The sequence below is a fragment of the Pseudomonas syringae pv. coryli str. NCPPB 4273 genome, from assembly GCF_000972175.1.
Lineage (GTDB): Bacteria > Pseudomonadota > Gammaproteobacteria > Pseudomonadales > Pseudomonadaceae > Aquipseudomonas > Aquipseudomonas syringae.
In genome coordinates, this window is sequence record NZ_AWQP01000004.1 from 56,069 (window position 1) to 110,947 (window position 54,879).

General features: G+C 56.4%; 64 protein-coding genes, 2 tRNA genes and 3 pseudogenes (2 of these 69 only partly in view). 30 read left to right on the top strand and 39 right to left on the bottom strand.

The genetic code is table 11. The features are described 5' to 3' along the window. The 14 genes from P406_RS02060 to P406_RS02125 all read right to left on the bottom strand — a co-directional run. Positions 1-237 carry the beginning of a terminase large subunit gene (locus P406_RS02060; RefSeq protein ID WP_046235171.1) on the bottom strand. The gene continues 1,449 nt to the left of window position 1, outside the view, so the window shows 237 of its 1,686 coding nt (coding positions 1-237); it begins with the start codon at positions 235-237; the stop codon falls past the left edge of the window. After that, complete coding sequence (locus P406_RS02065; protein ID WP_024664852.1) at positions 237-710, bottom strand: terminase small subunit; 474 nt, start codon at positions 708-710, stop codon at positions 237-239. The genes P406_RS02060 and P406_RS02065 overlap by 1 nt, the downstream gene beginning before the upstream one ends. Before the next feature lie 138 nt (positions 711-848). Continuing rightward, a complete protein-coding gene (locus tag P406_RS02070; protein WP_046235172.1) occupies positions 849-1,187 on the bottom strand; it encodes an HNH endonuclease in 339 nt (112 codons plus the stop codon). A gap of 23 nt (positions 1,188-1,210) precedes the next feature. Beyond that, complete coding sequence (locus P406_RS02075; protein WP_024650633.1) at positions 1,211-1,549, bottom strand: hypothetical protein; 339 nt, start codon at positions 1,547-1,549, stop codon at positions 1,211-1,213. Beyond that, positions 1,549-1,920: a DUF3450 domain-containing protein gene (locus P406_RS02080; protein WP_046235173.1), complete on the bottom strand. Its 372-nt coding sequence runs from the start codon at positions 1,918-1,920 to the stop codon at positions 1,549-1,551. The genes P406_RS02075 and P406_RS02080 overlap by 1 nt, the downstream gene beginning before the upstream one ends. A 125-nt stretch (positions 1,921-2,045) precedes the next feature. Continuing rightward, on the bottom strand, positions 2,046-2,432 hold the full coding sequence (locus P406_RS02085) for an antiterminator Q family protein (RefSeq protein ID WP_024664848.1): 387 nt from the start codon (positions 2,430-2,432) through the stop codon (positions 2,046-2,048). A 2-nt stretch (positions 2,433-2,434) separates the two neighbouring features. Beyond that, entirely contained in the window at positions 2,435-2,716 is a 282-nt protein-coding gene (locus tag P406_RS02090) for a hypothetical protein (protein WP_370737582.1), read from the bottom strand. A gap of 35 nt (positions 2,717-2,751) precedes the next feature. Then, positions 2,752-2,958: a hypothetical protein gene (locus P406_RS02095; protein ID WP_046235175.1), complete on the bottom strand. Its 207-nt coding sequence runs from the start codon at positions 2,956-2,958 to the stop codon at positions 2,752-2,754. A 16-nt stretch (positions 2,959-2,974) separates the two neighbouring features. Continuing rightward, positions 2,975-4,255, bottom strand: coding sequence for a tyrosine-type recombinase/integrase (locus P406_RS02100; RefSeq protein ID WP_046235176.1), 1,281 nt, complete (start codon positions 4,253-4,255; stop codon positions 2,975-2,977). Beyond that, a complete protein-coding gene (locus P406_RS02105; RefSeq protein ID WP_046235177.1) occupies positions 4,252-4,683 on the bottom strand; it encodes a VRR-NUC domain-containing protein in 432 nt (143 codons plus the stop codon). The genes P406_RS02100 and P406_RS02105 overlap by 4 nt, the downstream gene beginning before the upstream one ends. Continuing rightward, a complete protein-coding gene (locus P406_RS02110; RefSeq protein WP_032662039.1) occupies positions 4,680-4,976 on the bottom strand; it encodes a DUF1364 domain-containing protein in 297 nt (98 codons plus the stop codon). Before P406_RS02110 ends, P406_RS02105 begins: the two co-directional genes overlap by 4 nt. Further along, positions 4,973-5,644, bottom strand: coding sequence for a replication protein P (locus P406_RS02115; protein ID WP_046235178.1), 672 nt, complete (start codon positions 5,642-5,644; stop codon positions 4,973-4,975). Before P406_RS02115 ends, P406_RS02110 begins: the two co-directional genes overlap by 4 nt. Then, on the bottom strand, positions 5,641-6,417 hold the full coding sequence (locus tag P406_RS02120; protein ID WP_046235179.1) for a helix-turn-helix domain-containing protein: 777 nt from the start codon (positions 6,415-6,417) through the stop codon (positions 5,641-5,643). Before P406_RS02120 ends, P406_RS02115 begins: the two co-directional genes overlap by 4 nt. A 200-nt stretch (positions 6,418-6,617) precedes the next feature. After that, positions 6,618-6,923, bottom strand: coding sequence for a helix-turn-helix transcriptional regulator (locus P406_RS02125; protein ID WP_370737580.1), 306 nt, complete (start codon positions 6,921-6,923; stop codon positions 6,618-6,620). On the opposite strand from P406_RS02125, the gene P406_RS02130 reads away from it, so the two are divergent. The 5 genes from P406_RS02130 to P406_RS02150 all read left to right on the top strand — a co-directional run bounded on the left by P406_RS02130 (position 6,889) and on the right by P406_RS02150 (position 11,435). Further along, on the top strand, positions 6,889-7,620 hold the full coding sequence (locus P406_RS02130; RefSeq protein WP_024671625.1) for a helix-turn-helix domain-containing protein: 732 nt from the start codon (positions 6,889-6,891) through the stop codon (positions 7,618-7,620). The two genes, P406_RS02125 and P406_RS02130, sit on opposite strands and share 35 nt — an antisense overlap. 45 nt (positions 7,621-7,665) lie before the next feature. Further along, positions 7,666-7,905 carry a hypothetical protein gene (locus tag P406_RS02135; protein WP_046235180.1) on the top strand — a complete coding sequence of 80 codons (240 nt, stop codon included), beginning with the start codon at positions 7,666-7,668 and terminating at the stop codon, positions 7,903-7,905. 73 nt (positions 7,906-7,978) lie between these two features. Next, complete coding sequence (locus tag P406_RS02140) at positions 7,979-9,739, top strand: AAA family ATPase (protein WP_046235181.1); 1,761 nt, start codon at positions 7,979-7,981, stop codon at positions 9,737-9,739. 64 nt (positions 9,740-9,803) lie between these two features. Further along, positions 9,804-10,682, top strand: a complete 879-nt coding sequence (locus tag P406_RS02145; RefSeq protein WP_046235182.1) for a DNA adenine methylase — start codon at positions 9,804-9,806, stop codon at positions 10,680-10,682. Positions 10,683-11,033: 351 nt separating this feature from the next. After that, positions 11,034-11,435, top strand: coding sequence for a response regulator transcription factor (locus tag P406_RS02150; protein WP_024639033.1), 402 nt, complete (start codon positions 11,034-11,036; stop codon positions 11,433-11,435). A gap of 70 nt (positions 11,436-11,505) precedes the next feature. Here the strand turns inward: P406_RS02150 and P406_RS02155 are convergent, their stop codons facing one another. After that, positions 11,506-11,754 (bottom strand): hypothetical protein, encoded by a 249-nt coding sequence (locus P406_RS02155; protein WP_024640755.1) that lies wholly within the window; start codon positions 11,752-11,754, stop codon positions 11,506-11,508. Between the two features lie 147 nt (positions 11,755-11,901). Between P406_RS02155 and P406_RS02160 the strand changes: the two genes are divergently transcribed. Together P406_RS02160 and P406_RS02165 are read left to right on the top strand one after the other, a co-directional pair. Further along, complete coding sequence (locus tag P406_RS02160; protein ID WP_032662052.1) at positions 11,902-12,240, top strand: hypothetical protein; 339 nt, start codon at positions 11,902-11,904, stop codon at positions 12,238-12,240. Then, entirely contained in the window at positions 12,240-12,827 is a 588-nt protein-coding gene (locus P406_RS02165; protein ID WP_046235183.1) for a hypothetical protein, read from the top strand. Before P406_RS02160 ends, P406_RS02165 begins: the two co-directional genes overlap by 1 nt. A gap of 33 nt (positions 12,828-12,860) precedes the next feature. On the opposite strand, the gene P406_RS27035 is transcribed toward P406_RS02165, so the two are convergent. Next, on the bottom strand, positions 12,861-13,373 hold the full coding sequence (locus tag P406_RS27035; RefSeq protein ID WP_055005142.1) for a hypothetical protein: 513 nt from the start codon (positions 13,371-13,373) through the stop codon (positions 12,861-12,863). A 104-nt stretch (positions 13,374-13,477) separates the two neighbouring features. Here P406_RS27035 and P406_RS02170 point away from each other — a divergent pair, with 104 nt between their 5' ends. From P406_RS02170 to P406_RS29650, 3 genes are all read left to right on the top strand, one after another. Beyond that, entirely contained in the window at positions 13,478-14,575 is a 1,098-nt protein-coding gene (locus P406_RS02170; protein WP_046235184.1) for a DNA-methyltransferase, read from the top strand. Positions 14,576-14,629: 54 nt separating this feature from the next. Then, a complete protein-coding gene (locus P406_RS02175) occupies positions 14,630-15,412 on the top strand; it encodes a DUF2786 domain-containing protein (RefSeq protein WP_046235185.1) in 783 nt (260 codons plus the stop codon). 64 nt (positions 15,413-15,476) lie between these two features. After that, positions 15,477-15,833, top strand: coding sequence for a hypothetical protein (locus P406_RS29650; protein WP_046235186.1), 357 nt, complete (start codon positions 15,477-15,479; stop codon positions 15,831-15,833). Positions 15,834-16,165: 332 nt separating this feature from the next. On the opposite strand, the gene P406_RS02185 is transcribed toward P406_RS29650, so the two are convergent. Together P406_RS02185 and P406_RS02190 are read right to left on the bottom strand one after the other, a co-directional pair. After that, positions 16,166-16,591, bottom strand: coding sequence for a hypothetical protein (locus tag P406_RS02185; RefSeq protein WP_046235187.1), 426 nt, complete (start codon positions 16,589-16,591; stop codon positions 16,166-16,168). Between the two features lie 168 nt (positions 16,592-16,759). Then, a complete protein-coding gene (locus P406_RS02190) occupies positions 16,760-16,972 on the bottom strand; it encodes a hypothetical protein (RefSeq protein WP_046235188.1) in 213 nt (70 codons plus the stop codon). A 123-nt stretch (positions 16,973-17,095) separates the two neighbouring features. Here P406_RS02190 and P406_RS02195 point away from each other — a divergent pair, with 123 nt between their 5' ends. From P406_RS02195 to P406_RS02210, 6 genes are all read left to right on the top strand, one after another. Beyond that, positions 17,096-17,593, top strand: coding sequence for a hypothetical protein (locus tag P406_RS02195; RefSeq protein ID WP_046235408.1), 498 nt, complete (start codon positions 17,096-17,098; stop codon positions 17,591-17,593). A 33-nt stretch (positions 17,594-17,626) separates the two neighbouring features. Further along, complete coding sequence (locus tag P406_RS02200; RefSeq protein WP_024640763.1) at positions 17,627-17,836, top strand: DUF4224 domain-containing protein; 210 nt, start codon at positions 17,627-17,629, stop codon at positions 17,834-17,836. Beyond that, positions 17,837-18,868 carry a tyrosine-type recombinase/integrase gene (locus P406_RS02205; protein ID WP_046235189.1) on the top strand — a complete coding sequence of 344 codons (1,032 nt, stop codon included), beginning with the start codon at positions 17,837-17,839 and terminating at the stop codon, positions 18,866-18,868. Between the two features lie 91 nt (positions 18,869-18,959). Next, positions 18,960-19,053: transfer RNA gene (locus P406_RS28550), tRNA-OTHER, on the top strand. 223 nt (positions 19,054-19,276) lie between these two features. Beyond that, entirely contained in the window at positions 19,277-19,483 is a 207-nt protein-coding gene (locus P406_RS28555; RefSeq protein ID WP_054992239.1) for a hypothetical protein, read from the top strand. 114 nt (positions 19,484-19,597) lie between these two features. Then, entirely contained in the window at positions 19,598-19,960 is a 363-nt protein-coding gene (locus P406_RS02210; protein ID WP_003410773.1) for a hypothetical protein, read from the top strand. 105 nt (positions 19,961-20,065) lie between these two features. Here P406_RS02210 and P406_RS29300 read toward each other — a convergent pair whose 3' ends face one another. Together P406_RS29300 and P406_RS02220 are read right to left on the bottom strand one after the other, a co-directional pair. Then, positions 20,066-20,344, bottom strand: coding sequence for a hypothetical protein (locus P406_RS29300; RefSeq protein WP_162234434.1), 279 nt, complete (start codon positions 20,342-20,344; stop codon positions 20,066-20,068). Between the two features lie 34 nt (positions 20,345-20,378). Beyond that, positions 20,379-20,585 (bottom strand): lipoprotein, encoded by a 207-nt coding sequence (locus P406_RS02220; protein WP_024641805.1) that lies wholly within the window; start codon positions 20,583-20,585, stop codon positions 20,379-20,381. A 153-nt stretch (positions 20,586-20,738) separates the two neighbouring features. Between P406_RS02220 and P406_RS02225 the strand changes: the two genes are divergently transcribed. Further along, on the top strand, positions 20,739-21,092 hold the full coding sequence (locus P406_RS02225; protein ID WP_046235191.1) for a YfdP family phage-associated protein: 354 nt from the start codon (positions 20,739-20,741) through the stop codon (positions 21,090-21,092). 40 nt (positions 21,093-21,132) lie between these two features. Then, complete coding sequence (locus P406_RS02230; protein ID WP_046235192.1) at positions 21,133-21,945, top strand: YfdQ family protein; 813 nt, start codon at positions 21,133-21,135, stop codon at positions 21,943-21,945. 1,067 nt (positions 21,946-23,012) lie between these two features. Here P406_RS02230 and P406_RS02240 read toward each other — a convergent pair. Further along, positions 23,013-23,888 carry a DUF6236 family protein gene (locus P406_RS02240; protein ID WP_144431132.1) on the bottom strand — a complete coding sequence of 292 codons (876 nt, stop codon included), beginning with the start codon at positions 23,886-23,888 and terminating at the stop codon, positions 23,013-23,015. Positions 23,889-24,034: 146 nt separating this feature from the next. Then, positions 24,035-24,370, bottom strand: a complete 336-nt coding sequence (locus P406_RS02245; protein WP_144431131.1) for a hypothetical protein — start codon at positions 24,368-24,370, stop codon at positions 24,035-24,037. A gap of 837 nt (positions 24,371-25,207) precedes the next feature. Between P406_RS02245 and P406_RS02255 the strand changes: the two are divergent. Further along, positions 25,208-26,430, top strand: a pseudogene (locus P406_RS02255) (DNA-methyltransferase). Here the strand turns inward: P406_RS02255 and P406_RS02260 are convergent. Together P406_RS02260 and P406_RS02265 are read right to left on the bottom strand one after the other, a co-directional pair. After that, complete coding sequence (locus P406_RS02260; RefSeq protein WP_046235197.1) at positions 26,427-26,675, bottom strand: hypothetical protein; 249 nt, start codon at positions 26,673-26,675, stop codon at positions 26,427-26,429. The pseudogene P406_RS02255 and the gene P406_RS02260 overlap by 4 nt on opposite strands. A gap of 80 nt (positions 26,676-26,755) precedes the next feature. Next, on the bottom strand, positions 26,756-27,499 hold the full coding sequence (locus tag P406_RS02265) for an HNH endonuclease (RefSeq protein WP_046235198.1): 744 nt from the start codon (positions 27,497-27,499) through the stop codon (positions 26,756-26,758). A 300-nt stretch (positions 27,500-27,799) separates the two neighbouring features. Here P406_RS02265 and P406_RS02270 point away from each other — a divergent pair, with 300 nt between their 5' ends. Beyond that, a complete protein-coding gene (locus P406_RS02270) occupies positions 27,800-29,944 on the top strand; it encodes a DNA cytosine methyltransferase (RefSeq protein ID WP_046235199.1) in 2,145 nt (714 codons plus the stop codon). A 143-nt stretch (positions 29,945-30,087) separates the two neighbouring features. Here P406_RS02270 and P406_RS02275 read toward each other — a convergent pair whose 3' ends face one another. Beyond that, on the bottom strand, positions 30,088-30,678 hold the full coding sequence (locus tag P406_RS02275) for a hypothetical protein (protein WP_046235200.1): 591 nt from the start codon (positions 30,676-30,678) through the stop codon (positions 30,088-30,090). 286 nt (positions 30,679-30,964) lie between these two features. Continuing rightward, positions 30,965-31,178: pseudogene (locus tag P406_RS29660) on the bottom strand (hypothetical protein). A 51-nt stretch (positions 31,179-31,229) separates the two neighbouring features. Between P406_RS29660 and P406_RS30585 the strand changes: the two are divergent. From P406_RS30585 to P406_RS02295, 6 genes and pseudogenes are all read left to right on the top strand, one after another. Further along, a complete protein-coding gene (locus tag P406_RS30585; RefSeq protein WP_482214075.1) occupies positions 31,230-31,367 on the top strand; it encodes a DUF4224 domain-containing protein in 138 nt (45 codons plus the stop codon). Then, on the top strand, positions 31,368-32,375 hold the full coding sequence (locus P406_RS02280; RefSeq protein ID WP_235810410.1) for a site-specific integrase: 1,008 nt from the start codon (positions 31,368-31,370) through the stop codon (positions 32,373-32,375). It abuts the gene before it with no gap. A 121-nt stretch (positions 32,376-32,496) separates the two neighbouring features. Then, positions 32,497-33,258, top strand: a pseudogene (locus P406_RS30050) (MCP four helix bundle domain-containing protein); the annotation flags it as partial. Continuing rightward, positions 33,253-34,116 carry a methyl-accepting chemotaxis protein gene (locus tag P406_RS30055; protein WP_370737583.1) on the top strand — a complete coding sequence of 288 codons (864 nt, stop codon included), beginning with the start codon at positions 33,253-33,255 and terminating at the stop codon, positions 34,114-34,116. The pseudogene P406_RS30050 and the gene P406_RS30055, both read left to right, overlap by 6 nt. Positions 34,117-34,841: 725 nt before the next feature. Next, positions 34,842-35,825, top strand: a complete 984-nt coding sequence (locus tag P406_RS02290; RefSeq protein ID WP_046235202.1) for a DUF1852 domain-containing protein — start codon at positions 34,842-34,844, stop codon at positions 35,823-35,825. A gap of 26 nt (positions 35,826-35,851) precedes the next feature. Continuing rightward, positions 35,852-36,883, top strand: a complete 1,032-nt coding sequence (locus P406_RS02295) for a methionine synthase (RefSeq protein WP_016568266.1) — start codon at positions 35,852-35,854, stop codon at positions 36,881-36,883. Between the two features lie 203 nt (positions 36,884-37,086). Here P406_RS02295 and P406_RS02300 read toward each other — a convergent pair whose 3' ends face one another. The 4 genes from P406_RS02300 to P406_RS02315 form a co-directional block, all read right to left on the bottom strand. Then, complete coding sequence (locus tag P406_RS02300) at positions 37,087-37,740, bottom strand: lytic polysaccharide monooxygenase auxiliary activity family 9 protein (RefSeq protein WP_024665618.1); 654 nt, start codon at positions 37,738-37,740, stop codon at positions 37,087-37,089. A gap of 179 nt (positions 37,741-37,919) precedes the next feature. After that, positions 37,920-38,306: a VOC family protein gene (locus P406_RS02305; RefSeq protein WP_046235203.1), complete on the bottom strand. Its 387-nt coding sequence runs from the start codon at positions 38,304-38,306 to the stop codon at positions 37,920-37,922. 1 nt (position 38,307) lies between these two features. Next, the gene (locus P406_RS02310; protein ID WP_046235204.1) at positions 38,308-39,321 is read right to left on the bottom strand and encodes an isopenicillin N synthase family dioxygenase; all 1,014 of its coding nucleotides are present in this window, start codon (positions 39,319-39,321) and stop codon (positions 38,308-38,310) included. A 227-nt stretch (positions 39,322-39,548) separates the two neighbouring features. Continuing rightward, positions 39,549-40,187, bottom strand: coding sequence for a cysteine hydrolase family protein (locus P406_RS02315; RefSeq protein WP_046235205.1), 639 nt, complete (start codon positions 40,185-40,187; stop codon positions 39,549-39,551). Positions 40,188-40,366: 179 nt separating this feature from the next. Here P406_RS02315 and P406_RS02320 point away from each other — a divergent pair, with 179 nt between their 5' ends. Continuing rightward, positions 40,367-40,744, top strand: coding sequence for a YceK/YidQ family lipoprotein (locus P406_RS02320; protein ID WP_003410800.1), 378 nt, complete (start codon positions 40,367-40,369; stop codon positions 40,742-40,744). 154 nt (positions 40,745-40,898) lie between these two features. On the opposite strand, the gene P406_RS02325 is transcribed toward P406_RS02320, so the two are convergent. The 6 genes from P406_RS02325 to P406_RS02350 form a co-directional block, all read right to left on the bottom strand. Next, positions 40,899-41,189, bottom strand: coding sequence for a hypothetical protein (locus tag P406_RS02325; protein ID WP_032698585.1), 291 nt, complete (start codon positions 41,187-41,189; stop codon positions 40,899-40,901). A 249-nt stretch (positions 41,190-41,438) separates the two neighbouring features. Next, positions 41,439-41,512, bottom strand: a tRNA-Cys gene (locus P406_RS02330). A gap of 200 nt (positions 41,513-41,712) precedes the next feature. Next, the gene (locus tag P406_RS02335) at positions 41,713-43,452 is read right to left on the bottom strand and encodes a tannase/feruloyl esterase family alpha/beta hydrolase (protein ID WP_046235206.1); all 1,740 of its coding nucleotides are present in this window, start codon (positions 43,450-43,452) and stop codon (positions 41,713-41,715) included. A 117-nt stretch (positions 43,453-43,569) separates the two neighbouring features. Continuing rightward, positions 43,570-44,976: an efflux transporter outer membrane subunit gene (locus tag P406_RS02340; protein ID WP_046235207.1), complete on the bottom strand. Its 1,407-nt coding sequence runs from the start codon at positions 44,974-44,976 to the stop codon at positions 43,570-43,572. Further along, on the bottom strand, positions 44,976-48,122 hold the full coding sequence (locus tag P406_RS02345; RefSeq protein WP_003410805.1) for an efflux RND transporter permease subunit: 3,147 nt from the start codon (positions 48,120-48,122) through the stop codon (positions 44,976-44,978). The genes P406_RS02340 and P406_RS02345 overlap by 1 nt, the downstream gene beginning before the upstream one ends. A 2-nt stretch (positions 48,123-48,124) precedes the next feature. Next, positions 48,125-49,327, bottom strand: a complete 1,203-nt coding sequence (locus P406_RS02350) for an efflux RND transporter periplasmic adaptor subunit (protein ID WP_046235208.1) — start codon at positions 49,325-49,327, stop codon at positions 48,125-48,127. A gap of 144 nt (positions 49,328-49,471) precedes the next feature. On the opposite strand from P406_RS02350, the gene baeS reads away from it, so the two are divergent. Together baeS and P406_RS02360 are read left to right on the top strand one after the other, a co-directional pair. Continuing rightward, complete coding sequence (baeS, locus tag P406_RS02355; protein WP_046235209.1) at positions 49,472-50,863, top strand: sensor histidine kinase efflux regulator BaeS; 1,392 nt, start codon at positions 49,472-49,474, stop codon at positions 50,861-50,863. Further along, a complete protein-coding gene (locus tag P406_RS02360; protein WP_003314799.1) occupies positions 50,860-51,543 on the top strand; it encodes a response regulator in 684 nt (227 codons plus the stop codon). Before baeS ends, P406_RS02360 begins: the two co-directional genes overlap by 4 nt. Positions 51,544-51,677: 134 nt before the next feature. Here P406_RS02360 and P406_RS02365 read toward each other — a convergent pair whose 3' ends face one another. The 3 genes from P406_RS02365 to P406_RS02375 are packed head-to-tail and all read right to left on the bottom strand — an operon-like array spanning position 51,678 to position 54,753. Further along, entirely contained in the window at positions 51,678-53,078 is a 1,401-nt protein-coding gene (locus P406_RS02365; RefSeq protein WP_046235210.1) for an LLM class flavin-dependent oxidoreductase, read from the bottom strand. Between the two features lie 4 nt (positions 53,079-53,082). Next, the gene (locus tag P406_RS02370; protein ID WP_046235211.1) at positions 53,083-53,523 is read right to left on the bottom strand and encodes an acyl-CoA dehydrogenase; all 441 of its coding nucleotides are present in this window, start codon (positions 53,521-53,523) and stop codon (positions 53,083-53,085) included. 15 nt (positions 53,524-53,538) lie between these two features. Further along, positions 53,539-54,753, bottom strand: a complete 1,215-nt coding sequence (locus P406_RS02375) for an SfnB family sulfur acquisition oxidoreductase (RefSeq protein WP_046235212.1) — start codon at positions 54,751-54,753, stop codon at positions 53,539-53,541. Here P406_RS02375 and P406_RS29305 point away from each other — a divergent pair. Continuing rightward, positions 54,752-54,879, top strand: partial view of a hypothetical protein gene (locus tag P406_RS29305; RefSeq protein ID WP_162234410.1) — the 5' portion only. Its footprint extends 103 nt past the window's final position; 128 of the gene's 231 nt are visible here — the first part of the coding sequence; it begins with the start codon at positions 54,752-54,754; the stop codon falls past the right edge of the window. The genes P406_RS02375 and P406_RS29305 overlap by 2 nt on opposite strands.

Here is a 54,879-nt window from a genome sequence, read left to right on the forward strand (position 1 = left end):
CATCCGGCGACCGCTGTATGGGTCATAGGCGCCGAAAATGGCGGCGACGAATTCATTTACCCAGGACCGCACGGTCTCGCTCATAAGCGGGCTGCCGGTAGCATCTACCATGCGCAAGCCGCCAAAGACTTCTAACGCTTCGGCCGCTTGATCAGGGAATAGCGGTTCGAACGGGATCAGGCTTTGGCGGGCAACAATGCGTTGCTCCCAATCTGTACAGGCGGTTGACCACTCCATTATTTCACCACCGACAGCGGGCCTTTACGCACGCCGAACTTGCCTTGAGCTGCGCCTGCAGCCTTGTCCTTGGCAGTCTCCTTCTTGCCGCTCTCGCCCTTGCGCGGGTGGACAAAGGGCATCAGCGCCTTCGCGGCGTCGACACGCAATTTCGGTTCGGTTTCAAAGTCGTTCATGACCGCCAACAGAAAGTCTTTGGGGTCCGCGTGACGCATGGCCTTCGCCAGATCGAAGCCAGCTTCCTGCGGCTCATCCGACGCCCCGTCAGAGGTAGGAGCCGAGGCTGGCGCTTTAACTTTTTTGTTAACGGGCACTGTGCCCAGTGCGGCCATCACGTTCGGATGCTTCGCCAGCCGTGAGCCGGCCGCCGATGCGCTGCCAGCCGCGTAGCCTGCGGCTATCGCTGCATCTTTTTTGGACGCACCTCCCCTAACAGCATCGACAAATGCGCGCTGTTTAGGTGTTAAAGCCATTAACAAAAAATCCTGAAGGGAAAAAAATCTGTACGTGCGGTCGAGGGCGGTCTAGTGATCGAAAAACCCCATATTTTTGCCCCCCCCTCCAAAACGCCTGATTTCGCACCAAAACCGTGCAAATCACGCCAAAACCGGTCAAAACGACCGAGTTTTCGCCTCTTCGCGCTGTTTCACGCTGTCGTGGCAGGTCTTGCAGAGGGATTGCCAGTTGGATCTTGACCAGAACAGAGTCTGATCACCGTTGTGGGCGATGATGTGGTCGACTACCGACGCAGCGACGACTAGCCCAGCTCGATCGCAGTAGACGCACAACGGGTTGGCGCCCAGATGGACCAAGCGCGCTTTCTGCCATGCGTAGTTGTAACCTCGCTGGTTCGCCGTGGTCTTGCCCGCTCGCCATGTAGCTGGCGGCGCGGTGCTTACCCGGTCGCCTTGAGTAGCCACGCGGTTGCCGAGCGTCTTGAGTCGTGCCATGTGTTACTCCAGCATGTGGCGCGTTAAGGCGTCTGCCGCTCTACCGCCTCGTTGACCTTGTCGGCCGCCTTGCTGGCCACCTCTGCCGCTTCCGTGGCCTTCCCTGCGGCACCCTCAACCTTTACTGCTGCATCGGTCGCGGTCTTGGCCAGCTTGTTCAGGCGCATGTCACGCTGCACCGTGGCCTCGTCATAACCTCGCCGCACCTCGGCGACCTGGGCGCTATACCAACTGGCTAGCGACCATTGAGAAGCACCGAAGCCCAGCGCGAACGATCCAGTTACCAGCAGCGAGGCAATCACCCACACTTCCAGGCGACGCCACCACCGCCGGGCGATGAAGTCTCTAACGCATCTTTCCATCAGTTGATACCTCCGAGCTGTGAACGCAGACGGGCTATCTCAGCGCTTTGGCTGGTCACTTTGTCAGTGAGCTGTGAGACCTGGCCGGTCAGGGCTTCGATCTTTCCTTCCATACGGCCAACAGCAGCAGCCAGCTCGTTACGCTCTTTGGCGAACTGATCGGCTCGGGCCTCAGCTTCTTTGCGGGCCAGGCGTTCCGAGTCGAGTAGTTCGTTCAGCCGGCGGACGGTGCCTATGTCGGCGTTGTCCATGGCGCGATCGGTCGCATCCCTGGAGAGGAACTTCCTCAACCAGAGGAAGCCACCCAGCAGAATGGTGCCCGTGCCGCCCAGCCAGGTGGCGGTGCCTGGGCCGAGGTCGGTCGGGTCCATCATTACTCCAGAAATGAAAAAGGCCCGCCGATATGGCGAGCCTTTGGAATTGGGTGGGGTGCCGCGCTGGAACAGCTAAACACCGTGCCATCAAAACAGGTGTTTATCAGGCCTGAAAGAACTTTTTACGCTGCTTCGCAAAAATTCCCCAAAGCACCGTCAAGCCATGCCACCCCTTGACGGATGATTTCGCGTGCTGACCGCTCCGACATCTTGTGAGTCTCGGCGATCCGAACCATCGTCCACTTCGAACCGAAGTACCACCAGATGAAGTCGCCCATCTGCTGGTTGCGCGCGATCAGCCTTGCGATAGCTGAATCGACAAGCATTGCCGTGTCGTCAGTGATGACATAAGTCATTGCGCTCGGCTCTGGGCAGCACTGGTTCCTCAACGCTGCCAGTGGGGAGACATAGCGCGGCACGCCCATGCCAGACATCCGCCAGGAGCCCCAGTTTTCCAGCAGGTATTCGGTGTCGCCCAATGGCTTGTCGACGTATGTACGCTTTTTCATGGTCAATCCCCTGTGTAATTCGATCCACCGGCACCGCGGCGGTTGTTCTGTTGGTAAATGGCGGCAGGTCCACTCGTCTGGGCCGGGCGCTTCAATTGTTCGATCTGTCGGTCAGCGGCCTGTAGGCGCATGCTCAGCTGCGTCACCAGCACTTCCAGCGGCAGCGCCTCACCTGTGTGGGCGGCGACCCAGCCCGAGGCATTGCACTGCACGCATGCCATTTCATGAAAAACACCCTTGATCACTGCTCGACCTCGGCAGGCCGGGCACTGGGACAAGTCCAGACGGGGAGCGCGGAAGGCAGGGCCATGGCTCTTTTTCACTCGCTCGCCTCCATCAATTGGGCGTGCACCACGTTTAGGTCGACGCTGCCTTGATCATTGCTGGCAGGGATCACAATTTCTCTGCCAGAGATCATCTGCAGCTCCAAAGCCCAGCGGCCGCCAGGTGTCGTCACCATCTGCATCGAGCTGATGTCGCCGGGCTGGACTGCCAGCTTGCGGCGGGGATCGACCAAAATCATCATTTTTAAACCTCGCCTTTTATGGATTCGTGATCGCGCTGGAAGCCGCGCCAGTATTGGCCTCGACGGCATTCTGCGAATTTTCGTTTCTAGTCAGGGTCGAGCGGTGAATGCAGCTAAAGCCTTTCCCGTCTAACCATTCGTGCCACTTGTTCAGCGCATCACGCTTGAGCAGCTCAGCCGAGGTGTGGATATAGGTCTGCACGTTGCGGGTCAGCGTATGGTTCACCAGCATCTCGCCGATCAGAAAGTCGACGCCCAGATCAGTCCATCCGGTCCGGGCCACTTTGCGCAGATCGTGGCTCGTCCACTCACCCTTGCCCAGGCGAGCGAATACGGCACATGCCTGGCTGTCGCTGATCGGCCCACGGTTGCGAGCGGGGAACATGTAGGCACCCTTGTAGCCCTTCGACGACTGCCAGTCCCGATACCGCCCCAGCAGCGCGCAGGCTTGATGGGTCAGCGGTAGCCGATGCTCACAGCGGGTCTTGGTGTTCTCGGCAGGAATGAACCATTCGCCCTGCTCACCCAGCGTCAGGTGCGACCATCGGGCCTGCCTTGTCTCGCCAGCGCGCGTGCCGTGACACAGCATCATCAAGGCCAGCATGCAGTCCTGCGGGTGCTGGTCGAATCCTGCAGCAAGGTCACCAAGCACCTCTTCCAGCTGAACGGCCCGCAGGCGCGATGGTTTCGGCAGGATGCGGGCCTTGGTGAAATCGGTGAACTTGAAACCGGCAACCGGGTTCTGGGCGATCAGACGAAGCTTTTCGGCCTGGCGGAAAGCGACCACCAGCACGCCCCACATCAGCCGGACGTAGGAGAGTGACATTTCGGCCTGCATGGGCCACATCACCAGCTTGTCCAAGGTGGACCGGTCCACATCGGCAATGAGCAGTTCGGACAGGCGCGGCTTGAGGTGGCAGGTGATGATTGAGGTATTCGTGGCGCGGCGCTTTGCCGACAGGCTGCGCTCGGTGGACTGGCGGACCATGAACCACTCCAGCAACTGGCCAACGGTCTGCAGCGTGCCGGCAGCGGCAGAAGCTTTCGGGTCAGTCGCAAGGCGCTCCCGGATCTTCGGCAGAGCGTTGATCAGGCCTTTCACAGGTAGCTCTGGGAAGCCGGCGATTTTCTCCCACTTCTTGCCCACCACCAGGTGCCAGGTGCCGCGCTCACGATTCTGATGAAACCGGAAGTAGACGCCCGGATAGCGAGCATCGCGCAGGTCGCGCACTTCTGAATTCGCTGCCTGCCGGCGGATTTCCGCATCCGAGAACGAAGTAAGCAGGGTCTGGCTCATGCGGCCACCACAGTCTGAGGAAGTCGGAGGTATGCGCGGATTTGCTCCATCGCGTCGAAGTGACCACGGCAGATGATCGCCAGATAGCCTTGCAGGTTGAGCTGACGTATCCACTCGTACTGGATGCCCGAGACAGCGGCATCATTCGGCGGCGTGGCCTTAAATTCGATGTACAGGCCGAAGTACCCACCGCGGGCCATCGGAAGCACAAGATCGGGCACACCGGCGCGCACACCCTGCTCTTTCAGCTTGATCGCCACCAGCTTGTGCCGGTGGCCACCGTTGGGAACGTGGTAGATCAGAGCCGCCACCAAGGGCATACGCAGCTTGATCTCGCGCAGCAATGCGGCCTGCTCCAGGCCCTCACGGTCGACCGACTTGGCGCGGGTACGCTTCGGTTTAAACAATGTCATTTCGGCGGGCTTCATGGTTTCACCATCCCTTCACGAATCAGCGCGTCCTGGGTGCGCATGACTCCCTCGGCGTGGAACAGGCGGACTTCGTTACGACTCAGCACCGCCGGGGCTCGCAGTCGGCCATCAGCGATGTCGTGGCAGTACGCGCACGCCCAAGCGGCCTGCAGATCGTTTGGCTTGATGCCCATGCCGCAAGTACCAGCGAGCCGGTAATGGGCCAGCACCGTGGTCGAGGATTCGCTCGAGCAGCCTGGGTAACGGATCTGGCATTCGCGGTCGCGCGCCGCCTTGGTGAGTTTGCTCATTGCGTGTCTCCGCTGCGCCTGGCACGGAGTTCGGCCAACGCCTTGTTACCCACTTCGGGAGTTATTGATTTGCCGGGCGCTGCGAGCTGCGCCACTGGCACGGGCGGCAGTGCTTCACCACGCCAGATCTTGCGGCACTGCTCGAGGTATTTCTGCTCAAACCGGATCATGCCCAAGTCGCGAGGAAGCGTTTGCAGGCTAAGGAACCCAGCGGCAGCAGTGGCGTGATAGATCGCTGGGTGAAACCACTTACCGCGCCCCTCCATGCCTGGGTGTGAGTTGCGCAAGGCCTGCGAGTAAGCAACCTCAACGCTTGGCAAGCCCAGCCCTTCGGGGGCAAAACACCAGCCCACAAACACACCTGGCGCTGGAACAAAAGCCGATTTGCTCGCGCTGACCATGCGCATACCGTGGCGCAACTGATCCATCGAAGTGATGCCGGAGCGCATGAACTCGGCAATCCACTCGAGCTTTGAGGCATCCATGATTTTCTGGTTTGGCCAGGACTGGCGCCACGCGCCGCACGCTCCCTGCAGCCGAAGGAATAGTTCGTCGATAACCTGCTCGGTTGCAGGATCAATTTCGACGGCCACGGCTGGTGCTGGGCGATAGGCTGGATCGGTTGTCCGGTTGTGGACCAGATAACCAGCTCGAACAGGACCGTTCACAGGATCACCCCCTTGGACGCCCAACTGCTGGTTCCCTCGGCACCTTCCTCTGACTCTGGCAAATTCCCCTTGGCCCGCTCCCTCACGTACCAGCCCACCAAGCGGTTACACCAGCCGGCGGACGTATCTACGATTTTATTCCTGGCCACAAACCAGCCGATGAAACTGCGGATCAGCGCGTCAGAGATATCGGTTGGTTTGACTCCAGCGATCTGAGCCTGGGCGATCAGGTAGCGGCTATCCGGTGTCCAGTCGGCGAACATGGCGAAGCGCTGGCGATCATCGGTCGACTCCAGGGCTTGCTTGTCCTGTTCGTCGATCACGTCCGAAATCTCGCGCGGCTGCTGCTGTTCGGTTAATTGATGGTTAAGTGACGTATTGGGTGCAGATTTCGCACCCCGTTCGGTCGAATTCTGCACCCCGTTCTGCTGTGATTTGCACCCCGTTCCGTCATCTGCACCCCGTTCAGTTCGGGGTGCAGGATTTGCACCCCGCTTTAGCGGCAAGTCATAGACGACTGGGCGGCGGTCATGACGTTCGATGTACACGGCGGCCAGCGCTTGGTTGCCTGGAACGATCAGTTCAGACGCCCGCAGTAGCTCAAGCTTGGATCGTACGGTGCGCTCGGAAAGGCCAGTGTCTTCACTCAGAGTGGTGGCCGAAGGGAACGCCCCGCGCCCGTCAGTACCGGCGTAGTTGGCCAGGCACAGCAGCACGTGCCGGGCACTGGAATCAGAAAGGGTCACGCGCGGGATCTGTAGCGCCCACGACATTGCTTGAACGCTCACAGTGCTACTCCAATCGTTCTGCCTGTGTTGCCTTGCTCAGGTCTGATGTGCATAATCTGTCTCGCAAAGTTGTTGAAGAAGCCGGTCTAGCCACCGGCTTTTTTTTGCCTGAAATTTGGTACTGGATGAATCAACAGCCCATCCGCTGTACTACCTGCCCTTCCCGCCTGAGCGGATAATTCCAATCAAGCCGCTGAAAGATTTTCTTTTTCAGGAGGAAAAACCTCATCGAGAACGCAAATTGCGCCCAGCTCATTTAGAGCGGTCACTATTAGTCTTGCCTCGCTTAGGCCTGGGTTTCTTAGGCCGGATTCGTAGTTCGCCAAGCGGGACTGATTCCAGCCGAGCGCCCGGCGTAGCGATGCCTGGGTTATGCCAGCCCCCTCGCGGATGATGCGGACGTGATTCATGTGCATTCCTCCATAATTACTTTCAGGATAAACACGTATCGTGTTAATGGCAAACACAATAAGTGAGAACGGGTATTTCATATCGTGTTTAGAATTCCGCGCTATGAATGAATCTCTCGGACAAAGGCTGCAGCGATTGCGCAATGCAGCTGGTAAATCTCAAGCCGCGCTAGCCAAGCTTTGTGGTTGGAGCTCTCAATCGCGCGTAGGAAACTACGAGTCCGGGACGCGGGAGCCGACGCTAGGCGATATTGAGCTGATGGCTAAAGCGCTCGGCGTTCCCTATGGGGTTTTGTTGATTGGGGAAGACTTCACGGCGTCGAGACGGTCTATCAGTGAGCCCTCCAACGTCGGCGAAGTGGAGCAGCCCTCGCGTATGTATCGATACCCTGTACTGAGCTGGGTTGCGGCTGGCGAGTGGTCCGAGGCGGTCGAGCCTTACGCGCCTGGTGGTTCTGACGACCACGAGGTGTCTGACTACAAGGCCAAAGGTCCAGCGTTCTGGCTGGTGGTCAAAGGGGACTCGATGACGGCACCTACCGCCCCTTCGATTCCAGAGGGCTCACAGATACTCGTCGACACCCGGGCAGACGTACGCCCAGGCAAGCTGGTGATCGCGAAGCTGGCCGGCAGCAATGAGGCAACGTTCAAGAAGCTGGTAGAAGACGGCGGGATTAGATACTTGAAGCCGCTTAACCCTGCCTACCCCACGGTGCAGTACCCGGATGACTGCAAAATCATTGGGGTTGTAGTCAGGTCGCTGACGAAGTTTGCGTGACGGGCCTGGACAACTCGGCGGCTGGAATTTTTAGGAGCATCGGGCATGGGACTGACGAAACCCAACCAAGAACTGGTACGCGATTTACAGGGTCTCGCCTCTGACTTCAAATGGTCAGCCGTGGAGCTGATGCGGATCGCTGAGCGATTGAGCTTGGCGGGCAACGAGGCTGATGCTCAAGCCATCCTGAGGATGATCACGGTGTTCCATGCCGGCGAGGACAAGCTCGCTGGGTATGTGGATGAAGTTAAGGCGGGAGGAGTTATCAGGGCCGCCCCTGGATGATAGGGTCGGATGCTCAATTTCACGTAACGAATAGACCTCCTAAAAATTATAATCTATGCTTTCAAGGAAGATCATGGCACCTCGTCATACAAGCAAGAAGAAACTCGCCGCTCAAGCCGATGCCAATCATCAACAAATCACTGTAAAAAGGCTACTAATAGAACAGCCGGCGTTTCGAAAGCTTAAACATATTACGATTGAGTTTGCGCCACGCATTACATTGATCGCTGGGCATAACGGAATAGGTAAATCAACTATCCTTGCGCTGGTTGCCAACGGATCTGGACTTACCTCCAAAAAATATAGTAGCTATACAGGAAAATTATTTAGAGGCCTGCTGAATGAGATTATTCATATAGACTATGAGACCGAGTTTCTGCTACATCAGGACGCAGAAACCTTACCAAACCCCATACTTGAATATGAAATCAACGCAGTCCCTATGGAAAAAAGGTGTGCATTGTCAAAGCGCACCGTCGTAAATAGCGATGGCGAGACAACGCGACTAGAGGCGAGAGTTGTACCAAGAAATAGGCCAGATAGCGATTTCATTCAAGAAGAGCACGGGATTAAGGTGGGCGTAGCGGCCAAAATTCCTCTGCCGACGATATATCTCGGAATGACTCGTATGATACCGATTGGCGAAAGCGATCCTGAAAAAATTATCAGCCTAGTTGATACCGGCATAGATGCGTCAGATGCTGCTTTCATAGCGGACTTTATTTCCAATGTAATTGGATTAACGGATGCTACAGAGGCTGGAAAAGTCATCACCACCCAGTCGATTCAAGGCACAAATAAGATCGCAAAACATCCAGAGTACGGTCACAGCCCAAAAAGCGTGTCCCTTGGGCAGGACAGCCTGAGCGCTATCGCGACCGCCTTTGCCTCCTTCAAGAAACTTGAAAGAGAATGGCCGGAGTACCCTGGTGGTTTGATGGTTATCGATGAGCTCGATGCAGGCTTCCATCCTCATGCACAGCAAAGGCTTATATCAACTATAGGCACCCATGCTAAGAAGCTGAGAATACAGGTGGTAGCAACCACTCACTCGCTCTCCTTGATAGAAGCAACCCATCCTGAAAACAACCCTATAGGCGGGAACGGAGTTGCTATTGACTCTATTGTGTATTTATCGGACACGGTTCAGCCTCGTGTTTTGCTAGATCCATCCTTTCAAGCCATACGCAACGACATGATGCTCATCCCGCCCAAAGCTATAAAGGCCATAAAGGCAAAGCCGAAGTATTTGAAGGTGTACTTAGAAGACGCCGAAGCAAATTATTTCCTAGAAACGCTCCTCACATTAAAACTTAAGCGAAAGGTGAAATCTGCTTGCGGTGCAGGCCTTAAGACAATTCCTATTTCGGTAGGATGTAATAATTTGCAAGGGCTCCAATCGTTCGACCCATATTTCAAGACTGTTCTTATCGTGGTAGACGCTGATGCATCCACAAAGCAGGGTCCAGGAAAGCTTAAAAACGTGGTAAAGCTCCCAGGAGGAAAGCATGCGTCCGGCGCTAGCTATTCCCCGGAACGCACCATCTACGAGTTCGTTAAAACAATTTCCGCAAATAACCAACTATTTCCAAACACGCGTGCCGCGTTGGCAATGAGTGGAATAAACAGCGACCAATTAAGGGAGCATCTCCTTAGGGGGAATACAGATATATCGAAGCGAGATCCGGCAAAGCGATGGTGGAACGAGAGGCTTGATATCATCAAGGAATGGCAGATTGTAGAGCTGTGGCTTTCGGAGCACCAAGAGCTTGTGGATGAATTCGAGACTGAGCTGATTGCAGCAGCTATTCATACCGCGAAGCTCACATATTGAAGGCTGGCCAAGTATACTGCGCGTCGCTAAACTGAGGCTCGCACGCCTCAAAGGATGAGATCTAATGTACTCCAATAAGCTATACAGCCCCCTACGGTACCCTGGCGGTAAAGCTCGTTTTTCGCCTTTCATTGCCGAGGTGATGCGGGCCAACGGCTTGGCGGGCGGACACTATCTAGAACCGTTTGCTGGCGGGGCTGGCGTTGCCCTTGAGCTTCTTTTCGATGGGCATGCGACGCATATTCATATTAATGATCTCGATCCCGCCGTATTCGCCTTCTGGTCAGCTGCGACAACTGATCCGGACGGAATTCTAAAGCTACTCCGGGACACGCCAATCACCATGGAGCAATGGCATTACTGGCGCTCCGTGATGCTTGCCCAGGCCCCTGAGCTCTCACTTGCCGAGAGGGGTTTTGCTACTCTTTTTGTGAACCGCACTAATCGATCCGGCATCCTCAAGGGTGGAGTCATCGGGGGAAAGGCGCAGAATGGCGCCTACAAGCTTGATGCCAGATTCAGTAAAGAAATGATTGCATCCAGGCTTGAACGAATCGCGCTGAATGCAGGCCGGATCTCAGTTTATTGCGAGGATGCATTTCTTTTACTCGGTCGGGCAGCAGAGTTTCTGCCAGAGCAATCCCTGATCTACCTTGACCCGCCGTACTATGTCAAAGGGCGTGGCCTGTACCGAAACTTCTACAAACACGATGATCATCTGCAAATTGCTGAATTGCTGAAGTCGACCGACTTCGACAGATCCTGGGTAGTCTCGTACGATAGCGCACCAGAAATCTGCGAGATGTACAGCCAGAACGAGGCCCTAACCTACGGACTGCACTATACCGCACAGGTGCGATATGTAGGCGATGAGGTAATGTTCTTCAAAGAAGGCATCACTGTGCCTGACGCGAAAATTCCTAGAGCAACGGTGGCAGCATGACCCCAAGCTCGGCCTAGCGCCGGGCTTCTCGTTCCAGCCCCTCTACTCCAGATCTGACCTAGCCCGCCACTGAGCGGGTTTTTTTGTGGGCGCGCGGAAAAAAATCACATTTCGTGTTTACAAAATAAACACAATACGTGATAGTCACTCCATCGCAGCGATCAACCGCAGCGACACAAGACTGGTGAAGCCGCCAGATAGCACGGGATCAGCGAAGTGGTCTCCCAGCCCCGGATAACGGGACCGACTGGACGAAGCTCTTTACAGAGAACGGAATCACCTGTTGGAAAGCATCACTGAAGCACCTGGCTTGCCGGGTGCTTTGGGATGACAACCACCGAGTAAAACGTTATGGACACCACCATCGTATGTGGGGCATGGAGAGGCCACCTCGGCCGTGGTCTTGCGCCGCGAGAGTTGCAGTATTTGTTGTCAGCCGCCCAGGGCTGCACAGCCAAGGAAATCGCCCGCACGTTCGGCATCGCGCCGGGCACGGTCGTTAAGCGGCTGTCGGTCGCCATGTTCAAGCTCGGCGTGAATCGCCAAACAGCGATGATCGCCGAGGCCATGCGCCGACAGATCATTTCCCCGCTCTGCCTGTTGTTCATGTCGGTGATCGTTCTGCACGCAGTGCTGGGCGATGAATCGATGAGGCGCGAGCGCAGAGCCCCCGAGTCACGCCGGGGCGGGTACGAACAGAAGATCAGCCGTAAGGGCTCGGACAAACTGAGGCCAGTGGCGGCGATCTGCTAAACGCGATTTCACTGAGTGGACTTGAAGCGTTAGTCAGTGAGGATCCGGGTGTTTCACTAGTAAAGAACATTTAACGCCTCTTGCCAGACCCGAACGATCCATCAACTATCGTAATTCTTCCGTCGAATTTAGACAGCAAGTGCCCTTCAAGAATGCGCAACTGATCTTCTAGCTTGAATATCTGAAGCGGAATCGAAGAGCGCTTTCCGGGGGGCATGCTGCCCATCAACGCCTTTGCTTCTTCCAATTGGACTTTCAGCTTTTTGATTGTTTGACGAGGCGACTCGCCCGACTTTCTTCGTTTCTTTTTCTTGGCCATTCGCCACTCCCTTTGCAAACCACAAGTAAACCATCAATCCCAAGCCTTCACACACTATCGACCGCATTGGCAGGTGCCAGGCCAGTCTCACGGCTGGGTTTGGTCACCCGCGCCTGTCATCTGACCAATGCGGTCAAGGAGCCTCCCATGCATCAGACAATCAGCCAGCGTCGTGCAATCCTCGAAGGCCTGCGCCAGCGCTGCAACCTTTCCACTGCCGAGTTTTACGACAAGGTCGGCCGCAAGAACCCGGCAGCTCTGCCGCGCTTCACGGTCGTACCGAACGGCAATAACGAGTTCGGCATCGTCGAGCGTTCGACCGGTACTGTGCGCGGCGTGCATCGCGGCCACAGCGCGGCTTGCAAGGCCGCTGATCAACTGGAAGCCCAGCCTGTACGTCAGCGGTCGTTCGCAACTCACATGCTGCGCTGGACTGCTGCCATCGCCACCGGACTGGCGCTGTTCGCCCTGTACGGTGCCAGCTGATGATCAGTCCAGAGCTGAGCATGATTCAGCGCAACAAAGAGCGGTCCGCCGTCCTCGAAGCTGAGGTGGCTGCATTCCTCAAGCGCGGCGGCGTGATCGAAACAAAAAAAGGCTTTCCGTCGAAGCCCAAGCCAAAGCAGTACGGGCGGATGACTCCTGCGCCCGTTCGCCCGCCTGCACCTAAGCACCGAACCAAGGAAGCTCTCCGCGCAGCGGCGCCGAAAGACGCGATTCAAGACAGGTGCCACGCCCGCGCCGAGCAGGTGGAAGTCGTCCGCAAGCTTGCCGAGACGATGACGATCACCGATGTCATGCGCGAAACCGGCCTGAGCATCTACAGGCTTCGGAAAATGGCCCGTGTGCATGGCTTCGAATACAAAGCGTTCAGCCCGGCTTCCAACCTCATTCCGTATCGACACGATCCGGTAGCTGATGCGTTGAACGTGGTCCGGATCAAAGCGGCCCGCGACGGCGGTATATCGCGGAAGGCAGCCGTCGTTGAGCTCGGACTGAGTAACACGATGATCAATCGGCTGATTCGTGAATTCAACATCGACTACCCACTGAGAGTAAGAAACACACTCTGAACATATCGTTACCGCCTAGGGCAGCGAGAATTTTTACCAACGCGACTCGGGATTATCATACATAACTAAAACAGCCTCAAAACTCCTAAGCAAATGCCTTCTTATGTACAAACGATTTACACCATAGTATATGGCTATATCATCTGCATATTCGCACCCCATTTCTTTACCGTTTATGACAAAATGTTTAGGACCTACACCAGCGGCTACGCAAAATGTAAATTTCCCTGCGTCAATTTTATGTTCGCCGCTAGTGACATGGCATGCCGCGTTACGACATGCCCTAACTAAATCCGTCACATCTGTAACTGAGTCAGTAACTTCAACATCTTCAACAAACGAGATACGCCTTTTGTCTATATTTGCTTTTTGAAGCAAATCATTTAAATGAATCAAAAGATGGGTCACTGCCGATTCAAAAAGGACGCCGGCTTTGTTGCCGTCGTTGAATACACCGCTATTAAATATTTCCCTGCATCTAGATATGGAAGCCTGAATGTCGGCCGCCCTCATCCAAGCAGAAAAGTTCTGTGTTTCAGCTGCCATGAACATTCACCCCGTTCGGCCCTATGCCGGTCATCATCTATAGCTCACCCCCAACCAATTTGCCACCACCGGACACGGAGGGCGGCGCATGCCTGGAATTCGATATGAGCCAGCTCCACCAGATACTGGCAGGCGACTGCATCGACATGATGCGCACGCTGCCAGATGAAAGCGTGCATACGTGCGTGACCAGCCCGCCATACTACGGTCTGCGTGACTATGGCGTAGAAGGCCAGATCGGCCTCGAGGAAACACCTGCCGAGTTCATCGCACGCCTGGTCGACGTGTTCCGCGAAGTTCGCCGGGTGCTCCGCGCTGAAGGCACGATTTGGGTGAACATGGGCGATAGCTACGCATCAGTCGCCGGCGGCTACGCTGAAGGCGGTTCTGCCGGCAAACACGACGTGGTGTCGGTAGCAACTCGCGGCGCCGTGCGTAGAGGTCATCGGCGCACTCCGCCGGACGGATTTAAGGCAAAGGACCTGATGGGCATGCCTTGGCGCCTGGCATTCGCCCTGCAGGACGACGGCTGGTATCTACGGCAGGACATCATCTGGAACAAACCGAACCCGATGCCTGAGAGCGTGCGGGACCGGTGCACCAAGTCGCATGAATACATCTTCCTGCTGAGCAAATCGAAGAAATACTACTTCGACCAAGCCGCCATTCTTGAGCCGTGCTCACCAAACACTCACGCCCGGCTATCGCAGGATGTTCAGGCGCAGATAGGCAGCGAGCGCGCCAACGGCGGAGCCAAGAGCAACGGCAACATGAAGGCCACCGTGCGCAAGTCGAACGGTGTCGGCTGGGGACACGGTACAGACTCCGACCAGCGCCAGCGCGGTAGGGTCAAAGACAACGAGTCAATGAACTCAGCCTTGGCGATCATGCCGACAGAGCGGAACAAACGCAGCGTTTGGACTGTGGCGACACACAGCTTCAAGGGCGCCCACTTCGCCACCTTCCCGCCCGACCTGATCAGGCCCTGCATCTTGGCCGGTGCGCCGCGCGGTGGTGTGGTGCTGGACCCATTCGGCGGTGCCGGTACTACGTCGCTGGTTTCAATGCAGGAAGGTCGGCGGTCGATCATCTGCGAGCTGAACCCCGAGTATGCCGCACTGGCACGCGCCCGGATCGACGCCGCATGGCTGGATGGCGCTGCACAGATGGACGTATTTCGCGACTCGGTACCGGCCGCTTAAACCGGAACCCCCTTCTCACTTCAACAACTCACGCCACCCCGGCGAGGATGAACCATGTCCGAAAAAACGATTGACCCGAAAAAGCTCGAACGGGCTATCCGCAAGATCAAGCATTGCCTGGCGCTTTCGCAAAGCTCGAACGAGAACGAAGCGGCCACAGCGATGCGCCAGGCGCAGGCGCTCATGCGTGAATACCAACTCAGCGAAACGGACGTAAAGGTCAGCGACGTTGGTGAGGCTGAATCCTCGATGTCGCGCGCTGCACGTCGCCCGTTATGGGACCAACAACTGAGCGCCGTCGTGGCCAAGGTGTTCAACGTCAAGGCCCTGCGTTACACCCACTGGTGCGAGACCAAAAAGAACCGCGTTGAGCGGGCCAAGTTCGTGGGAGTGAGCCCTGCCCAGCACATCGCTCTCTACGCCTACGAAACTCTTCTTGCGAAGCTCACTCAGGCTCGAAACACTTACATCGCTGGAGTGCGCGCTGGGAAGTTCAGGAGCAGCTATTCCGCCCCCACTGCCGGCGACCACTTCGCCATAGCCTGGGTGTTCGCGGTTGAGAGCAAGTTGCAACAGCTGGTGCCGCGCGGTGAAGAAACAGCAATGGCTGAATACCAAGGCTCAGGACAGGGGCTGGTAGCAGTGGAAGCCCAGCACCAAGCGCTGATTGAGAGTTACCTCGCAGATAAGCAGATCGGCAAGGCCAGGAAGGTCAGAGAGGCAGAGCTCGACCTCAACGCCCAGATCGCCGGGATGCTGGCCGGCACCAAGGTCGACTTGCATGCAGGCCTGGCCAATGGTGCCGAACATGCACCAGCTCTGTCCGCGCGCGCCTGAGCCCCCCTCACCCGCCCGCCTCAATCAATTCAATGTCAGCCTCGTATGCGGCAAGGACAAAGTCATGCCCGAAAAAAAGATCGTATTCATCCAGCCAGCGCCGGTCATTCGCGACGAAAACGGTTTCTTTCAACACCCGGATATGCCGGACTTCGACGAGGGAGACGGCGATAAATGCAAAGCCTGGGTCGCTGAACAAGCGCTTGAGGTGGCAATGGTCGAACTTGAGTATGCAAGCGACCAGGCCGTTGCTGATCGCTACTTTGAAGCGGGCGACCCTGATTGCAGTTACTGGGAGCCGGATCGCCCTGATGGTGAAGGCTGGTTCTGCCTGGCTATTCACGACACTGACGATGGCCCGGTCTGCTGGTGGGCTCATCGAGTGACTTCACATAAGAGCTGTCTACTCGATGATCGCTAAGACCGTGTAATGAAAGGCTATAGCTTTACATCGTCTGCTTCGCCCAGCGCAGATCCAACGGTTAAATAGCAATTCTAGAAGGGGCTAAACGGGGATGTTTTTTCGACATCCCGGGCACTGTGCGGCTCCCCCCACAACCGTGAGCATCCCAACCCGCGCGCCACACCCATCGCATACAAAATTAGCGATATTTGTCACGGCGGGTCCGCCTTCAGAAGATGCCAAAGGGCCGCCGCATCCGGGGCAGCGCCCTTCTCCTCCAACGATCGCAGAAACGCCAACAGTGGTTTGGCAATTAGGACAGTGGTGACCAAAAAACACTTCTGACTTCATTATCTGCCCCCCACTTTGAAGCCGGTTACTTTTTCGGCGTTTCCTACGTGCGTTTTGACGCATGTACCAGGTCGGATAACTACATTTCCAGCATCGCCAGTGACATGGAATCCAATCACTTCGACAGCGTTCTCAACGGTGGTTTCAATCAAACCGTCAATTATGATGCCGTCTTTTGCGGCCTTACTTTGCAGATCTCGTAACAAATCATCTATCGAACAAAGCATGTCAAGAATGTGGGTTTGTTCCAAACGATGCTTTTCTGCATCAATGGCATCCGCTCGGCCGATGAAAATTTTGCCAAGAGAGCCTATAGGGTCCGAAAACATACCGAATAACGCACTCAGCGCATTTCGGTTGAGAACCCGACCCTCTCGCTCCGCCAGCTCAGAGGCAATCTTTTGCTCAAGTTCATTGCGTTCCATCGTCAGTCCTTGTGTGGGTTATTTCGATACCAACGGATCATAGTCCAGTGTCGAAGAATTACGTGCTGTCAGGCTGAATTCCGCAAAATTTAAATTTATTCCGCTGTGAGACATCAGCTGAACTTATAAACCCCACAGTACAAATAACCGCATCCTTACCAATGATTATTACCGCACCATGAAAATCAGCTCCCCTCTGTCGGTCATCGCCATGCCGTACTTGAGCCTGCCCAGGTACTGCTCGTGCATTGAGTAGACCCGGTCACCGATGATTCTGAAAATCATCGTTGTGCCCGACCAGATATTGCCGTCCACCGCCCGCCTGCCGAGCCTGGCATTGCGCGGGCCGTAAACCTCGTTCGTGGCTGTGGTGCATTCCATGACCTCTCCTTGGTGCTGCACCAGTTCCTGCTGGCTGCGTGGACCATAGCAGTGATTGGTAGCACCTGCCCGATATCCCCTTCCCTAAAGAGCCTGCCGATGATCGGCGGGCGGAGATATCTCATGTCCGCAATTCTTCAACGCTTCCACGAAATCGCAAATGACGCGCTGTTAGGCATCGGTGAGCACTGCCTACCCGGCGCAAAGTTAGCCTTGGTCATATACACCCCGGGCAAGCCTGAGGAAGACATCGTGCTCAAGGATAACGGCTTGAACGACGATGAGGTCGTCAGCACTCTGCGTCGCCGAGGGCTGAGCATCGACGGCGATAACGCTTATAAGCGCGATCTTCTGGACGCTGCAGTCGGCGCGATGGGGTTTGGCTTTCAAGGCACAAATCCACCGCCTCCCGGCCACTGGGGTCAGCGATTCTATGACCTTGGACGCGCAGAGGCTGAACTGCGTGAAGAGTTGATTGCAGCACTCAAACTCAACCGCGAAAACCTGCGGGCATGCCAAGCAACCATCCACCTTTGCGGCGGCTTCGACCCCGCCTACGTCAACGACGCGCAGGCAGCCATGAAGGTGGCTGACGCCGTGCTGAGTAAGACCCCTCAATAACCCTTCCGCCGCCCAGCGCGGCCCGGAGCACAAATGAACACTATCGAGTTTTTGAGTCACCAAGAGGTGTGCGAGCTTACCGGCGCGCGCACGAAAGCAGGACAAATAGCTGTTTTGGCGCGCAACGGAATACGCCACACCATTAAGCGCACAGGCTGGCCCTGTGTCGTGGCTGCGGCGTTGGTTGGCGGGAAAGAGGCTGTTAAAGAAAGCACCGGCTGGCAGCCGCGTAAGGCGGGATAAATGGGACGAAGACCATCGGAGCCAGGTGCTATTACCCGGCTTCGCAAGCGGAAGCGAGGCAGTCTCATTTATTACACCTACGACCTCGGAGGCAAGCCGCGAAAGGAGATATACCTGGGCAAGGATTATGGCCTGGCCATAATCGAATACGCCAAGCTGGAGAAAGACCGGGCCGCCACCGAGCGCGTTAAGTCAGTCGTTACTTTCGCCTACGTCGCGCAGCGCTACCTGGTTGAGGTGGTGCCAACAAAAGGGCCGGCAACGCAAAAGGACAACATCCGCGAACTGAAACAATTAATGCTGTTCTTCAACGACCCGCCGGCACCGCTGGAAGAAATCCAGCCGCAACACGTCCGCCAATACCTACGCATTCGGGGTATGAAAGCCAAGGTGCGGGCGAACAGAGAAAAGGCACTGCTGAGCCATATCTGGAATTTTGCTCGCGAGTCCGGCTACACCAGCCTTGCTAATCCTTGCGCGGGGATCAAGGGCAACAAGGAATCGGGCCGTGAGGTGTACATAGAAAATGACGTCTTTGCGAACGTCTATGCACACGCCTCTGAACCGGTTCAGGATGCCATGGACATCGCGTATCTCACTGGCCAGCGCGTTGCCGACACGCTGAAGATCGACGAGCGCGACATTCGTGATGGGGTGATCCATGTTCGACAGAACAAGACCAATGCCAAGCGTCGGATCGAAATGGGACCCGAGTTGCTTACCGTACTGGACCGCATCGCGGCTCGCAAAGCCGCCCTCGTAGTACGGTCCACAAAGTTGATCGTATCGGCGGACGGCCAGGCGTTCACTTACGGCATGCTTCGGTATGGCTTTGATGACGCACGCGAGAAAGCGGGTGTTGCAAAGAAGGATTTCCAGATGCGGGATCTGCGCGCCAAAGCTGGCACCGACAAAGCCGAGGACAGCGGCGATATCTTGAAAGCCAGGGATCAACTCGGCCACACCACCGTGACCATGACCGAGCAATACATCAGAAACAGGATCGGCAAAAAGGTCACTTCCACCAAGTAAATCTCCTCGCAAAATCGTGCCGCAAAAAATGCACGCCCCGCGCAGAGTCTTGCTTACAGCGGAACGTTATTGCACTTTTTGAGGCATCAATGCTCCTGTAACCTTTTGTATATATTAGGATTTTATGGGGACTTAAAATCCCTCGTCCTTTGGACGTGCCGGTTCGACCCCGGCTCGGGGCACCACATATATGAAGGGCTTACCGGGCATTTTGCCGGGTAGGCCCTTTTTGTTTTGGTTCGGAAAAACAGTCGTTTATTAGACTGTCTGGCCTGCAACGACGGCGGTGTCTCCGCACAAAAAACCATCTGATGAATTGTGTGCTGGATCACCAGACGCAGCTTGTCGACGCATTGATCAAGACCTGCGCCCCTGTCGTCGATCGCCTTTATTATGTATGACTAGAGCTTGCGTGATGCCGCCGATTTGGAGCTGTACCATGCCAATATGGAAAGCTTGCCGGTGCCGCAAAAGCCGGGAGAGCTGCCGGTGCTCAAAAAGGAAAGCCAGCGCAACCGCACCACAAGCCGCTGCGGCGCCCATACCGGTCGAACTTCCCCAAGCCGACGAATCTTGAAGCTAATGTCAGCGCCACTGATCTTCGTGCGCTGGTAAAGGCCAGGCTCCAATCTCGGCCCTCACCGTAAACTGGGGCGCGTTGGACGATCTGGTGCACATTCAAGGCGCTGATTTCCAAATGGACGGAGTAACCATCACGCAGGTGGCAGCATGATGACTACCGAACTGAGCACCATCCAGGCCAACAGCGCCAAGTCATCCGAGCTGTCCGAGGCCTTAAACGAGTTCCAGCGGAACGGTGGAACGGTTCGCGACCTTGAGTCGTTTCAGGTCGCGCCCCGCCCTCCGCGTAAGGAGCCGCCACCCCGAAAGCCCCGATACAACGGCGCAGATCACCGGAAGTATGTCGAGGAGGAAGAGGACCTGGCGCTGCTCAAGCGTATCGAGGCGATGCGCGACCTGGGCGTCAGCCACTTCAAGGCCGAGAAGCTGACCGGGATCAACCGCACCGTCATCAGGCGAATCGTTCAGAAGTACAGCCTGGACTACCCCAGCAGCAGCCGGGCGAAATGAAGCGCCTGCAAATGCGCGTCCGCCATGGGAGACGCCAGCAACACATTCACTTGCCGCCCAGCGGCTTACAGGAGCGGTTTAGTTGCGATGGGTCAAGAAGAGCGATCAGCCAAGACGGCGCTGAAGCGGAAACTGGTCGCCTAGAAAGAGCTGCGCCACCGGGTTCGGCCTGGCATTGAGCAGGCCCTGAATCGGGTTCGACAGCGCGGCAAGATTTCCATCGTCAGCGAGGTCTTGCAGATCGCGATCATGAAGATGGATTTGATGGATGATGAAGAGCTTGATGCCTTCCTGACTTATCCGCGCCACGAAATCGTGGTTAGCGAATCCGTGGCGCGGGCAATCTACGACGCGGGCGTCAGGAATATCCGGAGCGCCAACCAAGACGAATCAGGCGAGGTCATCTCACCGCTAGCCATCAATTGCTGCGACTGAGCTGAACGTTCTGGCTGATGCAATTGATGTTAGTCACCGTGCCCATGAAAGCATTCATCTGCACAGAGCACTTTTCAATATTCAGGCCGTTTCTGCCATCGCTTGAGATGTTGGTCACGTAAGGCCCTGCGGTTGAACAGCCAGCCAACACGGCTACAGCGGCAAATAAAGCAAAAATCGACTTCTTCAAAGTACAGCTCCTAGTGCCCGGCTCCATGCCGGTCACCCGTAATACCCCATCCCAAACCAATTTGCCACCACCGGACACGGAGGGCGGCAAATACAGTTTCGCCCCTCTTCAACTCAACATCCCACCCAGTGGAATCAAGCCCCGGAGAAAACCATGTCCACACCTACCGATACAACCGAGTTTCTGAACGAGCTGAATGGCGGAGCCTTCGCCAGCCAGATTGGTTACGCAATTTCCGAAGTCGCCTCTGGCGTTGTCGAGCATGGCAAGGCCGGGAAGCTGGTCATCACCCTGGACATGAGCCAGATCGGCGATTCCCACATGGTGAAGATCACACACAAGCTCGACTACAAAGTGCCGACCAAGCGCGGAACCCGCAGCGAGAACACAGCGCTGGATACCCCGATGAACGTCGGCACCGGCGGCCAGGTAACGCTGTTCGCTGAAGCTCCGCACCTTGGCCAGCTATTCGAGCGCGACCAAGCACCGGTCAAGCCGCGCACCTGATCAACCGCAACAACCCTTACTCCCCAAATAGACCTGAAATATGTCCCTCACGAAAGAAGCAATTCAACTGATCACTGACACCGCGCTGATCGCAGACGGCAAAGAGCTGAACACAGTAACGCCTACCATTGTGCTGCCCGAAGGCGCGAAGATCATCAACCTTGAGCAGTTCGGCGCAGGCCGCAGCCGCTTCCGTGGCACGTTCTCCACCAACTCCCTGGCCGACTTCGCCAAATACGTTTCCGACCGGGCAGTCGCCGACGCGAAAGGCTTCATCAATCAGGACGAAATGACCTGTTCGGTGCTGTTCAACCTGGGCAACGAGGAAGTGCCAGGCCACGCAGATGATCGCGCCGTGCTGAAGCTCAAGCCCAACGCTGCCTATCAGGCCGTGCAGGCCATCAGTGGCCGGGCCATGTCGCAGAAGGATATGAGCGACTGGATTGAAGACTGGCACAGCACCCTGTCGGCGGTCGGTGATGAGCTGCAGAACATCCCGTTGGCCAAAGCCATCGCCGCCGTGCGCACGATCACGGTCAAGGCGTCGTCGGAAAGCGATCACACCGTCAGTGAGACCCGCGCCAGCCGCAGCGCAATGGATGCAATCGAGGCAACCAGCAAGGAAATCCTGCCCACATCGCTGATCTTCTCAGCCGTGCCGTTTGAAGGCCTGCAGCAGCGCGAAATCATCCTGCGAATCTCGGTCATCACCAGCGGCGCACAGCCGGTGTTGAAGCTGCGTTGGGTCGGCGAGGACGTGCAGCGCGAAGAGATTGCGCAAGAGTTCAAGTCAGTGCTTGAAGCGAAGGTGGGAGATGCCGCTCAGCTGGCTCTGGGCAGCTTCGCCGCCTAACTTTCAAAGCGTCACGCGCCGGTACTCCGGCGCTTTTTTATTCACACGCACACACTTTTTATTTGAACCACTTCAACCTTACTAAGGATTCTTCTGTGATCCCTCGAAATCGATAGGGCCTGTATGGATGAAAAGCGTGGCATCCAACCCGGCTACTTTTTTCCGAACTTGATCTGGGGTCTCGATTGAAAAGTGAACCGCGTACCCGCTGCCAGAGTCATGCCTCTGGATGTTCGTGACGTATTGAGCGACCTCCCACGCATCCAGGCCGATAGCCCTGCCGAGTATTCCGTTGCGGCGAACTTGATCTGACTCTTCTGGCTGACTGTTCACGATCACTCCTTGAACCGGCCCTATGCCGATCATCATCTATAGCTCACCCCCAGCCTATTTGCCACCACCGGACACAGAGGGCGGCGCATGCATGGAGATTGCCATGAGCAAACGAAAAGACATTCTCGACTAGCTCAGCAAGGACGAATTGCTGGCATGGGTGCGCACGCAGTTTTTTCCCGGTTTCCGAAGCGCAGCGAAATTCTGTATCTCCGCTGGGAAAAGCAGTCATCTGAAGCGCTCGAAGAGATGCGACTGGAAAATCTGGAAGGCCCAGGAGTCGACCTTAAAGAGCGAGACCGTTTGGCAGTCAGATTCAACGAGTCGACTGACTCGGCTGAAAAGCTGCGCCTCCTTGAATTGATGGAGCCGTACCACGCAGCTCTGCATGCTCACATCAAGCGCTCACAAGCTATCAACCGGAAGCTGAAACGAGTCGAAGCTGAAACGAGTCGACGCACTGTACGAGCAGATCGATATCGAGCGCCAAAAAGAGTAGCTCACGGCGCCACCCGACCTCACCCTCACCTATTGCGCTGAACGCCTCGGCAGGCGCATACCTGCGATTGGATGTGAGCAAACAAAGTCAGATGCTGATCCGGGTAGAATCAAGTTTGCGCCCGCCCGCGGCATATAGCGGAAGGTCGCCGTCGTTGAGTTCGGGCTGAGTAAGAAGATGATCAAACGGCTGATTCGTGAATACAATCACGATTACCCACTGAACAATAAAAAAATTATGTTAGATGTTTAATGTCCAATAAGTAAGAAAAATCCTTGAGATTATCCGGCAGCCTTTTATCTTTTGATGTTTTTGCATAATCAAACTTTATACAGCCCAACGCAGCGCCTGCAGCGGCACCGAGAGCGACTGGCAGCGATAATGAGGGGGCTATGACTCCTCCCGTGGCAGCTAGCGTGCCCAGCCTTACAGGGTCAATATGAACGCGCAGTCCTGATACCAACTTGTATGAAAAGCTGGGCTCAACGACTTTGCTTAAATCCGATAGTGACTGACTCAATCTAGTTAATGCGGCGGAGTTGGCTCTTGGAATGTCACCAGAAGAGGTCACACATTCATATACTTCGTCAAGGTGCGCCCTAAAGGCCAGCAACTCATCGGCACGTTTATCTTTGAACTCCAAAATCTCTGCCAACGGTACAGTTTCTATCGGGCAAGGGAGAAGCTCATATAACGACATTTCTACGACATCGACTATTCTTGAAGACTTACGAGCATCTATAAAGCTCACACCGGCTCCCCCTTTCACCCAAACCTCGTTGGAACTAGCAGTTTTTTGCAAAAAAGCCTCGTCATGTACATCTACAAAAAAGCTACCATTCATAGTGCCTGGCATTTTGTTTATCACAGTATTAGAAAGAACTTTACAGCTAGCAAGGAATTGCTCATCAGGGCTGGGTGTGATGTGGAACGCATTATTAACAGGGCGTTCGATCAAATCGAAATAGGTTAAATAAAAACGCAAATCTTCAGCATTTATACCTGTCCGCTCTACCATCAGAGAGTCTCCATTAGCGCTTATATCGGCGCCAGCAATGACAATTCCTCTTTTCATCCGTCTCGCTCCAAAAGCTAAATTCACACCAATCATTATCTATAGCTCACTCCCAACTAATTTTCCACCACCAGAACCGGAGGGCGGCGCATGCAATGCAGAAGCTTCCCCCTGGAGGCTCCAAGATGGTCGCGATCGCAAAGCAAAGGAATTGCGAGGATGCAAACAATAGAGTCAGGCCACTACCGACGGGTAATCATCATTTGCGGATGCGCCTTTGACGTATCGACATATAGCATGAAGTATTGCTCACCCACGTTGAGGTCGGCATCCGTGAAAAGAATATGGAGCTCATCCCCGACTCCATCGCCGGCTCCGCGGAACGAAAACTCAAAATTGACGGACTCCCCCTTGTCTAGGGATTCAAGACTTTTTGTGGCCGCTTTTAAATCCCCTTTGAATCCGAACATCACTCTTGACACTGGAGCGCCAAGGTTCTTGAAACTGAATCTGAGATCATGCAGGTCCCCCGCATGCATCCCGCCTGACCCGGTAGCTACAAAGAATGGCTGAATCAACGCTGCTCGTTGTCTCTTAGCCTCTGCAGCGCTCGCGAGATCAGCCGAGACCTTTTAGCGATTTACGGATACTAGGTCTCGCTGGGCTTCAACTGAGTTCCTAAGTTCTTCGGCTTGGAGGTGTAGCGCCTGAGAGCTCTGACGGAGCTCTATGCCTTGCTGGAAAAATCCAAGCACCAACCACAGAACTGCCAGCGGCCCGAATGCGCCGGCGAGAAAATCACCTACCTCATTCAGACTCATCGTCCTCAACGTCTCGATGCGGTCGCCCACCAGCCACCAAATCAATAATAGATAAGCGCTACTTATCAACGCGCCCGCCCAAGCCAATGTCCTCGCCATAACACTCTCTATACAAAAGTACTTAGGAGAATACCATGACGATACTGAGTGCCGATAATGAGAGCCGAAGCGGTTCAACCGGCTACGAGGCCAAAAACTGATTCAAGATATCCCAAAACAATACCGCAAGCTCTATCACCACTTTCACTAACTCCAAGCACTTAATCAGCTTTTCCATATCATCACCTCGACGTCATTGAGGTGAATTGTCCTAGCCAACGTCTTATCGTTCCACTTGGGGTTTTTCCATGCTTTCACCGTCGCTCGATCTCGCTGATTCATCTGCGTTTACACCTGTGCAATTGGTAGATGCCAAGTGTGGTGGAGAAAAAAAACCTTCATAAAAGCAACTTTCCGAAAGCCTAAAAGGGGAAGTAAATTTCCTCGAACAGTGCCGATAAATGCCAAATTTCTGAAATAAAGTGGGAAATTAAAGCTTTCCCATTTCCTACTACTTACCAAGCTTTTCATTCACATCGCCATTCGGAATCGCTTATGAGCCAGCTCCACCAGATACTGGTAGGCGACTGCATCGACATGATGCTCACGCTGCCAGATGAAAGCGTGCATACGTGCGTGACCAGCCTGCCCTACTACGGTCTGCGTGACTATGGCGTAGAAGGCCAGATCGGACTTGAGGAAACACCTGCCGAGTTCATCGCTCGGTTGGTCGACGTGTTCCGCGAAGTGCCCCGGGTGCTTCGCGCTGACGGCACGATCTGGGTGAACATGGGAGATAGCTACGCTGGCAGCTGGGGAGCGCATGGCCGGGACGACATGGGCGTCGGTGTTTCGACGATCAGCCAGCGCCAAGTGATGGCGAGCCAGCGCAAATCGAAAGCGACCACACATTCTGAGTACAAGCCGAAAGACTTGATGGGCATGCCTTGGCGCTGCAGGACGATGGCTGGTATCTGCGGCAGGACATCATCTGGCACAAGCCAAACCCTATGCCGGAGTCGACGCGCGACCGTTGCACGAAGGCTCACGAATACCTGTTCCTGCTCAGCAAGTCGCGGCGGTACCACTACGACAGCGACGCGATCAGAGAGCCTGCCAACCTGACCGGCAAAGGAAACGCCAACGGGTACCGAGGCGGGGCCTACGTGAACAGCTACGCTGAAGGCGGCAAGCGCACCAGCTCTGGCAACACGGTGCCGAATAACGGAGTCGGCTGGGGTCACGGCACAGACAAAGCTTCGCGGAACCGCCAGCGGGTGACATTGCCGACCGACTGGGATACGTCCACCGGCGAAGGTGGCCACGGGGCCTTTCACAAGGATGGCGCTGAACGGAAGCGGCGGGACAGCTTCAAGCGTGAGGACTCGAAGCGCGAACAAGCCATTCCCGGCCAGTCCAAGGGCACGCACCGGCCTGACCGGGATGAAAGCACCCACGATACCGCGACGCGCAACAAGCGCAGCGTCTGGACCGTGGCGACCCACGCATTCAAGGAAGCCCACTTTGCAACCTTCCCGCCCGATCTGATCAGACCCTGCATTCTGGCCGGCGCGCCGCGCGGTGGTATGGTGCTGGATCCATTCGGCGGTGCCGGTACTACGTCGCTGGTTTCGATGCAGGAAGGTCGCCGGTCGATCATGTGTGAGCTGAACCCAGAATATGCGGCACTCGCCCGCGCTCGTATCGACACGGCATGGCTGGATGGCGCTGCGCAGATGGACGTATTTCGCGATTCAGCACCACATCACGGTTATTAACCAGGCTTTACCTCTTTCTGAAAACTAGCGGCCGGTTCAAGCGGGAAAGGCCTATAGGCGGCAAGATTTTCGTTAAGGAATTTGGCGATGTCTCGGGCTTTGTTCATGTCTGTGCCGGGCTTCAGATCAAATGCCGGCGGATCTTTTTGAAGCCCTGGTATATGGTCGTGAAACTCCATATTTAAATATGGCACTCCATCACCAGATTCTTTGATGGTGAAAACTATCCGCGTCTTGTGGCTCATCGCAATCTCCAGTCTCCGACTCCATGTCGGGCACCACATCAATACCCCACTTCAACGACTCACGCCACCTCTACCTGGCGTTAACCCAGAGAGATACCCACTTGGCAGCCCTCAGCGACGAAACCTTGCAATATATTCCAGTTTTTCCCGTCCTGCGAAAATGAAAGAACTTCTTCGTCTCCTTTCAAGAACCACCCCTCGAATTCCATATTTATTTTCTCTATGGCTATCGCGTGAGGCGGCGAAACTCTTAGCTGCAAAGCAACGTCACCGGCACCTCTACGCAGTGTGATCTGACGCCCTACCACTTCAACATCCCAGTTTTCGTCGCCCGCATAAAACTCATTATTTAAAATCTTCAAAGTAGTTGCGCCGGTCACATCAGAAAACATTCCAGAGAGGCGAATAGGCGCGCCTTCTTCTTCAGGCGGCAGAAGAGAAATCAAGTTGACGCCCTTAACCTGGATAATGACTGCACAATCTATGAAGTCTTGGCCTGCGAATCTCACAGAAATTGGCTCGGGCCCAAAATCAAAAAGCTCCGAAGCAAACCCCTGCTGCTTGCATTTAGGGTTTTGATTTGCACGAGCCACGGTTTCGGCTGATAACGTGCCACGTGCGCGTTTTTGATTGCATTGTGAACAAAGCAAAGTCATCCCGTTCGGATTGTGCTCAGTCGCGTCTTTGAAATCTGGATCGAAGTGCTCGTACTCATAGTAGGCAAGGCCACATCTCACACATCCGAACCCGCATCGCCGGCGTATTTCTCTACGAATAGTTGCTGGTATGGTTCGCCCCAATCCGAACTTGTTTTTCTCGCCCATTAGTACTGCTTCCTAAGTTCTTAGCCTCTCTAATATAGATCAATAGGTGGAAATACATGACCAATCTTTGGTGACGACTGGTCGCCAAGCCACTCTCCCAACCCTCCACAGCGAAGGTGGTGCTGCCTGAACGCCTTGACCTACCGCATCAGGACGAGTTTGAGAGCGCCGACCAGTATGCAACTGCGGTTGGCGACGTAAAGACTTGGAATTCCTGCCTTGATGTAGTCGCCAAGCTGAACACCCCGCAGAAACCACTCCCTACTTTAACGAATCACGCCACCCCGGCGAGGATGAACTATGTCCGCTCACCAGAAGAAACACCCGTTCGATTTTAAAACCCAGTACGGCCTTGGCTTCAATCCGCAAGACGATGAGATCGTTGTGGACTTCTTCTGCGGTGGCGGCGGCGGCGGCGGCGGCGCCGGTACCGGGCTGGAAATGGGCCTTGGGCGCACCGTCAGCGTTGCCAAGAATCACAGCCCGGCAGCAATCAGCATGCACACCGTGAATCACCCGGGTGCGAAGCACTTCACGACCGATGTGTTTGACGGCGATCTGGATACCGAATGTGGCGGCAAGGCCGTGGGCTGGTTCCACATGAGCCCAGATTGCACCCATCACAGCCAGGCTGCTGGCGGGCAGCCACGCAAGCGCGAGATCCGCAACCTGTCTTGGATCGGCTTGAAGTGGGCAGGCAAAAAGCGGCCTCGCGTGATCAGCCTAGAGAACGTAAAGCAAATCCTGCAATGGGGGCCGCTGGTGGCAAAGCGTTGCAAGTCGAACGGGCGGGTCGTGAAGCTGGGCGGCGGCATTGCTGCACCTGGTGAGGTTGTGCCGGTCGATCAGCAGTTTCTGGTGCCAGACTTTGCCCGGCGCGGCCAGACGTGGGCGGTGTTCGTGGCCGAGCTGGAGCGCCTGGGCTATGCCGTCGAGTGGCGTGTGATCCGAGCGTGCGACTTCGGCGCGCCAACCAGCCGGGAACGCCTGTTCATGATTGCCCGCTGCGACGTACAGCCGATCGTGTGGCCAGAGCTGACCCACGCCAAGCGCCCCGCCAAAGGCCAGAAGCCTTGGAGGACCGCAGCAGAGTGCATCGACTTCGCCGGCCTGGGCAAAAGCATATTCGGACGCAAGAAAGACCTGGCGCCGGCCACCTTGCGGCGAGTGGCCAAGGGCATGAAGAAGTTTGTCATCGATAACCCGGCACCGTTCATTGTGCCGATTGCGAACTGGTCCGGCGAGACGGTGCAGTCGGCCAACGAGCCGCTGCGCACGGTCACGTCATATCCAAAGGGCGGTGCTTTCTCAGTTGTCAGCCCGGTCATCGCACCAGCGACCCACCAAGGGAGCGACCGCATCAACGACCCGCTAGAGCCATTGCCGACAATCACCTGCGCCAACCGTGGGGAACTGACATTGATCAGCCCTACCCTGATCCAGTGTGGCTACGGCGAGCGCGAAGGCCAACAGCCTCGCGTGCCGGGTATCGATCAGCCATTAGGGACGATCGTTGCCGGTGGCGTTAAGCATGCGCTCACAAGCTCGATTCTGGTGGGTGCTGGCGGGCCAGTTTATGCAGGAAAGCCAGTAGCGGCAGATCAGCCGGTGGGCACGTTGATGACTCAGAACCACCGAGCGGTGGCCACTGCATTCATGGCTCAGATGAACGGCGGCTTCAACACCACCCACGCCAAAGGCGCTGACGAGCCAATGACGACGATCACCAATACTGGCAGCCAGCAGCAACTGGTGACAGCGACGCTGATCACCAACACAACCGGCCACGGACCGACGAACCTTGAAAGCCCGGTACCGACCCTGACAACAGGTCAGCACCACGCCCTTGTGGCCGCAAACCTGGTGCATCTACGCGGCAACTGTGATGCGCGGGACGTGAACGATCCGCTACACACCATCAGCGCAGGCGGCCAGCACCACAGCTTGGTCACTGCGTTCATGGAGCGGCAGTTCGGTGCCAGCGTCGGCCAGCCTCTGGATGAGCCAGCGCCTACCGTTACGGCAGGTGGCGGCGGTAAAAGCTCTGTCGTCTCGCTCAGGCTATCGCCAGAGCATGAGGAAGGCGCACTGCGTGTCGCCGCGTTCCTGATCAGTTATTACGGGACCGAGAACGTCAGCGGTGCAGGTGAGCCAGCACCAACCATCACGACCAAGGATCGCTTGGCTCTGGTCACCGTGATGGTCAAGGGCACGCCCTATGTGATCGTCGACATCTGTCTGCGGATGCTCAAGCCGTCCGAGCTGTACAAGGCTCAGGGCTTCCCAGCCGACTACGTCATTACCCACGGCGCCGACGGCAAACCGTTCACTAAAACTCAGCAGGTTCACATGTGCGGCAACAGCGTCAGCCCGCCGGCGATGGCTGCACTAGCAAGGGCTAATGATCCATGGTGCGCAGTACAAGGCAAAGCATGCGCCGCATAATGCCAACTTTCTAAGAGAGGAATATAACAGGACACTTACTCATACAAATCAACTACTCTGCTTCTCGGGCACAAGCGGCAAGATAATTAGCATAGAGGGCGAGACAAACCACCATTACGAACAAGCGTTAGGACGGCTTAGATTTATACTTTATCTTTATTCAACAGCCATGGATATTTTTTGACAAAGTTTAAAAATAACATTGGCTGTGTTTTGTATAGCTCATCAAAGTAGTCCAGGCATCGCGCTGACTTGGCAGGATTAAAAGCTGAATCAACACCATCAACCAAAGTGGCATTTGGCCCCAACCTCAGCGCCTTGTTCGCATTCATCGTCAAATCAAGAAAATCTCGATTACTTTGCATCCCACATGCAAAAAAGGCCTTACCAGCTAGACTTCTCTCATCCTCATCAAGCCCCGAAGGATCAGTGTGTAACTGCAGGATAATTTCAAAAAAATCCATCTGAGCTTTTGCTTCCTCCTGTTTTAAAACGTGACTTGAACTAAACACATCAATGACGGAGATGATAGTAAAAACAATAGCTATAACAGTGGGCGTTAAGGATAGTGTTGAAATCCCCGCCTCCCAAACGACAACTGATATTGCCGACGATATGCCAGCTATAAAATAAGCTGCAGCCGCCCAATAACGAGCATCATAAATAGCCATCCCCGCCAGCACCAAACCTGTTGATAACATAATTAAGCCCGTAACCAACCGCCAAATACTCATGCCATTTTCCGTCCATTCTTGGAGAGCGGGAGTATAACCCGGAAACCAGAAATCTCTAACGGTAAAATTTATGTCAGCCGTGATATCAGCAAAAACGAAGTCTTACCTGAGATAAGTGCCCTCTCAATCGTTCGGAATGAATGTGGAATCGGGAAGAACCCGGCTTGGCCTAAAGGAGTAGAACGAAAGCTCTCTCGCATACAACTGGTTTGCAAGTTATGAATTGGAGATCCAGGTTGTGACCATAAAGGGGGATGGGCCGTTCTGCCTACGGTCCGGCACATGGCTATCTGACAATAAATATCAGCTCTTCCCCTGTCAGTCATCGCCACGCCGTACTTGAGCCGGCCTAGGTACTGCTCGTGCATTGAGTAGACCCGGTCATCGATAATTCTGAAAATCATCGTTGTGCCTGACCAGATATTGCCGTCCACCGCCCGCCTGCCGAGACTGGCGTTGCGTGGGCCGTAAACCTCATCCGCCGTTGTAGTGCATTCCATGACCTCTCCTTGGTGCTGCCCCAGCTCCTGCTGGCTGCCTGGACCATAACCGTGTTAAAGCGAAACGGGATTCGGCACACGATCAAAAGAAGTGGCTGGCCGTGTGTGATCGCATCGGCGCTGACAGGCGAAGCCGTGACCACCACGACTACAGGCAAACCTAAATGGCAGCCACGGCTGGTGGGATAAATGGGAAGGAAGCCGATTAATCCCGACAGCGTCACACGCCTCAGAAAGCGTAAACAGCGCAGCGGGGTCGTCTGTTACTACTACGACATCGGAGGTTCACCGCGAAAGGAAATCCCACTGGGCTCTGACTATGGCATCGCGATCGTCGAGTACGCCAAGCTGGAGAAGAGCCGAACATCATCGGCCCTCGTACAGCAGGTGCTGACCTTCGCGTATGTCGCGGAAAAGTACATGGCTGAGGTCGTGCCCACCAAAAGCCCGGCAACACAGAAAGACAATGCCAGGGAGCTGAAGCAACTTCTGAAGTTCTTCGACGATCCGCCAGCACCGCTGGAAGCGATCGAACCTCAACACGTCGTGCAGTACCTGCGCCAGCGAGGCAAGGCGGCTCCTGTCCGAGCAAACCGGGAGAAGGCGCTACTGAGTGCTATATGGAATTTTGCGAGGAGCGCTGGCTACACGGCGCTGGCCAACCCGTGCGCGGGCGTCAAGGGTCACAAGGAGGTTGGGCGAGACCATTACATCGAGGACGAAATGTTTGCTCTGGTTTACAGCCACGCAGAACAGCCGTTGCGCGATGCTCTGGACCTATTCTATCTGACCGGGCAACGGATCGCGGACACGCTGAAAATGGATGAGCGCGATATACGCGACGGCCGGCTATGGGTTCAGCAAGGCAAGACGAATGCAAAAAGGAGGATTGAAATTACAGGTGAGCTGAAGTTGGTCATTGACCGCATTATGACCAGAAAGGAAGGACACAGGATCCGCACCTCCAGGCTGATCGTTATGGATAACGGCCAGCCCATGACGAGCAGTTCCAAAAAACTCTTTGCCGCGTTCCTGATCAGTTATTACGGGACCGAGAGCGTCAGCGGCGCGGGCGAACCGGTACCAACCTTGGCTCTGGTCACCGCAGCAGGTCCACATGTGCGGCAAAAGCGTTACCCCGCCGCCCATGGTAGCTCTCACTCAAGCGGTTGCCTTGAACAACTGGTGCAGGGCTGAACCGCTTGTCGCCAGCCACTGAAGGAACGGCAGTAGCTGGCCGATACGATTGCATTACCCTTCTAGTTCGGATAGGGAAATCAAGGAAGGCTACACTACGATGAATCGCCTACGCGGCACTATGTTATCAACACGCCTAATTTCTGCGTTTGTGGTATGCGCAGTTGTCACACTAGGGGTCGGCCTTGTCGGATACACGGGTATCACAGGCCTCAAAAACAGCGTAGATGGGATCGTCAATAACAACCTCGTATCTGTGTACAACACGAGTAATGCACGCTCAAATGCGATAGCGCATTATCGCGACTTGCACCGCGCACTGCTGTATAAATTTGCAAAGGCAGACCAAGCCAAATATGACGAGACGTTGAAGTCCTTAGCAGACAATCAAAAAGAAGTAGAACAACTTTTCAATGCATATCGGCAAACGCCTCTGGAAGACGATGAAAGAGCGGCAGGTGATCAGTTTGAAAAAGACTGGCCAGCGTACATTAACGCATCCTCTCGCGTGATCGAATTAGCGGCGAAAGGTGACCTTGAAAGCGCGAACAAGCTATTCGCACAAGAGGTGGATCCTGCCTACAAGAAAACAAACGATGAGTTAAAGATAATGGTAGCGTCAAACAAGCGCCAGAGTGATGACGTCGCTATAGAAGCCGCGAAGACTTCGAGCGTCGCATACGGTTCATTGGGCATAGGCGTAGTGATCGCGTTTGTTGCTGCAATTATTCTGGGCTTATTGGTCACACGCTCGATCACTCGACCGCTTTTGGGGGCTCTACGGACCGCAAAACAAGTGGCCGACGGCGACCTTTCTCAACAAATTGATGTCACCGGGAATGACGAGATCAGCACACTGCAATCAGCACTAAGCACGATGCAAGTTAACCTAAGAAATACTGTTAAAGAAATTGCCAATGCGGCTGATCAATTGGCCTCTGCGTCCGAAGAGTTGAATGCAGTTACGGAGGAAAGCTCCAAAGCGCTGATACGCCAGAATGATGAAATCCAGCAAGCCGCTACGGCGGTGAACGAGATGACAGCAGCGGTTGAGGAGGTAGCGCGCAATGCCTCAGGCGCGTCTGAGTCCTCTGAAGAAACTAGCCGCAGTGCTATTGAAGGACGTGATCAAGTAAAGAATGCCGTTGGATCGGTTAATACTATGGCAGAGCAGATTTCTCAATCGACTGAAAAGGTCACGGTACTCGCCACGAGAGTCAATGAGATCACAGGCGTTCTCGCAGTTATTCAGTCCATAGCCCAGCAAACCAACCTGTTGGCCTTGAATGCCGCAATTGAGGCAGCCAGGGCTGGCGAGCAGGGTCGCGGCTTTGCGGTAGTCGCCGATGAAGTGCGCGCCCTTGCGCACCGAACGCAGGCATCGACCGCAGACATTGAGGCCATGATGGCCCAAATTCGTGCGGGGGCGGATGAAGCAGTGATCTCTATGAATAACAGTAGGAGCCTTGCAGGAGAAACCCGTGATCAAGCGATTCAGGCAGGTCACGCGCTAGACAGAATCACCGAAGGTGTCTCAATGATTAATGAGAAAAATCTCGTGATCGCAAGTGCTGCCGAAGAGCAAGCTCACGTAGCTCGAGAGGTCGACCGAAACCTGATTAATATTCAAGATATCTCCACTCAGACTGCAACTGGCGCGCACCAAACCAATGCCTCGAGTGCAGAGCTTTCTCGACTTGCCGCCTCATTTGGAGTATTGGTCAATAAGTTCAAGACCTGAATAAAGTTGATCAGAACGCGTGTGTATATAGTAGGCATCTGACAATAGCGCATTCAGATGCCTGTGTGCTTGCGCACAGATCTTCCGCCTCGCTTGAGGCGCGAAGACGGCACGTCGCTAGACTGGTCTGAAATCACATCGCCCCCAGACAGCATTGTCATCCCATGCGAATACATCCAGGACATGAACTGGAGCGAATACCGATCAGCAACTACACCAAAGCCCCTCCATCCTTTTTTTGCGGATCACAGGGAAAATAGGTACGAATAAGGCCCTCGCTGAACTTGGTAACCAGACGTCCCGAGGGATCTGAGTAAATCGCAGGCATGGAAAAGCCAAGCCGTGAGACTGGGCTTGGGCGATCGATACATCAATTGCGCGGGCCGTAGACCTCATCCTGACTTGTGGTGCTTTCCATGACCTCGCCAAAATCTGTCTGTCCATGCAGACATCGAGAATCACTCACCATCAGCATCGACCACGCTGAATATTGACCGCCCCCCCTCCCAGAGACCTGCATACCCTTAGGGCAATCATGAGCGTGACTAATGATTTATTGAAATCAATTCGTTTTTGTTCATGTAGGTAACCGACCTAAAATCCCTACAGCTCTTCACCCTCAGCAGAATAACGGCTGCTGATCGAAGACACAGACATCAGTCAACGCTAAAAGGGGCAAGACGCCTATCCGGGCGTTGCCTCGTAAGGAAGGATGCCAAGCCTAGATGAAAAAAGAATTCACATTTTCTATCAAGTGTACTTGTTTTGATGAGGATTACTCACCCTCAGACACTACCCGAGTCACGACTAATTTTGCGAACCTGGCCAGGGGAAAAAGTCGCCGAGAGAATTTACGTAATACCTTGAAGATGATCGACAATCGCTTCAATGCCCTGGCGCACTGGGACAACCCTAAAGGCGATCGTTATACGCTGGCGCTGAACATTGTCTCTGCGGAAATGAATATCGATGCTGAAGGTGATCACTCTGCTATTCCGTTAATTGAGGTTTTGAAGACAACGATCATTGACCGAAAAACCAATACGCATATTAACGGAATGGTAGGAAATAACTTCTCTTCCTACGTGCGAGACTATGATTTCAGCGTGAGATTACCAGAGCACAAAAAAAACCAGTCCGGGTTCAGCACGCCAGAAGATTTCGGAGATCTGCACGGAAAGCTCTACAAAAGCTTTGTCAATTCAACCAGCTACAAAGCGCATTTTGACAAACCGCCTGTTATCTGCCTGAGTGTATCGAGCGCCAGAACCTATCACCGGACCGAGAATCAGCATCCTGTTTTAGGGTATGAATACCAGCAGGATGAATACTCGTTGACGGATGAATATTTCATGAAAATGGGCTTGAAGGTTCGCTATTTCATGCCCCCGAACAGCGTTGCGCCTCTGGCGTTTTATTTCTCGGACGATTTGCTGGGTGACTACACCAATCTGGAGCTTATTAGCACCATCAGCACGATGGACACCTTCCAGAAAATTTATCGCCCTGAGATCTATAACGCAAATTCAAAGGCAGGAAAAATCTATCAGCCTAGCTTGAAAAATAACGATTACTCATTGACCCGCATTGTGTACGACCGCGAGGAGCGAAGTCAGCTGGCTATAAAGCAAGGGAAATTTGTTGAAGAGCACTTTATCAAACCCTATCAGCCCCTTCTGGATCAGTGGTCCGCAAGCTGCATTCTTTGATCATTTAAAACCAAGGTTGATTTTTCATGAAAAAACTTTTGCCCACCTCCACTGCTGGCAGCTTGCCTAAACCTTCCTGGCTTGCACAACCTGAGACGCTCTGGTCACCGTGGAAATTGCAAGGGGAAGAACTGGTTGAAGGTAAGCAGGATGCGTTACGTTTGTCGCTGCAAGAACAACAACTGGCCAATATTGATATCGTCAGCGACGGTGAACAAACGCGCCAGCATTTTGTAACTACATTTATTGAGCATCTCGATGGCGTCGATTTTGAACAGCGCGAGACCGTTAGAATTCGAGACCGCTATGATGCGAGCGTGCCAACGGTGGTGGGTGCTGTCGCTCGCCGAAAACCAGTTTTTGTTGAAGACGCAAGATTTCTACGCCAGCAAACCAGGCAGCCTATCAAGTGGGCCTTGCCCGGACCAATGACGATGATTGACACCCTCTACGATGCTCATTATAAAAATCGTGAAAAACTGGCTTGGGAATTTGCCAAAATCCTCAACCAGGAGGCCAAAGAGCTAGAGGCTGCCGGGGTTGATATTATTCAGTTTGATGAGCCTGCATTCAATGTGTTTTTTGATGAAGTGAATGACTGGGGCGTCGCCACCTTGGAAAGGGCAGTTGAAGGGCTTACATGTGAAACGGCCGTGCATATTTGCTATGGCTACGGCATCAAGGCGAATACCGACTGGAAAAAAACGCTGGGCTCCGAATGGCGACAGTACGAAGAGGCCTTTCCCAGGCTGCAAAACTCCAGTATCGACATCATCTCGTTGGAATGTCACAACTCGCACGTCCCTATGGATCTGCTTGAACTCATTCGAGGCAAGAAAGTGATGGTAGGAGCCATTGATGTGGCAAGCCATGCCATTGAAACGCCTGAGCAAGTCGCCAACACGCTAAGGAAAGCGCTTAAATTCGTCGACGCCGACAAACTCTATCCCTGCACCAACTGCGGAATGGCCCCTCTCCCTCGTCATGTCGCCAGCGGCAAGCTGCGCGCGTTAAGTGCAGGGGCAGACATCGTCCGCAAAGAACTCTTGAGCCAGTGATCGGCTACGTACGCAAGTCAGTAGGCGATACTCAGGCCTGGCTTGCACAAAAAAGCCCGGCGCTGAAGCCGGGCTTTCTGATCATCTATTCCTTATGCAGAACACGCATGGCCAACGCTTCGCTGGTCGCTTGCACCCTGTCCTTCTCGTCTACACCTTCCCAATAGAACGGATTCTGGAAGCTTCGAGACGCGTAGCGTTCACTACTTAACGGGCGGCTTGTCAAAATCGACATCAAGCGTCTGATAAAATGCCATCGGTGATTCAGCAACGATCCAGAGAAGAAGGATGACGTGGTGACCTTGTTTGCCCTCTGGCAGTACTGCAGAGATCTCTGTTTTCGGAGCAAGTTCTTCACGGTGCTCGCTATACGGGTCAAGAAGAGAGATCTCTTCGTAAAAAGGTTTCTCTTGAAAGTGGGCACGCGTCAATCGAGTGCTCTCATCCCAGCCATCTTTAGTAATGAACCAGCGATAACCACGCGTCACATGCGGTGCCTCATACCGCCAAGTCACCATAAAAGTGCTGACACCTTTCACACCTTGGCGAGGCCAGCCTTCAGCGTTGCCCTTGGCTACCAGTCTGTCTGCGACCTCTCTATCGGTATAATTCAAGCACTCACGCTCGTCGGTCCAACCTCCGCTCACTATAAGGCCATCCTTTGGAGGCTCCGCACTGGGAACATCAGATTTAAAACCAGCGAATTCACCTCCAATGGTATCCGGAAAGTTTTTGCCGCTTTCTATCCCATGCAGGTGCCACTCCAGTACCCAGCTCTGATCCATTGCATAAGAGCCCCTCGTTGCAGGGTCTGTAATCCGCCCGTGTTTAACTCCCGTGGTGGTAGCATCACTCATGTCCCTGTCCTCAATTATTAAATCAGGCATACCTTGCCTGTTACCCAATTGAAGACCTGCTTTCATGAACGGAATAGCTAGCAGTTCAGCGAGTTGATTTTTCCGTAAAACCCTGAAACAGGCGTGCGGGAAGCTAACCAAACCAGCCCGCTCGCCACTCCATACTCAGCAGCAGCGTTTCAGAGCATCACGTTAATGCGAAAGACGTTCTGCTCAGGGTCCAGCAGCACGGCCTGATACCAGTTGTAATAGGTCAGGTACGGTTCCTTGATCAGTTTCGCGCCCTGCGTCACTGCCAGCGGCACCAGTCGGTCCACCTCGGCCTGGTCGGACACGTCGATGTTCAGCAAAAACCTGCACCCCGTGCTGCCTGCAAACGCTTCCAGGCCAAGCAGCTTGTACGCATCCAGTGCGTTGAAACCAATGCAGGACTTGCCGGTGTCCAGCCCGCGAAAGATTGGTGACCTGATAGCCTCGATTTCGCGAAAGCCGAACAGGTTCGAGTAGAACGTGCTCAGGCGGACGATGTCCTGCGCGAACACGTTGACGTAAGACAATGAGTTCATATCAGGCCACCTTGCTGCCGCCAAAAGTGGTCTGCTTGACGAACTTGGCCAGCAAATGATCGCCTGATGTGACCGGCGCATGCCGAGGCGTGGCGCCAGGCTGCAGGCAGCCTGGCAGGCATTGAATCAACGTGTCGTAGTTGGGTTGGTGGAAAAACACCAGAGACTGTCGACGGTTGTCCTGCTCGCTGGTCATCGGCGGGTTGACCACTCGATGCAGCGTGGAAATCCACTGGTCGTTGGTCCACTGCATCATCAGATCGCCAATGTTGACCACAAAACCATTCTCGACATACGGCACATCGACCCACTCGCCTTGACGATTACGTACTTGCAAGCCGCCCAGCGCGTTATCAGGGCGCACTATCGTCAGACTGCCGTAGTCGGTATGCGCACTCGCGCGTAATTGACCAGCCTCGACTTCGGTCTTGATATCCGGGTAACTCAGGCTGCGGAACATGCTGATATGCCGGTCGATCTTGTCATCGAAAAAACACTCATCCAGTTCCAATGCCAGGGCAAACAGGCGCATCAACGATTGAGCCAACTCGCTCATGGCATCGAAATAGGCCTGATAAGCCTCCTTGAATCCGGGCAGCAGGTTTTGCGCAGGCCAGACATTCGGTGCGAAGTGCGAGCCGGCCTGGGCATTGTGATAATAATCTTCATCCGGCACATCGCTCGGCCCGATGGAGAAAGACTCCTTGAGATCCCCCGGCGCACTTTCCTCCAGAGAATAGGAAAGGCTCTCCTCGGCCACCGCACTGTACCCCCGCACCATCTCCGGGCTGGGCCGATCTACCTTGCGCTTTTCCGCCAGCGGCAAATCAAAGAATTGGCGGGTCAAACGCGAGACCCTGTCGATAAGCTCTCCGGGAATCTGATGCTCGGTGATGACCAGAAACCCGATGTCCCTGCACGCCTGATTGACTGCTTTGGCTACAGCGGCCTTGCCGTCCGGGTCTTCTGAAAAATAAGGGGCCAGGTTGATAATGGGCACATAGTGCAGAGTCATACGGCTGTTTCCTCTCGCTGACACGCTGCTGAAAAGGCTCACCTACAAGGGTGAAGATCAGCGAGGCAAGAGCAGAAAGCATGCCACTGGAAGAATTCATCGTTCATACAAGCAGTTAGCTGGTTCGACGGTTAAAGCCGGATCAAATGGTCTGAAACAGAACGCATGGTTTGAATGCACAGGTATGAAAAAACGGGCCAGAATTGCGCACATTCGACCCGCTGTTTTCAGGCGCTTGCAATACGCTCGATGACGTCGGCGGTCGTCGTTACCTCGCCGAACTCATAGGCAATCGTCGTCAGCGATATTCGCTGTACCTCTTCGGCTGAAACAGCGCCGAACCCGACGTCCGGGTAGTCCATCGCAGCACTCGCGTCGCTCAGGGCGATGACTTTGTATTCTCGGTGAACCCCGTCCCTGATCGTGGTTTCACAACACACATTGGTGACCGTACCGCAGACAATGATCGTATCGACATCCCGCGCACGCAGCACGGTGTCCAGGTCCGTGTTATGAAAGCCGCTGTAAAACAGCTTGTCGACAATCACGTCACCGGGCCGAGGCGCGAGCGCTTCGATAACCTCAACGTCCGGATCATGCCGTGCCAGTATCTGGTCCACATTCGGATAAAGATCACGCATGCGCCCGGTATCAGAACCATCGCCGCGCACGATATGGCGAAGATAAACCACCGTCACCTGCGCAGCCCGCGCGGTTTGCAGCAGCTTCTGGATAGGCTGGATGATGTCCGCAGTACTTTTTACGTACAACGCCCCGGTGGGCTCACAAAATACTTTTTGCATGTCTACAACGATGACCGCCGTTCTGCGCGGATCGATCGGCCAGCGGACAAGGGGTTTGCTCATGGGACTTACCTCGATTGAGCCTGACAGGCTGGATAGCCTTGCCAAGCAATAATCGTGCTGTAGGTCTCCATAGCATCAGCAGGGAAGGACTGCGCACCGTTCACGCGGCATTACAACGTATGTGCCTCATGCGCCTGAACTGCCGTCCTAAACGCATCGAAAATACAAGGAACGTTGTTATGAAGCCGAGTTTCGTAGAGCAAAAACCGTCAGGCAGGTTTCATCTGAAAACCCATGGCATGCTACTGCTGGCACTTGCCTTGACCGGATGCGGAACGATCAACACCACGTTTAGACCCGATTCCGTCGCAGGTGAAAAGCTCACTGACTGGAAATCAAATTGCTCCTCCATTCCGCGCGTTTACAGCGGAGTTATGCTCGATTTCTGTGAACTGAACGCCGAGCCCAAACAGAGTAGTGCTTATCAGAAGACCAATGCGCCTGAGTGGGTTTTACTGGACATGGGCTTATCAGGCATCGCAGATACATTGCTCCTGCCCTACACGATTTATCAGCAAAACCAATACGGCTACATCAACGCAAGCCGCTTTAAATAGCGGCTGAGCTCGGCTTTCGGAACCCATCACTTTCATCGCGCCCGATAAAAAACCCCGCAGACGTTAATCTGCGGGGCTTTTGAATGGTGGGAGCACAGGTGGGAATCGGATCTGCAGAAACGTGTCAATTGCGCAAAAAACATCAAACGAAAGCTCAGGAATCCTTGAAGTTCTTCAACTCCATTTTGGCATTGGCTATCAGGTCAGGCGTCATTGGCCTTCCCTGCCTGTCCAGAAGTACCGGGGTGCATGCGCATCGACAGCGCACGCGGTTATCACCTTCTGCCCACCAATCGAGCATCTGCTGCCCCGTGAATAACTCGCCATGTCGTTCGATATGATGCTCCCGACTGGTGGTCGTCAGGGCGGACAGGTGCATGAATTTCACAGTCATCCCGAGACGCTCTGAATCGGCGATGTCGTTCTGCAACTTGCGAATCCGCATTTCATGAAGTTCGGAATCAGAAATTCTACCGACCAAGGCTGAGCCCTCGTTAAAACACACATGAAATTAATAGACCACTCAAGCAACTCGCGCCACTTTCCAATCGTGTATGAGCCAGTTCTTTTCCTGGCTGAGCGCGGTGCCTATGAATGATTTCAGTGTCCCGGAGTTGTCCTGATCAGATGGAAAAATACAAATCTGCGCCCAATAAAAAACCCCGCAGACGTTAATCTGCGGGGCTTTGAATAGTGGAGGCCGAGGTCGGAATCGAACCGGCGTAGGCGGATTTGCAATCCGCTGCATAACCATTTTGCTACTCGGCCTCAAACGAAAGATGCTTCACTTGAACATCAAACGTGTTTTGATTTCGCGGGAAACCTGTATTTCTTTGGCTTCCAACCCATTGAATCTAAAGGGTTTTTTTCAATTCCTCGCTCAGGAATGGACGCAATTCTGTACTGGTTCGCATGCCATGTCAAGAACGAGGAGAAAATAATTCGCCCACGCTGTATCGCTGCAATCGCTACTGCGCCTGATGTTCCAGGGGCGTATACGGTTTGAAGAACCCGCTGCCCATCCATTGTGGTGTTTTTTCCGTGGTCAGCGGCCGGGCGCGCTGGTAGCTGTTTGCGTTTTTCGCGTAGCCCTTGTGGTCGTACTCGGCCATGAACGGGTACGGGAAGACCTTGCGAGTACGTCCGCGATTGCCCACGTTTTCCTTGACCATGGACGCCGGCAGTGACTGTGCCAGCGGTCTCTGCCTGTTGCCGGCCTTGTCGGGGCCTGCCTGTCGGACAACGATGGCGTCCGGGGCCCGGCTTTTTTCGACCCAGGCCATGATCGGTGTCAGCAGATCGACCAGGCTTGGCCCTTCCCCGCCGCCGCAGTGATAAACGCCGGGCAGCATGTACAGCCTCGAGAACGCCTCGGTGCGGCTCTTGCCCATCTCAGCCTCAAGCGCCTCGTGATACGCCAGGGTGTTGAGCGGTGAGACGTTCGGGTCGGCCCAGCCGTGCCAGAGGATCAGCTTGCCGCCGCGGCTGGCGAATGGCGAGAGATCGGGATTGGTGGCGTCGTACAGCGCATGCAGCGGGCGTAGCTGGTCAAAGGTTTTCGTGTCGAAGTCCAGCGCATTCAAATCGAAACTTGCAGGCGGGTTCTTCTCGAACACGACATTGCGAATGGCCTCCAGCGCGGCCTTTTCGCTGTACACAGTCTGATCGGCGCTAACCGGCACGAACACGCCAGCCCAGGCCAGTTCCGAGCCCGGCTGCGGGCCGCCCAGGGTCAACCGCTCGCCACTGGCAGCGTCTTTCGGGCCTTCGTAAAAGCGCCTGACCGTGGCCACCTCCTCTGCGCTCAGGCACGTGTCGGGGTCGGCCGACGCCTTGCATTGCAGCGCGGCGGGATCGAAGTGGCAGATACGCGGATCCGCTATCAGGCCGTCAATCTGTCCGTCCAGCACATCGCATTGGTCAAGTACGGCCTTGTGCAGCAACGGCAGTCGTGAGGCGAGCAGGATAGGCTTGCCGTCTGCGCCGCGGTTGGAGCGCGCCATCCAGCCGTGATACAGGGTTTTCTGCACTTGAAAGTTGAGCGCCGGGGCTCCGGCAATGATGCCGTCGAAATCGTCCGGGTAACGCTGTGCTTCGATCAACGCCTCGCGACCGCCGTCCGAGCAGCCACTGAAGTAGGCGTATTCTGCTTTGCGGCCATAGAACGCGGCTATCAGTTTCTTCGAGGCCAGCGCAGTGAGGTGCACACCACGATGGGCAAAATCGGCGCGCTTTTGCGGGTCATCGCCAAAATGCTCGTCTGCCGCCTGATGGCCCATGTCGGTGGAGGCCACCGCGAATGCGCCAGTACTCAGGGATGTGCAGCCATCAGCGGCGCGCACGGTCGAGTTGACGTTGCCACATAACCCGCCGCAGCCGACTTGCAGGTAACGCTGCTCCCAGGTGCCGGTTGGCAGCTCAAGCCTGAAGTTGATCTGCGGCGCCAGCTGGCCTTCCACGGCGCACACCGCAATACCATCACGGGTCGACTCACTGGCCGCCAGCACACGACTGCCCTGCCCGCCGATGTCACTGAGTTCCACGCTGCTCAGTGCAGCACAGCTGCTGACCGGTTTGACCACTGCAAGCCGGGCTGTATTGTCGGCGGTCGCCGCGGATGCCATACGGGCCAGAGCCGGCGTCTGAATGCTGAGTGAAGTGACCAGCAGCAACAAGGCGTGGGCGTACTTCGGCTGGGAGGGTTTCATGAGAACTCCTGTTCATGAAGGATCAAAACCACAGTGCGAACCTGCAAATGGCCGCACTGTGGGCAAGGGTAAAACGTTTAAGCCCGGCGATTATTCAAAGGCTAGTAGAAAATACCATCACCGATTCCATCCGCCGCCCATGACCTTGTAGAGCGTGACCCGGTTGCTTTGCTCTGTCAGGCGCAGGGAAATCAGGTCCTGCTCGGCACTGTACAGCGAGCGTTGCGACTCGAGTGCCTCCAGATAACTCTGCGACCCGCCGCGGTACAGGGCGTCGGCCAGTTCGTAGCTTCTACGACTGGCATCGGTGTAGGCCTGCTGCGCGGCAAGCCGCTCATCCAGCGTGCTGCGCACCGCCAAGGCATCGGCCACTTCCTTGAATGCAGTCTGGATCGTCTGCTGATAGGTCTGAATCTGGATCTGGTTCTCGACCTTGGCCGAGTCAAGCGTGGCCCGATTGGCGCCGCCGTCGAAAATCGGCACGCTGATACTTGGCGCAAAGCTCCACGCGCCGGTTCCGGACTTGAACAGACCTGAGAGGCTGGTGCTGGAAGAGCCTGCACTGGCAGTCAGGGTGATACTGGGGAAGAACGCCGCACGCGCTGCACCGATATCAATGTTCGCGGCTTTGAGTGTGTGTTCGGCACTCAGCACGTCCGGGCGACGTTGCAGGAGGCTGGAAGGCAGGCCATCCGGCACCTGCACCAATCGCGCCACCGACTGCATGTCGGCATCGGGCAGCAGCTCCTCCGGCAGATCGCTGCCGACCAGCAGGCGCAAGGCGTTGCGGTCCTGAAGAATCTGGCTTTTATATTGCGCCACATCGCCCCTCGCCGATTCGACCGTTGTCTGCGCCTGGGCCACTTCCAGCCCGGAAGAACCGCCCAGCGCATGACTGTTTCTGGTCAGGTCGTAGCTTTTCTGCTGGCTGGCCAGCGTGTCTTCGGCAAGTTTCAAAAGCTGGTTGTCGGCGGCCAGGGTCAGCCAGCCGGTTGCCACTTCGGCGATCAGGCTGATCTGCGTACTGCGCCGTGTTTCGGTCAAGGCCAGGTAATCCTCGAGCGCTTCGTCCTGAAGGTTCTGGATACGCCCGAACACATCCAGCTCATAGCTGCTCAAGCCCAACTGCGCGCTGTACTCGTGGCTGATCGACGACTTTCCGGTCATCGAGGTCGATGACGGCGTGCGTGTATGCGTGCCGCTGCCACTGGCATCAATGGTCGGCAGGCTCGCCGCTCGCTCGATGCGATATTGCGCCTGCGCTTTCTCGACGTTGAGGCTGGCCAGGCGCAGGTCGCGGTTATTCACCAGCGCCAGGTTCTGCAGGCGCACCAGGCGGTTATCGATGAAAAAATTCTGCCATTCAATATCCGTGGGCACACTGCCCGACGCAGCCGGTTGGCCAGCCGTCGCTGGCAGCCATTGGCTTGAAACCGGCGCTTCAGGGCGCTGGTAATCCGGGGCCAGGTTGACGCAGCCCGCAAGCAGCGCCGTGACAGCCAGTGAAGGCCAGAAGAGACGCATCATGCTTCACCTGTAGATGTGGGTTGAGCCGCCGGAGCATTGCCTGACGAACGACTGAAGCGGCGACGCACTTCCACGAAGAACAGCGGCACCAGGAAAATCCCCAGCACGGTGGCGCTGAACATGCCGCCCAGTACGCCCGTGCCGATCGCGTTACGCCCGGCCGAGCCTGCACCGCTGCTGAGGGCCAGCGGCAGCACACCGAACATGAACGCCAGCGAAGTCATCAGAATCGGACGCAGTCGTTGCCGGGCGGCAAGAAGGGTCGCTTCATGCAGGCTTTTGCCCTGTTCCTGAAGATGTTTGGCGAACTCGACGATCAGGATCGCGTTTTTCGCCGCCAGTCCCACCGTGGTCAGCAAGCCCACCTGAAAGTACACGTCATTGCTCAAGCCACTGATCCGCGTCGCCAGTACCGCGCCGACCACACCCAGCGGCACCACGAGCATGACCGAGAACGGCACCGACCAGCTCTCGTACAAGGCTGCAAGGCAGAGAAACACGAACAGCACTGAAATGGCGTAGAGCATTGGCGCCTGGGAGCCGGACAGGCGCAGTTGGTAGGACTGCCCGGTCCACTCGTAACCGATGCCTTCGGGAAGTTGCTTGATGATGGCTTCAACGGCATCCATTGCCGTGCCCGAGCTGACACCTGGCGCAGGATCGCCCACCACTTCAAGTGACGAGCTGCCGTTGTAACGCTCCAGCAACGGCGAACCATAGCTCCAGCTGCTGCTGGCGAACGACGAGAACGGGACCATTTCGTCATTGCTGTTGCGCACGAACCAATGGTCCAGATCGGCTGATTGCATGCGCGAAGCAGCCTCGCCCTGCACATAGACTTTCTTCACTCGCCCCTGATTGAGGAAGTCATTGATGTAGCTGCCGCCCAGCGCAGTGGACAGGGTCGAGTTGATGTCACTGGTGGACAGGCTCAGCGCTCCGGCCTTGCGGTCGTCGATGGTCACTTTCAACTGCGGAGTGTCGTCCAGGCCGTTGCTGCGCACGCCCAGCATGCTCGAGTCCTTTCTCGCCAGCTCGATAAACTGCTCGCGTGCCGCCACCAGTGCCTCATGCCCCACACCGCCAAGGTCCTTGAGTTGCACGTCGAACCCCGAACTCTGCCCCAGGCCACGTACCGCAGGCGGCTGCATGACAAACACGCTGGCGTCGCCGATGCTCGCCAGGGCCAGCGTCGCGCGCTGTGCTACCTGCGCCGCACCCTGCTCCTTGCCGGACCGCTCGCTCCAGTCCTTGAGCTTGATGAACGCCCTGGCGGTGTTCTGACTGTTACCGCCCATCCCCAGCCCGGAAATGCTGATCAACGCCTCGACTTCCGGCTGTTTGAGCATGTAAGCCTCGAACTGCCGCATTACCGCCTGCGTACGGCTGTCGGTAGCGCCCACCGGCAGCTGGATCTGCGCCATCAGCGCGCCCTGGTCTTCATCCGGCAGGAACGAGGTGGGCAGGCTGACGTAACCCACCGCCATGACCACCAGCACCAGCGCATACACCAGCAGGCCCCGTCCGCGATGTTCGATGACTCCGCCCACGCCTCGCTGATAGCGATCGGCGCTGCGGTCGAACGTGCGGTTGAACCAGCCGAAAAAGCCACCGCGCTTTGCGTGCAGTTGCGCATCCGAGGCTTTGAGCATCGTTGCGCACAACGCTGGCGTCAGGGTCATTGCAACCAGCACCGAGAGCAGCATGGCCGAAACGATTGTCACCGAAAACTGCCGGTAGATAATCCCGGTGGAACCGCTGAAAAAGGCCATCGGAATGAACACGGCGCTCAGCACCAGCGCGATACCGATCAGCGCGCTGGTAATTTCATCCATTGATTTGCGGGTCGCCTCCAGCGGGCTCAGGTGCTCTTCGCCCATGACCCGCTCGACGTTTTCCACCACCACAATGGCATCGTCGACCAGCAGGCCGATGGCCAGGACCATCGCGAACATGGTCAGCGTGTTGATCGAATAGCCGAACAGCGCCAGCACGCCGAACGTGCCCAGCAGCACCACCGGCACGGTAATCGCCGGAATCAGCGTGGCACGCAGGTTCTGCATGAACAGAAACATGATCAGCACCACCAGCGCGATCGCCTCACCCAGCGACTTCACCACCTCCTTGATCGACAGGCTCACGAATGGCGTGGTGTCATAGGCAATGACTGTTTTCAGTTGCATTTGCGCGGGGTAGAACGGTTCGAGTTCCTTGAGCTTGGCCTTGATCGCTTCACCAACGCTCAGCGCGTTTGCGCCTGAGGCCAGCTGAATACCCATCGCCGCAGCAGGCCTGCCATTGAGCGCCGAGTTGATGTCATAGCTTTCGCTGCCCAACTCCACCCGCGCCACATCGCGCAAGAGCACGACCGCGCCGTCACTGGAAGATTTGACGACCACGTTCTCGAACTGCTCGGGCGTCTGCAGCTTGCTGCGGGCACTGATGGTCGCATTCAACTGCTGACCTTCCACCGCGGGCAAGGCCCCCAACTGGCCTGCCGAGACCTCGGTGTTCTGCGCCTCCAGGGCCGAGCTGATGTCGGAGGGCATCAGTGAGTACTTTTCCATCTTCGCCGGGTCCAGCCAGATACGCATCGCGTACCCCGACCCCAGGGTCTGCACGTCGCCGACACCATCCACACGGCTCAGTTGATCGAGCAGCGTGCTGGAAATGTAATCACCGATCTGCGTGCCGGTGACGCTTTCGTTATCGGAGGCCAGGGCGACCAGCATCAGGAAGTCGGAACTGCCCTTGGTCACCGTCAAGCCTTCGCTCTGCACGCTTTGCGGCAGGCGCGATTCGGCCTGCTGCAGCTTGTTCTGCACCTGCATCTGCGCCACGTCAGGGTCGGTGCCTGCGGCGAAGGTCAGGCTGATGCTCGCACTGCCCGCAGAGCTACTGGAGGCAGACATATAAGTCAGCCGGTCCAGCCCCTTCATCTGCTGCTCGATGACCTGGGTGACGGAGTCTTCGACGGTCTTGGCCGATGCGCCAGTGTAGGTGGCGGAGATCTTTACCGTCGGCGGCGCGATATTGGGGTATTGCTCAAGTGGCAGCTGGCTGATGGACAGCCCACCGGCAAACATGATGCAGATGGCAATGACCCAGGCGAAGATGGGCCGATCAATGAAGAAACGAGCCATGTTCAGCCCTCCTTCACGGTAGCGGCAGTGGCCGCAGTACCAGACGCTGGCGAATCGGCGTTGTCAGCGCTCTGCACGGTAACCTCGGTGCCTACCGGGGTTTTCTGTCCGCCTTCGACCACCACCTGATCATTGGCCTTGAGCCCGCTGCTCACCCACCACTGGTTGCCCACCGTGCGGTCGACGCTGATCACCCGCTGCTCGATCTTGCCGTCAATCACCAGCAACACCGTGGTCTGACCACTGGCACTGCGGGTGACGGCCTTTTGAGGTATCAGGATGGCATTCTGATCCTGCGCCTGTTCCAGCACCGCCACCACGTACATGCCAGGCAGCAACAGCCGCTCCGGATTGGCAAAGCTGGCACGCAGCGTCACCGTGCCGGTGCCTTCATTGACGCTGACGCCGCTGAATTGTAGGCGGCCTTCCTGGTTGTAGGTGCTGCCGTCATCCAGCTTGAGGGTGATTCGAGCTTCCCCGTCGCTGTTGGTTTGCAGCTTGCCGCTGGCCAGGTCGCGCTTGAGACGCAGCAACTCGGTGGTGGACTGGGTGACATCGACGTAAATCGGGTCGAGCTGCTGAACCGTGGTCAGCGCGGTGTCCTGCTGGGCCACCACCAATGCACCGGGGGTCACCGTCGAGGTCTCGATGCGGCCGCTGATAGGCGCGGTAATCCGTGTGTAAGCCAGATTGATGCGTGCGGTCTGCACATCGGCCTCCGCCACTTTCACCTCGGCGGCAGCAGTCAGCAGGCTGGCCTCGGCGTCTTCTTTATCCTGCTGGCTGATGGCGTCGATCCTGGCCAGTTGCACATCGCGTTTGGCGGTGGCCTGTGCGGACTTGAGCGTGGCACGGGACTTGGCGAGCGTGGCCTGCGACTCTGCCAGAGCCGCCTGGTAGGTCGCGCTGTCGAGTTGGTACAACGGCTGACCAGCCTTGATTTCGGCGCCTTCGACGAACAGTCGCTGCTGCACGATGCCACTGACCTGAGGCCGTATCTCGGCAACCATGAACGCTTTGGTGCGCCCCGCCAGCTCGGTGGTCAGCGATTGGCTGCGCGGTTTGACGGTGACCACCGACACGGTCGGTTTCTCCGCAGCAGGCGGCGCATTGCCGTCTGAACAACCGCTCAGAAGACCGATAAGGGCTGCGTAGATGACAAAGGTCAAAGTCATCAGGTATTTGGCGAAAATCTTGCTCGACATGATTGCCTCAGGACGTTGTGGCGAAAGCCTGACGTCAGAGTGCGAGGCAAATGTGCAGGAAAATTGAAGATTGCCGCGTTGACTTGAAACTTGCCGTCGCGAAGGCCTAAATGGACGCCGTCTTCAGGGAAACCCCGAGCCTTCATGAAATCGAGCATCTCCACCAAACTGTTTGTCGCGGTACTGGCCAGCGTACTGTCAGTGATCCTGATCATGGGCCTGACCGCGAACTGGAGTTTTGCCCGCGGCTTTCTGGGTTACCTCAACGAACAGGCCATGCAGCGCATGTCGCCGGTCCTGCCACGGCTGGCCGCCGCCTATGCGCGCGAAGGCAGTTGGGAATTCATGCGTGACAACAAGGATCGCTGGTTCGAAGTGATGCGTCCGGAGCCGGCGCAGGATTTCGCCATCCCCGGGCTGGCGACACCGCCTACCTCCGACCTGACCGGAGCGGTGTTCCGGATCGCGCTGCTGGATGCGCAGAAGAACCTGGTGATGGGCTTTCCAGGGGTCCATGACGATGAGTTCATGCGCCCGGTGGAAGTCGACGGCAAAATCGTCGGCTGGATGGCGGTCACGCCCTTTCAAAGTGTCAGCGAAGCCGGTGGCGAGCGCTTTCAGCAGTACCAGTTGCGCGCCAGCCTGGCGATGGGTGTGCTGTCGCTGCTGCTGGCGGTGCTGATTGCCTGGTGGATCGCGCGCACCCTGCTCGATCCGGTCAAGCGTGTGGCCGCGGCAACCCATCGCCTTGCCGCAGGTGAATACGCCAGCCGCGTGGCGGTTTCCTCGAACGACGAGGTCGGTCAACTGGCGCGCGACTTCAACCAGCTGGCGTACACCCTGGAGCGCAATGAGAAGATGCGCCGCGAATTCATGGCCGACGTGTCCCATGAGCTGCGCACCCCGCTGTCGGTCCTGCGTGGCGAACTGGAAGCCATCGAGGATGGCGTGCGCACACTGGATCAGGCGTCGATGAAGTCCCTGCAGGGCGAAGTCGGCATGCTCAGCAAGCTGGTGGATGATCTGTATGAGCTGTCCCTGGCGGATGTGGGCGCCCTGACCTACCGCAAGGTCGACTGTGATCTGGCGGAGCTGCTGACGAATATCACTGACATGTTCGAAGAGCGTTGCGCAGCCCGTCAGTTGCATTTGCAGCTGGAGCTTGCTGGCGGAGCTCTACCGGTGCACGCAGACCCAGGACGCCTGCAGCAATTGATCAGCAACCTTCTGGAAAACTCGGTGCGCTACACCGATGCCGGTGGCACAGTGCACGTGCGTGCGGCATTGCAGGGTGATGAAGTGCGCGTCGATGTGATGGATTCCGGACCCGGCGTCGACCCGCAGCAACTGCCCAGACTGTTCGAACGTTTCTATCGCGGTGAAACTTCACGTAACCGCGCCAGCGGCGGTGCGGGTCTGGGGTTGGCGATCTGTCACAGCATCGCCCTCGCCCACGGCGGCAGCCTGAGCGCCAACCACTCGCCCACAGGCGGCCTCTGGCTGACCCTGTGCCTGCCAGGACACCTGCGCCCATGACCGCTGCCAGCCTCGAAACACCGATTCTCATTGTCGAAGACGAGCCCAAGCTGGCGTCGCTGATGCGCGACTATCTGATCGCGGCCGGCTATTCGACCCACTGCCTGAGTAACGGGCTAGACGTTGTGCCCGCTGTCCGAGCGAACGCGCCACAACTGATCCTGCTCGACATCATGCTGCCTGGCCGCGATGGCATGGACATCTGCAAGGAACTGCGCAGCTTCAGCGACGTGCCCATTGTGATGATCACCGCACGCGTCGAGGAAATCGACCGATTGCTCGGCCTGGACCTCGGTGCCGACGACTACATCTGCAAACCGTTCAGCCCCCGTGAGATGGTCGCTCGCGTCAAAGCCATCCTGCGTCGCAGCTCCTCCAGCGAGACGCACACGCCCAAGGGTTTGCAGGTGGACGAAGCGCACTACCAGGCCTCGTTCAACGGGGTCACCCTGGACCTGACCCCGGTGGAACTGCGTCTGCTGGCGACCTTCGCCCGCTCACCGGGCCGGGTCTTCTCCCGTGACCACTTGCTGGACAGGCTCTACTCGGATCACCGCGTAGTGACCGACCGCACCGTGGACAGCCACATCCGCAACCTGCGCCGCAAACTGGAACAGGCCTGCCCGGGTCAGGACCCGATCCAGTCGCTGTACGGGGTAGGTTACAAGCTGGAGTTGTGACCGGTACTGTGCGGAGCATGGGCACGATAGTTACAGGACTATCGTTCCTCACGCTCCCGCGTGGGAATGCCGGTCGTGACGCTCCTCGTCACAAATCTGCGCCGCGCCGCCTGCGCGACGACAGTCATCACACTTCAGGCACTTTCCGTTTGCCGGTTGCGCTGCAGCGCAGCCAGGTCGCGGAATACGGCACCCGGATGCCCCGCTTCCAGGCGCGGCCCATCGCCAAACAGCTTTTCGCGCAACGTGCCCCTGGCGTATTCGGTCTTGTAGACGCCGCGTTTCTGAAGCTCCGGCACCAACAGCTCGACCGCATCGATGAAGGTTTCATGGGTCAGCGCATACGCCAGGTTGAACCCGTCGACGTCGGTTTCTTCAACCCACTCCTGCAACAGGTCGGCCACGGTTTCCGGGCTGCCGACAAACAGCGGGCCGAAGCCACCGATGCCGACCCAATCGGCCAGTGCCTGCGGCGTCCATATAGTGTTCGGGTCTGCCGTGGAAAAGGTCTCGACGGCCGACTGAATGGCATTGGTGTGAACGTGGCGCAGGGGTTCGTCGGGCTTGAACTGGCTGAAGTCGATGCCGGTCCAGCCGGAAATCAACGCCATCGCGCCCTCATAGCTGACCCAGCTTTTGTATTCCTCGAATTTGGCCCTGGCCTTGGCATCCGTCTCGCCGACGATCACCGTCTGCAAATTGAAAATCAGCACCTTGGACGGGTCGCGACCCGCCTCTGCGGTGCGCCGGCGGATATCGGCCACAGTCTTTTTCAGCAGGACTTTCGAGGGCGCTGCAACGAAAACGCATTCGGCGTGCTCGGCGGCGAACTGCTTGCCGCGGCTTGAAGCGCCAGCCTGATAGAGCACAGGCGTGCGTTGCGGCGACGGCTCGCACAAGTGGATGCCAGGCACCTGGAAGTGTTTGCCGACATGGCGAATCTCGTGGATTTTGCTCGGATCACTGAATACCCGGCGCTCCCGGTCACGCAGAATCGCGCCGTCTTCCCAGCTGCCTTCCCAGAGTTTGTAACACACCTCCAGATACTCCTCCGCGTAGTCGTAGCGCGCGTCGTGTTCGGTGAGGGTTTTCTGACCCAGGTTCTTCGCGCCGCTTTCCAGATAGGAGGTGACGATATTCCAGCCTGCGCGCCCCTTGGTCAGGTGATCCAGCGTCGACAGGCGACGGGCAAACGGATAGGGATGTTCGAACGACAGCGACGCGGTCAGGCCGAAGCCCAGGTGTTCGGTCACCAGCGCCATGGGCGGGATGAGCTGCAACGGGTCGTTGACCGGCACCTGAGTGGCCTGGCGAATCGCCGCCTCGCCGTTGCCGCGATACACGTCGTAAATACCCAGTACATCGGCAATGAACAAACCATCGAACTTGCCGCGTTCGAGAATTTTCGCCAGATCGGTCCAGTACTCGAGGTCCTTGTACTGCCAGGAGCGGTCACGCGGATGCGCCCAGAGGCCCGGCGATTGATGGCCGACGCAGTTCATGTCAAACGCATTGAGGCGGATTTGGCGAGGCATGCACTTACTCCTGAAGCTGTGGCGGAACCACGCCGTTGAGGCGTTGATTGCCGATAACCTGATAGTGCCAGCGCAGCGGCTCACGACCGGCCGGAGCTGGCAATGACGAGCGCTGCCCGGTCAATTCGTATTGAATGTTGCCCACCGCCTGCAAAGCCTCGGCGCTGGCAATGACCGCCTCGCTGCTGGCGATCAGGCGTTGCTCGGCCGAAGCGTCCAGACGCCCGGCGCGCTCCAGCAGCGCGGCGGCGACGTCCAGACGAATCTGCAGGTCCCCGACCTTGCTGATCACATAAGGGTCATCGACCACACGCTGCAGACCACTGAGCGACCACGGCCGACCGTGCTCACGCAGGTAATCGAGGGTGTGGCGCAGGCCTTGGCGCGCCTGATCAAGGTCTTCGGTGGCGACCGCCAGTTGTGCGGTAATTACGGGATGCGTCATGGGCGTACTCCTTGATCAGTTCCAGGCGTGACGTGGCGGTGCAATACCGTTGAGCACCTGATTGCCGATCAGGTGGTATTTCCAGCGCGCCGGGTCATGCAGCGTGTGGGTGCGCGCGTTGCGCCAGTAACGGTCGAGATTGAGTTTGCCGAGCACCGAGCGGGTGCCGGCCAGTTCGAACAGCTGGGTGCTGGCGAGCAAGGCAATCTGCGCCGACAGCACCTTGGCCTGGGCGACGATCACCGAGGCCTGCGCGACGCTAGCTTCACTGGGTTCGGCCAAAGCATGGTCGATGGCCTGCCCGGCTTTGGCGAGGATCGCGTCGGTGCCGTGCAAGCGCCACTGCAAATCACCGATGGCGGCAATGCTGAACGGGTCCTGCCAGCCGAAATCCTGCTTGCTGTCGATCCATGGTCGGGCCAGCCGGGCGTGCTTCAGGGTTTCCTCGAACGCGCCGTGAGCAATGCCGGTGTCCACCGCCGCCTGAATGATCTGCGAAATCGGCCCATGGGCAGTCGGTTCGTCGAAAGCACGATGCGCCGGGATCACCGCACTCGAGGGTACGCGAACGGCTTTTAAAACAGCCCCGCCGCTGGCCGTGGTGCGCTGCCCGAAACCGTCCCAGTTATCGATGATGGTCAGGCCCGGATTGTCGCGTTCGACGAAGGCGATGAACGCCTGATTCAGCTCGTTGACGCCGGAAACCGGCACGATGTGCGCGAACAGGGCGCCGGTGCAGTAGAACTTTTCGCCGTCCAGCACCGCGTGCTCGCCCTCGAAGCGAATCCGGGTCTGAAAGGCGCCGGCGTTCTTGCTTTTCGACTCGGAGAACGCATTGCCGAAGCGGTAGCCGGCCAGCGCCTTGCCGAAGTAGTGGCGTTTCTGCTCCTCGGTGCCGGTCTGCAAGAGAATATCGAGCACGCCCAGGTGGTTCTGCGGGATTTGCCCGAGTGAAGGGTCGGCGGCAGAAACAAGCTTGATCACTTCCGCGACGGTGACATAGGAAACGCCGGCACCGCCGTAGGCCTTGGGTACGGTAATGGCCCACAGGCCGCTGGCGGAGAACTCATCCAGCTCGGCGACTGGCAGACGCCGTTCGCGATCACGCACTGAAGCTTCTTCAGCGAAGCGACCGGCCAGTGCCCTGGCCACTTCGATGGCTTCGGCGTCCGAGCCAATGATGTGCGCTGCGGGAGGTGCGGCAGTTGAAAGGGAGGAAGGAAAACTCATGGACAGGCTCCTGCTCGTTGGCGACAGGTTGAAAACACTCAACACGCTTGAACCTGAACATTGCACAGCCCGTGCCGAAAAATATTTCCCTTTAAAAACATTAAGTTGCGAAGTAACGCTCACGAA

Coding starts and splice junctions, on each gene's coding strand:
- P406_RS02065 (WP_024664852.1), bottom strand. CDS start 710: ATGGCTTTAACACCTAAACAGCGCGCATTTGTCGATGCTGTTAGGGGA.
- P406_RS02070 (WP_046235172.1), bottom strand. CDS start 1,187: ATGGCACGACTCAAGACGCTCGGCAACCGCGTGGCTACTCAAGGCGAC.
- P406_RS02075 (WP_024650633.1), bottom strand. CDS start 1,549: ATGGAAAGATGCGTTAGAGACTTCATCGCCCGGCGGTGGTGGCGTCGC.
- P406_RS02080 (WP_046235173.1), bottom strand. CDS start 1,920: ATGGACCCGACCGACCTCGGCCCAGGCACCGCCACCTGGCTGGGCGGC.
- P406_RS02085 (WP_024664848.1), bottom strand. CDS start 2,432: ATGAAAAAGCGTACATACGTCGACAAGCCATTGGGCGACACCGAATAC.
- P406_RS02095 (WP_046235175.1), bottom strand. CDS start 2,958: ATGATGATTTTGGTCGATCCCCGCCGCAAGCTGGCAGTCCAGCCCGGC.
- P406_RS02100 (WP_046235176.1), bottom strand. CDS start 4,255: ATGAGCCAGACCCTGCTTACTTCGTTCTCGGATGCGGAAATCCGCCGG.
- P406_RS02105 (WP_046235177.1), bottom strand. CDS start 4,683: ATGAAGCCCGCCGAAATGACATTGTTTAAACCGAAGCGTACCCGCGCC.
- P406_RS02110 (WP_032662039.1), bottom strand. CDS start 4,976: ATGAGCAAACTCACCAAGGCGGCGCGCGACCGCGAATGCCAGATCCGT.
- P406_RS02120 (WP_046235179.1), bottom strand. CDS start 6,417: ATGTCGTGGGCGCTACAGATCCCGCGCGTGACCCTTTCTGATTCCAGT.
- P406_RS02130 (WP_024671625.1), top strand. CDS start 6,889: ATGGCAAACACAATAAGTGAGAACGGGTATTTCATATCGTGTTTAGAA.
- P406_RS02125 (WP_370737580.1), bottom strand. CDS start 6,923: ATGAAATACCCGTTCTCACTTATTGTGTTTGCCATTAACACGATACGT.
- P406_RS02135 (WP_046235180.1), top strand. CDS start 7,666: ATGGGACTGACGAAACCCAACCAAGAACTGGTACGCGATTTACAGGGT.
- P406_RS02140 (WP_046235181.1), top strand. CDS start 7,979: ATGGCACCTCGTCATACAAGCAAGAAGAAACTCGCCGCTCAAGCCGAT.
- P406_RS02145 (WP_046235182.1), top strand. CDS start 9,804: ATGTACTCCAATAAGCTATACAGCCCCCTACGGTACCCTGGCGGTAAA.
- P406_RS02150 (WP_024639033.1), top strand. CDS start 11,034: ATGGACACCACCATCGTATGTGGGGCATGGAGAGGCCACCTCGGCCGT.
- P406_RS02155 (WP_024640755.1), bottom strand. CDS start 11,754: ATGGCCAAGAAAAAGAAACGAAGAAAGTCGGGCGAGTCGCCTCGTCAA.
- P406_RS02160 (WP_032662052.1), top strand. CDS start 11,902: ATGCATCAGACAATCAGCCAGCGTCGTGCAATCCTCGAAGGCCTGCGC.
- P406_RS02165 (WP_046235183.1), top strand. CDS start 12,240: ATGATCAGTCCAGAGCTGAGCATGATTCAGCGCAACAAAGAGCGGTCC.
- P406_RS27035 (WP_055005142.1), bottom strand. CDS start 13,373: ATGGCAGCTGAAACACAGAACTTTTCTGCTTGGATGAGGGCGGCCGAC.
- P406_RS02170 (WP_046235184.1), top strand. CDS start 13,478: ATGAGCCAGCTCCACCAGATACTGGCAGGCGACTGCATCGACATGATG.
- P406_RS02175 (WP_046235185.1), top strand. CDS start 14,630: ATGTCCGAAAAAACGATTGACCCGAAAAAGCTCGAACGGGCTATCCGC.
- P406_RS29650 (WP_046235186.1), top strand. CDS start 15,477: ATGCCCGAAAAAAAGATCGTATTCATCCAGCCAGCGCCGGTCATTCGC.
- P406_RS02185 (WP_046235187.1), bottom strand. CDS start 16,591: ATGGAACGCAATGAACTTGAGCAAAAGATTGCCTCTGAGCTGGCGGAG.
- P406_RS02190 (WP_046235188.1), bottom strand. CDS start 16,972: ATGGAATGCACCACAGCCACGAACGAGGTTTACGGCCCGCGCAATGCC.
- P406_RS02195 (WP_046235408.1), top strand. CDS start 17,096: ATGTCCGCAATTCTTCAACGCTTCCACGAAATCGCAAATGACGCGCTG.
- P406_RS02200 (WP_024640763.1), top strand. CDS start 17,627: ATGAACACTATCGAGTTTTTGAGTCACCAAGAGGTGTGCGAGCTTACC.
- P406_RS02205 (WP_046235189.1), top strand. CDS start 17,837: ATGGGACGAAGACCATCGGAGCCAGGTGCTATTACCCGGCTTCGCAAG.
- P406_RS02210 (WP_003410773.1), top strand. CDS start 19,598: ATGATGACTACCGAACTGAGCACCATCCAGGCCAACAGCGCCAAGTCA.
- P406_RS02225 (WP_046235191.1), top strand. CDS start 20,739: ATGTCCACACCTACCGATACAACCGAGTTTCTGAACGAGCTGAATGGC.
- P406_RS02230 (WP_046235192.1), top strand. CDS start 21,133: ATGTCCCTCACGAAAGAAGCAATTCAACTGATCACTGACACCGCGCTG.
- P406_RS02240 (WP_144431132.1), bottom strand. CDS start 23,888: ATGATTGGTGTGAATTTAGCTTTTGGAGCGAGACGGATGAAAAGAGGA.
- P406_RS02260 (WP_046235197.1), bottom strand. CDS start 26,675: ATGAGCCACAAGACGCGGATAGTTTTCACCATCAAAGAATCTGGTGAT.
- P406_RS02265 (WP_046235198.1), bottom strand. CDS start 27,499: ATGGGCGAGAAAAACAAGTTCGGATTGGGGCGAACCATACCAGCAACT.
- P406_RS02270 (WP_046235199.1), top strand. CDS start 27,800: ATGTCCGCTCACCAGAAGAAACACCCGTTCGATTTTAAAACCCAGTAC.
- P406_RS02275 (WP_046235200.1), bottom strand. CDS start 30,678: ATGAGTATTTGGCGGTTGGTTACGGGCTTAATTATGTTATCAACAGGT.
- P406_RS02280 (WP_235810410.1), top strand. CDS start 31,368: ATGGGAAGGAAGCCGATTAATCCCGACAGCGTCACACGCCTCAGAAAG.
- P406_RS30055 (WP_370737583.1), top strand. CDS start 33,253: ATGCAAGTTAACCTAAGAAATACTGTTAAAGAAATTGCCAATGCGGCT.
- P406_RS02290 (WP_046235202.1), top strand. CDS start 34,842: ATGAAAAAAGAATTCACATTTTCTATCAAGTGTACTTGTTTTGATGAG.
- P406_RS02295 (WP_016568266.1), top strand. CDS start 35,852: ATGAAAAAACTTTTGCCCACCTCCACTGCTGGCAGCTTGCCTAAACCT.
- P406_RS02300 (WP_024665618.1), bottom strand. CDS start 37,740: ATGAGTGATGCTACCACCACGGGAGTTAAACACGGGCGGATTACAGAC.
- P406_RS02305 (WP_046235203.1), bottom strand. CDS start 38,306: ATGAACTCATTGTCTTACGTCAACGTGTTCGCGCAGGACATCGTCCGC.
- P406_RS02310 (WP_046235204.1), bottom strand. CDS start 39,321: ATGACTCTGCACTATGTGCCCATTATCAACCTGGCCCCTTATTTTTCA.
- P406_RS02315 (WP_046235205.1), bottom strand. CDS start 40,187: ATGAGCAAACCCCTTGTCCGCTGGCCGATCGATCCGCGCAGAACGGCG.
- P406_RS02320 (WP_003410800.1), top strand. CDS start 40,367: ATGAAGCCGAGTTTCGTAGAGCAAAAACCGTCAGGCAGGTTTCATCTG.
- P406_RS02325 (WP_032698585.1), bottom strand. CDS start 41,189: ATGCGGATTCGCAAGTTGCAGAACGACATCGCCGATTCAGAGCGTCTC.
- P406_RS02335 (WP_046235206.1), bottom strand. CDS start 43,452: ATGAAACCCTCCCAGCCGAAGTACGCCCACGCCTTGTTGCTGCTGGTC.
- P406_RS02340 (WP_046235207.1), bottom strand. CDS start 44,976: ATGCGTCTCTTCTGGCCTTCACTGGCTGTCACGGCGCTGCTTGCGGGC.
- P406_RS02345 (WP_003410805.1), bottom strand. CDS start 48,122: ATGGCTCGTTTCTTCATTGATCGGCCCATCTTCGCCTGGGTCATTGCC.
- P406_RS02350 (WP_046235208.1), bottom strand. CDS start 49,327: ATGTCGAGCAAGATTTTCGCCAAATACCTGATGACTTTGACCTTTGTC.
- baeS (WP_046235209.1), top strand. CDS start 49,472: ATGAAATCGAGCATCTCCACCAAACTGTTTGTCGCGGTACTGGCCAGC.
- P406_RS02360 (WP_003314799.1), top strand. CDS start 50,860: ATGACCGCTGCCAGCCTCGAAACACCGATTCTCATTGTCGAAGACGAG.
- P406_RS02365 (WP_046235210.1), bottom strand. CDS start 53,078: ATGCCTCGCCAAATCCGCCTCAATGCGTTTGACATGAACTGCGTCGGC.
- P406_RS02370 (WP_046235211.1), bottom strand. CDS start 53,523: ATGACGCATCCCGTAATTACCGCACAACTGGCGGTCGCCACCGAAGAC.
- P406_RS02375 (WP_046235212.1), bottom strand. CDS start 54,753: ATGAGTTTTCCTTCCTCCCTTTCAACTGCCGCACCTCCCGCAGCGCAC.